The 57,444-nt window shown below is 58.2% G+C and carries 53 protein-coding genes (2 of these 53 running past the window's edge); 32 read left to right on the top strand and 21 right to left on the bottom strand.

Annotation, left to right across the window (positions count from 1 at the left end):
- The 4 genes from LRM19_RS18650 to feoC form a co-directional block, all read left to right on the top strand.
- Window positions 1–1,117, top strand: partial view of a Tex family protein gene (locus tag LRM19_RS18650; RefSeq protein ID WP_115876851.1) — the 3' portion only. It extends 1,214 nt beyond the left edge of the window; 1,117 of the gene's 2,331 nt are visible here — the last part of the coding sequence; its start codon lies off the left edge, out of view; the stop codon is at window positions 1,115–1,117.
- A 303-nt stretch (window positions 1,118–1,420) separates the two neighbouring features.
- Entirely contained in the window at window positions 1,421–1,648 is a 228-nt protein-coding gene (gene feoA, locus LRM19_RS18645; RefSeq protein ID WP_008503050.1) for a ferrous iron transporter A, read from the top strand.
- Between the two features lie 30 nt (window positions 1,649–1,678).
- A complete protein-coding gene (gene feoB / locus LRM19_RS18640) occupies window positions 1,679–3,997 on the top strand; it encodes a Fe(2+) transporter permease subunit FeoB (protein WP_271369606.1) in 2,319 nt (772 codons plus the stop codon).
- Window positions 3,998–4,009: 12 nt separating this feature from the next.
- Window positions 4,010–4,246, top strand: coding sequence for a [Fe-S]-dependent transcriptional repressor FeoC (gene feoC, locus LRM19_RS18635; protein WP_133295261.1), 237 nt, complete (start codon window positions 4,010–4,012; stop codon window positions 4,244–4,246).
- Between the two features lie 33 nt (window positions 4,247–4,279).
- Here feoC and LRM19_RS18630 read toward each other — a convergent pair whose 3' ends face one another.
- The gene (locus LRM19_RS18630) at window positions 4,280–4,549 is read right to left on the bottom strand and encodes a YdgH/BhsA/McbA-like domain containing protein (RefSeq protein ID WP_048976276.1); all 270 of its coding nucleotides are present in this window, start codon (window positions 4,547–4,549) and stop codon (window positions 4,280–4,282) included.
- A gap of 111 nt (window positions 4,550–4,660) precedes the next feature.
- Window positions 4,661–5,434, bottom strand: a complete 774-nt coding sequence (gene bioH, locus LRM19_RS18625) for a pimeloyl-ACP methyl ester esterase BioH (RefSeq protein WP_127732503.1) — start codon at window positions 5,432–5,434, stop codon at window positions 4,661–4,663.
- 36 nt (window positions 5,435–5,470) lie between these two features.
- Here bioH and gntX point away from each other — a divergent pair, with 36 nt between their 5' ends.
- The 3 genes from gntX to gntT all read left to right on the top strand — a co-directional run bounded on the left by gntX (window position 5,471) and on the right by gntT (window position 8,424).
- Window positions 5,471–6,154, top strand: a complete 684-nt coding sequence (gene gntX / locus LRM19_RS18620) for a DNA utilization protein GntX (protein ID WP_127732505.1) — start codon at window positions 5,471–5,473, stop codon at window positions 6,152–6,154.
- Window positions 6,155–6,215: 61 nt separating this feature from the next.
- Window positions 6,216–6,791: a Fe-S biogenesis protein NfuA gene (nfuA, locus tag LRM19_RS18615; RefSeq protein ID WP_008503055.1), complete on the top strand. Its 576-nt coding sequence runs from the start codon at window positions 6,216–6,218 to the stop codon at window positions 6,789–6,791.
- Window positions 6,792–7,107: 316 nt separating this feature from the next.
- Complete coding sequence (gene gntT / locus LRM19_RS18610) at window positions 7,108–8,424, top strand: gluconate transporter (RefSeq protein WP_024907902.1); 1,317 nt, start codon at window positions 7,108–7,110, stop codon at window positions 8,422–8,424.
- A gap of 87 nt (window positions 8,425–8,511) precedes the next feature.
- On the opposite strand, the gene malQ is transcribed toward gntT, so the two are convergent.
- Both malQ and malP read right to left on the bottom strand, forming a co-directional pair.
- Window positions 8,512–10,590 (bottom strand): 4-alpha-glucanotransferase, encoded by a 2,079-nt coding sequence (malQ, locus tag LRM19_RS18605; RefSeq protein WP_115876846.1) that lies wholly within the window; start codon window positions 10,588–10,590, stop codon window positions 8,512–8,514.
- A 9-nt stretch (window positions 10,591–10,599) separates the two neighbouring features.
- Entirely contained in the window at window positions 10,600–12,993 is a 2,394-nt protein-coding gene (malP, locus tag LRM19_RS18600; protein WP_271369605.1) for a maltodextrin phosphorylase, read from the bottom strand.
- 585 nt (window positions 12,994–13,578) lie between these two features.
- Between malP and malT the strand changes: the two genes are divergently transcribed.
- Entirely contained in the window at window positions 13,579–16,284 is a 2,706-nt protein-coding gene (gene malT, locus LRM19_RS18595) for an HTH-type transcriptional regulator MalT (RefSeq protein ID WP_008503059.1), read from the top strand.
- Window positions 16,285–16,333: 49 nt separating this feature from the next.
- Here malT and LRM19_RS18590 read toward each other — a convergent pair whose 3' ends face one another.
- From LRM19_RS18590 to glpE, 3 genes are read right to left on the bottom strand one after another with little or no spacing between them, the layout of a single operon-like run.
- Window positions 16,334–17,092 carry a DeoR/GlpR family transcriptional regulator gene (locus LRM19_RS18590; protein WP_008503060.1) on the bottom strand — a complete coding sequence of 253 codons (759 nt, stop codon included), beginning with the start codon at window positions 17,090–17,092 and terminating at the stop codon, window positions 16,334–16,336.
- Window positions 17,093–17,108: 16 nt separating this feature from the next.
- Window positions 17,109–17,939 carry a rhomboid family intramembrane serine protease GlpG gene (gene glpG / locus LRM19_RS18585; RefSeq protein WP_271369604.1) on the bottom strand — a complete coding sequence of 277 codons (831 nt, stop codon included), beginning with the start codon at window positions 17,937–17,939 and terminating at the stop codon, window positions 17,109–17,111.
- Between the two features lie 47 nt (window positions 17,940–17,986).
- A complete protein-coding gene (glpE, locus tag LRM19_RS18580) occupies window positions 17,987–18,319 on the bottom strand; it encodes a thiosulfate sulfurtransferase GlpE (RefSeq protein WP_115876843.1) in 333 nt (110 codons plus the stop codon).
- A gap of 188 nt (window positions 18,320–18,507) precedes the next feature.
- On the opposite strand from glpE, the gene glpD reads away from it, so the two are divergent.
- Window positions 18,508–20,016: a glycerol-3-phosphate dehydrogenase gene (gene glpD / locus LRM19_RS18575; protein ID WP_115876842.1), complete on the top strand. Its 1,509-nt coding sequence runs from the start codon at window positions 18,508–18,510 to the stop codon at window positions 20,014–20,016.
- A 95-nt stretch (window positions 20,017–20,111) separates the two neighbouring features.
- Here glpD and glgP read toward each other — a convergent pair whose 3' ends face one another.
- From glgP to asd, 6 genes are all read right to left on the bottom strand, one after another.
- Window positions 20,112–22,559 (bottom strand): glycogen phosphorylase, encoded by a 2,448-nt coding sequence (glgP, locus tag LRM19_RS18570; RefSeq protein ID WP_008503064.1) that lies wholly within the window; start codon window positions 22,557–22,559, stop codon window positions 20,112–20,114.
- A gap of 18 nt (window positions 22,560–22,577) precedes the next feature.
- Window positions 22,578–24,011 (bottom strand): glycogen synthase GlgA, encoded by a 1,434-nt coding sequence (glgA, locus tag LRM19_RS18565; protein WP_008503065.1) that lies wholly within the window; start codon window positions 24,009–24,011, stop codon window positions 22,578–22,580.
- Window positions 24,011–25,306 carry a glucose-1-phosphate adenylyltransferase gene (gene glgC / locus LRM19_RS18560; protein WP_008503066.1) on the bottom strand — a complete coding sequence of 432 codons (1,296 nt, stop codon included), beginning with the start codon at window positions 25,304–25,306 and terminating at the stop codon, window positions 24,011–24,013. Before glgC ends, glgA begins: the two co-directional genes overlap by 1 nt.
- Window positions 25,307–25,323: 17 nt before the next feature.
- Entirely contained in the window at window positions 25,324–27,297 is a 1,974-nt protein-coding gene (gene glgX / locus LRM19_RS18555; RefSeq protein WP_271369603.1) for a glycogen debranching protein GlgX, read from the bottom strand.
- Complete coding sequence (glgB, locus tag LRM19_RS18550) at window positions 27,294–29,480, bottom strand: 1,4-alpha-glucan branching enzyme (RefSeq protein WP_271369602.1); 2,187 nt, start codon at window positions 29,478–29,480, stop codon at window positions 27,294–27,296. The genes glgX and glgB overlap by 4 nt, the downstream gene beginning before the upstream one ends.
- Window positions 29,481–29,729: 249 nt before the next feature.
- On the bottom strand, window positions 29,730–30,833 hold the full coding sequence (asd, locus tag LRM19_RS18545) for an aspartate-semialdehyde dehydrogenase (RefSeq protein ID WP_047173957.1): 1,104 nt from the start codon (window positions 30,831–30,833) through the stop codon (window positions 29,730–29,732).
- Between the two features lie 179 nt (window positions 30,834–31,012).
- Between asd and yhgN the strand changes: the two genes are divergently transcribed.
- Entirely contained in the window at window positions 31,013–31,606 is a 594-nt protein-coding gene (yhgN, locus tag LRM19_RS18540) for an NAAT family transporter YhgN (RefSeq protein WP_003861574.1), read from the top strand.
- A gap of 62 nt (window positions 31,607–31,668) precedes the next feature.
- Here the strand turns inward: yhgN and tusA are convergent, their stop codons facing one another.
- The gene (gene tusA, locus LRM19_RS18535) at window positions 31,669–31,911 is read right to left on the bottom strand and encodes a sulfurtransferase TusA (protein ID WP_017693840.1); all 243 of its coding nucleotides are present in this window, start codon (window positions 31,909–31,911) and stop codon (window positions 31,669–31,671) included.
- A 167-nt stretch (window positions 31,912–32,078) separates the two neighbouring features.
- On the opposite strand from tusA, the gene LRM19_RS18530 reads away from it, so the two are divergent.
- Together LRM19_RS18530 and LRM19_RS18525 are read left to right on the top strand one after the other, a co-directional pair.
- Complete coding sequence (locus LRM19_RS18530) at window positions 32,079–32,744, top strand: 7-cyano-7-deazaguanine/7-aminomethyl-7-deazaguanine transporter (RefSeq protein ID WP_111963750.1); 666 nt, start codon at window positions 32,079–32,081, stop codon at window positions 32,742–32,744.
- Between the two features lie 72 nt (window positions 32,745–32,816).
- On the top strand, window positions 32,817–33,374 hold the full coding sequence (locus LRM19_RS18525) for a DcrB family lipoprotein (RefSeq protein WP_008503073.1): 558 nt from the start codon (window positions 32,817–32,819) through the stop codon (window positions 33,372–33,374).
- 4 nt (window positions 33,375–33,378) lie between these two features.
- Here the strand turns inward: LRM19_RS18525 and LRM19_RS18520 are convergent, their stop codons facing one another.
- Window positions 33,379–34,596, bottom strand: a complete 1,218-nt coding sequence (locus tag LRM19_RS18520; protein WP_271369601.1) for an MFS transporter — start codon at window positions 34,594–34,596, stop codon at window positions 33,379–33,381.
- Window positions 34,597–34,741: 145 nt separating this feature from the next.
- Between LRM19_RS18520 and LRM19_RS18515 the strand changes: the two genes are divergently transcribed.
- The 20 genes from LRM19_RS18515 (at window position 34,742) to acpT (ending at window position 51,833) form a co-directional block, all read left to right on the top strand.
- Window positions 34,742–35,791, top strand: coding sequence for an AI-2E family transporter (locus tag LRM19_RS18515; protein WP_023309517.1), 1,050 nt, complete (start codon window positions 34,742–34,744; stop codon window positions 35,789–35,791).
- Between the two features lie 335 nt (window positions 35,792–36,126).
- The gene (locus tag LRM19_RS18510; RefSeq protein WP_111963747.1) at window positions 36,127–36,516 is read left to right on the top strand and encodes a hypothetical protein; all 390 of its coding nucleotides are present in this window, start codon (window positions 36,127–36,129) and stop codon (window positions 36,514–36,516) included.
- Between the two features lie 69 nt (window positions 36,517–36,585).
- Window positions 36,586–37,650, top strand: a complete 1,065-nt coding sequence (locus LRM19_RS18505) for a methyltransferase (RefSeq protein ID WP_271369600.1) — start codon at window positions 36,586–36,588, stop codon at window positions 37,648–37,650.
- 67 nt (window positions 37,651–37,717) lie between these two features.
- Window positions 37,718–38,440: a beta-ketoacyl synthase chain length factor gene (locus LRM19_RS18500; RefSeq protein WP_271369599.1), complete on the top strand. Its 723-nt coding sequence runs from the start codon at window positions 37,718–37,720 to the stop codon at window positions 38,438–38,440.
- The gene (locus LRM19_RS18495) at window positions 38,437–39,252 is read left to right on the top strand and encodes a lysophospholipid acyltransferase family protein (protein ID WP_111963744.1); all 816 of its coding nucleotides are present in this window, start codon (window positions 38,437–38,439) and stop codon (window positions 39,250–39,252) included. Before LRM19_RS18500 ends, LRM19_RS18495 begins: the two co-directional genes overlap by 4 nt.
- A complete protein-coding gene (locus LRM19_RS18490; protein ID WP_008503081.1) occupies window positions 39,233–39,490 on the top strand; it encodes a phosphopantetheine-binding protein in 258 nt (85 codons plus the stop codon). The genes LRM19_RS18495 and LRM19_RS18490 overlap by 20 nt, the downstream gene beginning before the upstream one ends.
- 10 nt (window positions 39,491–39,500) lie before the next feature.
- On the top strand, window positions 39,501–39,752 hold the full coding sequence (locus tag LRM19_RS18485; protein WP_024908875.1) for an acyl carrier protein: 252 nt from the start codon (window positions 39,501–39,503) through the stop codon (window positions 39,750–39,752).
- Window positions 39,753–39,758: 6 nt separating this feature from the next.
- Window positions 39,759–40,346 (top strand): hypothetical protein, encoded by a 588-nt coding sequence (locus LRM19_RS18480; RefSeq protein WP_271369598.1) that lies wholly within the window; start codon window positions 39,759–39,761, stop codon window positions 40,344–40,346.
- Window positions 40,339–41,700 carry an AMP-dependent synthetase gene (locus LRM19_RS18475; protein ID WP_271369597.1) on the top strand — a complete coding sequence of 454 codons (1,362 nt, stop codon included), beginning with the start codon at window positions 40,339–40,341 and terminating at the stop codon, window positions 41,698–41,700. The genes LRM19_RS18480 and LRM19_RS18475 overlap by 8 nt, the downstream gene beginning before the upstream one ends.
- Window positions 41,687–42,040: an ApeI family dehydratase gene (locus tag LRM19_RS18470; protein WP_111963741.1), complete on the top strand. Its 354-nt coding sequence runs from the start codon at window positions 41,687–41,689 to the stop codon at window positions 42,038–42,040. Before LRM19_RS18475 ends, LRM19_RS18470 begins: the two co-directional genes overlap by 14 nt.
- Window positions 42,031–43,722 (top strand): glycosyltransferase family 2 protein, encoded by a 1,692-nt coding sequence (locus LRM19_RS18465; RefSeq protein WP_271369596.1) that lies wholly within the window; start codon window positions 42,031–42,033, stop codon window positions 43,720–43,722. Before LRM19_RS18470 ends, LRM19_RS18465 begins: the two co-directional genes overlap by 10 nt.
- Before the next feature lie 3 nt (window positions 43,723–43,725).
- The gene (locus LRM19_RS18460) at window positions 43,726–44,148 is read left to right on the top strand and encodes an acyl-CoA thioesterase (RefSeq protein ID WP_023309526.1); all 423 of its coding nucleotides are present in this window, start codon (window positions 43,726–43,728) and stop codon (window positions 44,146–44,148) included.
- Complete coding sequence (locus LRM19_RS18455) at window positions 44,145–44,750, top strand: LolA family protein (protein WP_115876834.1); 606 nt, start codon at window positions 44,145–44,147, stop codon at window positions 44,748–44,750. Before LRM19_RS18460 ends, LRM19_RS18455 begins: the two co-directional genes overlap by 4 nt.
- A complete protein-coding gene (locus LRM19_RS18450; RefSeq protein ID WP_271369595.1) occupies window positions 44,719–47,043 on the top strand; it encodes an MMPL family transporter in 2,325 nt (774 codons plus the stop codon). The genes LRM19_RS18455 and LRM19_RS18450 overlap by 32 nt, the downstream gene beginning before the upstream one ends.
- A complete protein-coding gene (locus tag LRM19_RS18445) occupies window positions 47,040–47,618 on the top strand; it encodes a DUF3261 domain-containing protein (RefSeq protein ID WP_115876832.1) in 579 nt (192 codons plus the stop codon). Before LRM19_RS18450 ends, LRM19_RS18445 begins: the two co-directional genes overlap by 4 nt.
- A gap of 1 nt (window position 47,619) precedes the next feature.
- Window positions 47,620–48,789 carry a beta-ketoacyl-[acyl-carrier-protein] synthase family protein gene (locus tag LRM19_RS18440; protein ID WP_271369594.1) on the top strand — a complete coding sequence of 390 codons (1,170 nt, stop codon included), beginning with the start codon at window positions 47,620–47,622 and terminating at the stop codon, window positions 48,787–48,789.
- On the top strand, window positions 48,786–49,259 hold the full coding sequence (locus LRM19_RS18435) for an ApeP family dehydratase (RefSeq protein ID WP_271369593.1): 474 nt from the start codon (window positions 48,786–48,788) through the stop codon (window positions 49,257–49,259). The genes LRM19_RS18440 and LRM19_RS18435 overlap by 4 nt, the downstream gene beginning before the upstream one ends.
- On the top strand, window positions 49,256–49,987 hold the full coding sequence (locus tag LRM19_RS18430) for a 3-ketoacyl-ACP reductase FabG2 (RefSeq protein WP_111963734.1): 732 nt from the start codon (window positions 49,256–49,258) through the stop codon (window positions 49,985–49,987). Before LRM19_RS18435 ends, LRM19_RS18430 begins: the two co-directional genes overlap by 4 nt.
- The gene (locus tag LRM19_RS18425; protein ID WP_115876829.1) at window positions 49,984–51,213 is read left to right on the top strand and encodes a beta-ketoacyl-ACP synthase; all 1,230 of its coding nucleotides are present in this window, start codon (window positions 49,984–49,986) and stop codon (window positions 51,211–51,213) included. The genes LRM19_RS18430 and LRM19_RS18425 overlap by 4 nt, the downstream gene beginning before the upstream one ends.
- Window positions 51,214–51,215: 2 nt before the next feature.
- The gene (gene acpT / locus LRM19_RS18420) at window positions 51,216–51,833 is read left to right on the top strand and encodes a 4'-phosphopantetheinyl transferase AcpT (protein ID WP_115876828.1); all 618 of its coding nucleotides are present in this window, start codon (window positions 51,216–51,218) and stop codon (window positions 51,831–51,833) included.
- On the opposite strand, the gene arnF is transcribed toward acpT, so the two are convergent.
- The 6 genes in view from arnF to arnC are tightly spaced (each overlapping or abutting the next) and all read right to left on the bottom strand, a layout consistent with a single transcriptional unit that may run on beyond the window.
- On the bottom strand, window positions 51,781–52,170 hold the full coding sequence (gene arnF, locus LRM19_RS18415; protein WP_115876827.1) for a 4-amino-4-deoxy-L-arabinose-phosphoundecaprenol flippase subunit ArnF: 390 nt from the start codon (window positions 52,168–52,170) through the stop codon (window positions 51,781–51,783). The genes acpT and arnF overlap by 53 nt on opposite strands.
- Window positions 52,167–52,502, bottom strand: a complete 336-nt coding sequence (gene arnE / locus LRM19_RS18410) for a 4-amino-4-deoxy-L-arabinose-phosphoundecaprenol flippase subunit ArnE (protein WP_244599418.1) — start codon at window positions 52,500–52,502, stop codon at window positions 52,167–52,169. The genes arnF and arnE overlap by 4 nt, the downstream gene beginning before the upstream one ends.
- Window positions 52,502–54,157 (bottom strand): lipid IV(A) 4-amino-4-deoxy-L-arabinosyltransferase, encoded by a 1,656-nt coding sequence (gene arnT, locus LRM19_RS18405; RefSeq protein ID WP_111963729.1) that lies wholly within the window; start codon window positions 54,155–54,157, stop codon window positions 52,502–52,504. Before arnT ends, arnE begins: the two co-directional genes overlap by 1 nt.
- A complete protein-coding gene (gene arnD, locus LRM19_RS18400; RefSeq protein WP_149367176.1) occupies window positions 54,154–55,056 on the bottom strand; it encodes a 4-deoxy-4-formamido-L-arabinose-phosphoundecaprenol deformylase in 903 nt (300 codons plus the stop codon). Before arnD ends, arnT begins: the two co-directional genes overlap by 4 nt.
- The gene (gene arnA, locus LRM19_RS18395; protein WP_008503100.1) at window positions 55,053–57,035 is read right to left on the bottom strand and encodes a bifunctional UDP-4-amino-4-deoxy-L-arabinose formyltransferase/UDP-glucuronic acid oxidase ArnA; all 1,983 of its coding nucleotides are present in this window, start codon (window positions 57,033–57,035) and stop codon (window positions 55,053–55,055) included. The genes arnD and arnA overlap by 4 nt, the downstream gene beginning before the upstream one ends.
- Window positions 57,032–57,444: the 3' portion of an undecaprenyl-phosphate 4-deoxy-4-formamido-L-arabinose transferase gene (gene arnC, locus LRM19_RS18390; RefSeq protein WP_008503101.1), read on the bottom strand. 571 nt of this gene lie beyond the right edge of the window; 413 of the gene's 984 nt are visible here — the last part of the coding sequence; its start codon lies off the right edge, out of view — the gene reads right to left on this strand; the stop codon is at window positions 57,032–57,034. Before arnC ends, arnA begins: the two co-directional genes overlap by 4 nt.

Below are 57,444 nucleotides of genomic sequence, written 5' to 3'. Positions count from 1 at the left end.
CCCGAAAGTGACGGCACAGAAAGTGATCGTCAGCGAGGCCGGGGCATCCGTCTACTCCGCGTCCGAGCTGGCGGCACAGGAGTTCCCGGACCTGGACGTTTCCCTGCGCGGCGCGGTCTCGATCGCTCGCCGCCTGCAGGATCCGCTGGCGGAGCTGGTGAAGATCGATCCGAAATCGATCGGCGTGGGCCAGTATCAGCACGACGTGAGCCAGACTCAGCTGGCGCGCAAGCTGGATGCGGTCGTGGAAGACTGCGTAAACGCCGTTGGCGTTGACCTGAACACCGCCTCCGTTCCCCTGCTGACCCGCGTGGCGGGCTTAACCCGCATGATGGCGCAGAACATCGTCGCCTGGCGTGATGAGAACGGTCAGTTCCAGAACCGTCAGCAGCTGCTGAAGGTGAGCCGTCTGGGGCCAAAAGCCTTTGAGCAGTGTGCGGGCTTCCTGCGCATCAACCACGGCGATAACCCGCTGGATGCCTCCACCGTGCACCCGGAGGCGTACCCTGTGGTGGAACGCATCCTGGCCGCCACCCAGCAGGCGCTGAAAGATCTCATGGGTGACAGTAGCGCCCTGCGCAACCTGCAAGCCGTTGATTTCACCGACGACAAATTTGGTGTGCCAACCGTCACCGACATTATTAAAGAGCTGGAAAAGCCGGGCCGCGATCCGCGTCCTGAGTTCAAAACGGCGACCTTTGCCGACGGCGTGGAAACCATGAACGACCTGCTGCCCGGCATGGTGCTGGAAGGCGCGGTGACCAACGTCACCAACTTTGGCGCGTTCGTGGATATCGGCGTGCATCAGGATGGTCTGGTGCATATCTCATCCCTTGCCGACAAGTTCGTTGAAGACCCGCACACCGTGGTCAAAGCGGGCGACATCGTGAAGGTCAAAGTGCTGGAAGTGGATCTGCAGCGCAAGCGTATCGCGCTGACCATGCGTCTGGACGAGCAGCCGGGCGACACCAACGCGCGCCGCGGCGGCAATGGCGGAGGCCGCGAACAGCAGCGTCCCGCCGCGAAAGCGGCAAAACCGCGCGGACGTGATACTCAGCCTGCAGGCAACAGCGCGATGATGGATGCGCTGGCGGCTGCGATGGGTAAAAAACGCTAAGGTTGTAAATGCCCCTCACCCTAACCCTCTCCCCAGAAGGGAGAGGGCCGGGATGAGGGGAATAATCATATCGAAATATATGAAACCGATTGCATAGCCATATTTAAACCACTAATTATCACCCCGTTAACAAATACTCCCCTTTTCGTTTTCCAGGCAATTCAGCAAATATTGAGCAAGGTCAAACAGGCCGTAAATTAATACCGCAAACAACATTCCGTCACAGTTTTAATATTGCTGATAAAAACTATTCTCATTATCATCCCATAGTAGATAATTTAACCTTTCGTGGAATCAGGCGTTATGCAATTCACTCCAGACAGTGCATGGAAGATTACCGGTTTTACCCGCGAAATTAGCCCAGCCTATCGGCAAAAGCTGCTGTCGCTGGGCATGCTGCCCGGCTCGTCATTTCAGGTCGTGCGCGTGGCGCCGCTGGGCGACCCGGTTCATATCGAAACCCGCCGCGTGAATCTGGTCCTGCGTAAGAAAGACCTCGCATTAATAGAAGTCGAAGCCTTATCCCGATAACAAGCCAGCGGTTTCAGTGAGTCTAAAAAAATGAAAAAGTTAACTATTGGCTTAATTGGCAATCCTAATTCCGGCAAGACCACGCTTTTTAACCAGCTGACCGGGGCACGCCAGCGCGTAGGCAACTGGGCGGGCGTGACGGTTGAGCGTAAAGAGGGCCAGTTCACGACGACAGACAACCAGGTGACGCTGGTTGACCTTCCCGGCACCTACTCCTTAACCACCATTTCGTCACAAACCTCGCTCGATGAGCAAATCGCCTGTCACTATATTCTTGGCGGCGACGCGGATCTGCTGATCAACGTGGTCGATGCCTCAAACCTCGAGCGTAACCTCTATCTGACGCTGCAGCTGCTGGAGCTGGGTATCCCCTGCATCGTGGCGCTCAACATGCTCGACATCGCAGAGAAACAAAAGCTGCGCATCGACGTCGATGCCCTCTCCGCGCGCCTGGGATGCCCGGTCGTTCCGCTGGTTTCGACGCGGGCTCGCGGTATTGATGCGCTGAAGCTGGCCATTGACCGTCACGCGGGAAATCGCGACGTTGAGCTGGTGCATTACGCCCAGCCTCTCCTGCGCGAAGCCAACGTGCTGGCGCAGGAGATGGACAAAGCCATGCCTGCGAAACAGCGCCTGTGGCTTGGCCTGCAGATGCTGGAAGGGGATATCTACAGCCGCGCTTACGCCGGGCATGCGGCCGATAAGCTGGACGCGACGGTGGCTCGTCTTAGCGACGAGCTGGACGATCCGGCGCTGCACATCGCCGATGCGCGTTACCAGGCCATCGCCTCGATTTGCGACGTGGTGAGTAACGCGCTGACGGCGGAACCCAGCCGCTTTACGGCGGCGGTGGATAAGGTCGTGCTTAACCGCTTCCTCGGTTTGCCCATCTTCCTGCTGGTCATGTACGTGATGTTCCTGCTCGCCATTAACATCGGCGGCGCACTCCAGCCTATTTTCGACGCCGGTTCCGTCGCGGTCTTCGTGCACGGCATTCAGTGGGTGGGATACACCCTCCACTTCCCGGAATGGTTAACCATCTTCCTCGCGCAGGGGATCGGCGGCGGTATCAACACCGTTCTGCCTCTGGTGCCGCAGATCGGCATGATGTATCTGTTCCTCTCGTTCCTGGAAGATTCCGGCTACATGGCGCGCGCGGCGTTCGTGATGGATCGTCTGATGCAGGCGCTGGGCCTGCCGGGTAAATCCTTCGTCCCGCTGATCGTCGGCTTCGGCTGTAACGTGCCGTCGGTGATGGGCGCACGCACCCTGGATGCGCCGCGCGAGCGTCTGATGACCATTATGATGGCGCCGTTTATGTCCTGCGGTGCCCGACTGGCGATCTTCGCGGTCTTTGCGGCAGCCTTCTTTGGCCAGCAGGGCGCGCTGGCGGTCTTCTCGCTCTACGTGCTGGGCATCGTGATGGCGATCCTGACCGGTCTAATGCTGAAGCACACCATAATGCGCGGTGAAGCGTCACCGTTCGTGATGGAGCTGCCGGTGTACCACGTCCCCCATCTGAAAAGCCTGGCGATCCAGACCTGGCAGCGCCTGAAAGGCTTCGTCCTGCGCGCTGGTAAGGTGATTGTCATCGTCAGTATTTTCCTGAGCGCGCTGAACAGCTTCACCCTCAGCGGACAGGCGGCAGATAACATTAACGACTCTGCCCTCGCCTCCGTCAGCCGCGTCATCACGCCGGTCTTCAAACCGATTGGCGTGCATGAGGATAACTGGCAGGCAACCGTCGGGCTGTTTACCGGCGCAATGGCAAAAGAGGTGGTTGTCGGTACCCTGAACACGCTCTACACCGCCGAGAACATTCAGGAGCAGGAATTTAATCCGGCAGAGTTTCATCTCGGTCATGAGCTGCTGGGTGCCATAGAGGAAACCTGGCAGAGCCTGAAGGACACCTTCAGCCTGAGCGTGCTGGCGAACCCGATTGAAGCGAGCAAAGGCGACGGTGAAATGGCGACGGGTGCCATGGGGGTGATGAGCGAGAAATTTGGCAGCGCGTCCGCCGCCTATAGCTACCTCATCTTTGTTCTGCTCTACATTCCGTGCATCTCCGTGATGGGGGCGATTGCTCGCGAGTCCAGCCGCGGCTGGATGGGCTTCTCTATCCTGTGGGGGCTGAATATCGCTTACTCGCTGGCGACGCTGTTTTATCAAACCGTCAATTTCAGCCAGCACCCGCGCTACAGCCTGGTCTGCATTCTCGCGGTTGTGCTGTTTAACGTGATAGTGCTCGGTCTGCTGCGGCGGGCACGCAGCCGCGTCGACATCGACCTGCTGGCAAACCGTAAAACCGCCGCGACCTGCTGCAGCAGCCCGGCGGGCGACTGTCACTAAGGAGCACACCCCATGGCATCGTTGATTCAGGTTCGTGACATGCTGGCACTGCAGGGGCGGATGGAGGCGAAACAGCTGAGCCTCAGCCTGCATACGCCGCAGCCGATGATCGATGCCATGCTGGAAAGACTGGAAGCCATGGGGAAAGCCGTGCGGATTCAGGAAGACGCTGACGGCTGTCTCTCCGGCAGTTGTAAAAGCTGTCCGGAAGGAAAGGCCTGCCTCAGGGAGTGGTGGGCACTGCGTTAATAAAGCCAGGCATTGCTGCCTGGCTTTGTCGTATTACTTGTAGACGTCCGCCGTTGCGCGTACGTTTTTGGTCTGTTTTTCTGCGCTGGTGACGACGTAGTACGTTCCGCCCAGCTCATCCGCTTTCTTCGAGAGCTCTCTGCGAGCATCCATCGGCGCGGTGGTGTCAGACGTAGAAATTTCACCAATTTTCGTCAGATTCATGCTGGCAACTTTATCTTTTTCCAGCTCTTTTGCCGCAAAGACGCCAAATGACAGTGACCCAATAACCAGAGAAGTGACAATACCTGTAACAAGTTTCATAGCCTGACTCTCCATAGGATTGTTGTTTTGATTATCGTAGGCAGAACAACCGCAACGACATCTGGAGTATGGTTGCGGTGTGTTACTTTTTCCAGGCAGGATAGAAAATAATCAGTCGAAACGTTGACTTAACGCAATCAGCGCTGAACAAAATTCCGTCGGATGAGAGATAAACGGGGCATGCGCAGCTTTGGCAACGATCTGCGATTCGCTGTCAGGCCAGAGCGAATCCAGCAGCGGAGCCACTTTGCGCGGGACAATTCCGTCGAGGTAGCCATAGATACGCAGGTGCGGCATCGTCAGGGCGGCCAGCGGCTCGCGCAGATCAACCGTTTTCAGGATCTCCAGGCCACCGTTAAGCACCTCAACCTCCGGCATCGGCAGCGAAAGCACAGTTTGCTTCAGCGTACGGGCATCCTGACGCGCGGTTTCAGTACCCATCGTCTGCAGCGCGAGAAAACGCTCTACGGTCCGCTGGAAATCGTCGCTCAGCTGCTGCTGAAAGCCCGCCAGTACCTCGGGTTTTATCCCTGGCCACGCGTCCTGCGCGCTAAAACAAGGCGACGACGCCACCGTCACCAGCGCTTTTACGCGGTCAGGTCTCGACAGCGCAATCTGGCTCGCCACCAGCCCGCCCAGGCTCCAGCCCAGCCAGATGGCATTTTGCGGAGCAGCGTTCAGAACCTGCTCCGCCATCTCATCAAGCGACATGGCCCCAAAACCGCGGCTGCGGCCATAACCCGGCAAATCCACCAGATGCAGCGTGAAATGCGAGGCGAGTTCCTCGCTTACGCAACGCCATACTTCAGCATTCAGTCCCCATCCGTGCAGCAGCACAAGATGGCAATTTCCTGTCCCGACGGTCTGCCACCACAGCGTCTTCATCAGTTACTGTTCTCTTTTTTCACATGGAGGTTGCACATGCTAACAGTACCTGGGTTGTGCTGGCTATGCCGAATGCCGCTGGCACTAGGCGGGTGGGGCATCTGCTCCGTCTGTACGCGATCGCTGCAATGGCGTATCGGGATCTGCCCACAATGTGGTTTACCGGCCACGAATCCCGCTTTGCCCTGTGGCCGTTGCCTGAAAAAGTCCCCGCCGTGGAGCGCGATGGTGGCGGTGGATGATTATGTTCCACCGCTGAACAGGCTGATCCATGCGCTGAAGTTTTCCGGGCAGAGCTCGCTGGCACAGCCCCTTGCTCGCCTGCTGTTGCTGGCGGTTTTGCAGGCGCGACGTCAGCGGGCACTGCCGAAAATCGACATGGTGGTGAGTGTCCCCCTTTACCGACGTCGTCACTGGCGGCGCGGCTATAACCAGAGTGACCTGCTCTGCCGTCCCCTCGCACGGTGGCTCGGCTGTCGGTATGATGCCCGCGCGCTGACACGTGTTCATGCCACCGCCATCCAGCATCAGCTCAGCGCCCGGCTTCGCAAAAGAAACCTCAAAAACGCCTTTCGCCTTGAATTGCCGGTCGACGGGCTCCATATCGCAATTGTGGATGATGTTGTCACCACAGGCAGTACCGTTGCTGAACTTTCCCGACTGCTTTTGCAAAGCGGCGCCGCGTCGGTTCAGGTATGGTGTCTGTGCCGTACCTTGTAGCCCTTCTTCAATGGGCGTATGATTATACCCAGGTAATTTAGTCAACTATTAGGCCAAAGCTATGATCCGTATTTCCGATTCTGCACAAGCGCACTTTGCCAAACTGCTGGCAAATCAGGAAGAAGGGACGCAGATCCGTGTGTTTGTGATCAATCCAGGCACGCCGAATGCAGAATGTGGTGTTTCTTATTGTCCTCCGGACGCTGTGGAAGCTACTGACACTGCCCTTAAGTTTGAACAGCTCACCGCCTATGTTGATGAGCTGAGCGCACCGTATCTTGAAGATGCGGAGATCGACTTCGTCACCGATCAGTTGGGTTCTCAGCTGACCCTGAAAGCGCCGAACGCGAAAATGCGTAAAGTGTCTGACGATGCCCCTCTGATGGAGCGCGTTGAGTATCTGCTGCAATCCCAGATCAACCCACAGCTGGCGGGCCACGGCGGCCGTGTTTCCCTGATGGAAATCACCGACGAAGGTTTTGCCATTCTGCAGTTTGGCGGCGGCTGTAACGGCTGTTCAATGGTCGATGTCACCCTGAAAGAAGGGATCGAGAAGCAGCTGCTGAACGAGTTCCCGGAACTGAAAGGCGTGCGTGACCTGACCGAACACCAGCGCGGCGAGCACTCTTACTACTGATTCATTGCCCATCTGTATTGCCCGGTGGCGCTGCGCTTACCGGGCCTACAAAACCCTGCTCCCCCTCTTCGCTCCCCTCTATATGTTGACCTGCGTCTCATAATTCACATTTTGCCTGCCAGGGTGATTCTCAATCACGTCATGTTACCCGTATCATTCTCATGGGCACTAAGCACACCCATAACAGCCGACTAAACTTAATCGTTTAAAAGGCATCAGTATTAGTGCCGTTACTTCTCTGTTCCCAGTTGGGACAATCGGAATTTGTCGTTGAAACAATGACGTTACCCATAACAATTCAAAGGCCAGGTAAATCATGCCATTAGTCATCGTTGCTATCGGTGTTGTGTTATTACTGCTCTTGATGATCCGTTTCAAAATGAACGGATTTATCGCTCTGGTTCTGGTGGCACTTGCAGTCGGTCTGATGCAGGGGATGCCGCTGGTGAAAGTTATCAGCTCGATTAAAGCCGGTGTCGGCGGCACGCTCGGCAGCCTGGCATTGATCATGGGCTTCGGCGCCATGCTCGGTAAAATGCTGGCGGACTGCGGGGGCGCGCAGCGTATTGCCACCACGCTTATCGACAAATTCGGTAAGAAGAACATTCAGTGGGCAGTGGTGTTAACCGGCTTTACCGTTGGTTTCGCGCTGTTCTATGAAGTGGGCTTCGTATTGATGCTGCCGCTGGTGTTCACCATTGCGGCTGCCGCGAGCATCCCGCTGCTGTATGTCGGCGTGCCAATGGCTGCGGCGCTGTCCGTGACCCACGGCTTCCTGCCGCCGCACCCGGGTCCAACCGCTATCGCGACCATCTTCCACGCGGATATGGGTAAAACTCTGCTGTTCGGTACGATTCTGGCGATCCCGACGGTGATTCTGGCCGGCCCGGTTTATGCCCGCTTCCTGAAGGGCATTGATAAGCCGATTCCGGAAGGTCTGTACAGCGCCAAAACCTTCACCGAAGAAGAGATGCCGGGCTTTGGCGTCAGCGTATGGACCTCCCTGGTACCGGTGATCCTGATGGCGATGCGCGCCGTGGCGGAGATGATCCTGCCTAAAGGTCATGCGTTCCTGTCCGTGGCGGAATTCCTGGGTGACCCGGTGATGGCAACGCTGATTGCCGTGCTGATCGCGATGTTCACCTTCGGTTTGAACCGTGGCCGCTCCATGGATCAGATCAACGACACGCTGACCTCTTCAATCAAAATCATTGCCATGATGCTCCTGATCATCGGCGGTGGCGGTGCATTCAAGCAGGTTCTGGTCGACAGCGGCGTGGACAAATACATCGCCGCCATGATGCATGAAACCAACGTATCGCCGCTCCTGATGGCCTGGTCTATTGCCGCGGTTCTGCGTATTGCGCTGGGTTCAGCGACCGTTGCGGCGATCACCGCAGGCGGTATCGTTGCCCCGCTGATTGCGACCACGGGCGTAAGCCCTGAGCTGATGGTTATCGCCGTCGGTTCCGGTAGCGTGATTTTCTCTCACGTTAACGACCCGGGCTTCTGGCTGTTCAAGGAGTACTTCAACCTGACGATCGGTGAAACCATCAAGTCCTGGTCCGCGCTGGAAACCATTATTTCGGTGTGTGGTCTGGTCGGGGTGCTGCTGCTCAACATGGTGGTCTGATGCCCTAAGTCGGGTGGCGGCTACGCCTTACCCGACCTGCATGAGCACTGCCTGATAATAAAAAACCCGCCACTGGCGGGTTTTTTATTACTTCTTACCAGCAGCTTTTCGCCGCTTATCCAAATCCTTGATCAGCCTATTCACCCCATCATCGGCAAACATCGCCTCAAGCGTGGTGGACAGCTTGCGACGCCAGTTCTTGTACTGATAGCTGGTGCCCGGGATGTTCACCGGCTCCGCCATATCAATCCAGTCTTCCGGCTGCAGCCCCAGCAGCGCGCTGTTGCTGTCGGCAATATAGCGCTGCAGGCCGCGGTTGAGTGTCGCGGTCATCGACATCAATGACGCTTTATGTCCGGCACGTTTCGGCAGACAGCCCTGCTTGTGCAGCGCATCCAGTAGCCCCTGTTTGGAAAGCTCGCGATCCTGATACAGGCCGCGTAACACCTCCTCATCAGGATACAGGCCCAGCGTTTTGCCGAGCGTCAGATCGCCGCTTTCCCAATAGCCACGAAGCGTAGGAAGGTCATGCGTCGTCGCGACTGCCATTGACTGTTCAGGGTACGCTTGCGGCGCGCGGAAGGTTTTCTCATGGTCGTTTTCAAAATAGAGCACTTTATAGGAGTAGACGCCGCTGTCGCGGAGCTTGCTGACAATTTCCACCGGCACGGTACCGAGATCTTCACCGATCACCATGCACTGATGGCGCTTGCTTTCCAGGGCCAGGATCGACAGCAGATCGTCAACCGGATACTGCACATACGCCCCGTGATCGGCTGTTTCACCGTATGGGATCCACCACAGACGCAGCACGGACATTACGTGGTCAATACGCAGCGCGCCGCAGTTCTGCATGTTAGCGCGCAGCAGGTCGATAAACGGCTCGTAAGCGCGCTCCGCCATGACGTGCGGATCCATAGGCGGCAATCCCCAGTTCTGGCCCAGCGGGCCAAGGATATCCGGCGGCGCGCCGACGGAGGCTTTCAGACAGTAAAGCTCACGGTCACACCAGGTTTCCGCGCCGCCTTCCGCCACGCCCACGGCCAGATCGCGGTACAGGCCAATCGGCATTTTATAGCCCTGGCTCACCTGCCAGCAGGCGGCAAACTGGCTATAAGCCAGCCACTGCAGCCACAGGTAGAAGTCCACTTCATCGGCATTTTTTTTACAGAACGCTTTCACTTCAGGCGTGTCGACGCTCTGATACGCTTCGGGCCAGACCGGCCAGCCCCAGCGCATTTCGTCTTCTTTTACCTGATATGCGTGCAGCGCATCGAACGCCGCCTGCCAGTACAGGCTCTCGCCCTCCTGCGTCACAAACTGGCGGAACGCGGCCATCTGCTCGTCATCGCGCTGCGAAAAGCCTTTCCACGCCAGGCGCAGCGCGGCCATTTTCAGCGCCGTGACGGTGGAATAGTCCACCCAGTCAGCTTCGCGCGCCTGCTTCAGCGCCTGCTGTGTGGTGCTGAGTTTCCACCACGCCTGCGCCTCCTGGCTGTTTTTGAAATCATCTAAGGCGTTAACGTCGATATAAATAACGTTCAGCCAGCGACGGGACGACGGACTATACGGGCTGGCGCTCTCCGGGTTGGCCGGATAGAGCGCGTGGATCGGGTTGAGACCGATAAACGCGCCGCCGCGCTCGCCCACGGATGCCAGCATCTTTTTCAGATCGCCAAAATCACCGATGCCCCAGTTGCTGTCGGAACGCAGAGTGTAGAGCTGCACGCAGGCGCCCCACAGCTTTTTGCCTTCAAGCAGCGCCTGCGGCTCGTAGCAGCGTTTTGGCGCGACGATCACCCGGCAGTGGAAACGCAGATCGTCCTGGGTGAGCGTTAAGGTGTGATACCCCTCCGGCAGCTTTGCCGGAAGGTTTAACGTTTTGCCGCCGGTGGCGTGACCTTTATGCTGATGCCCCTCTTCGGTGGTAAGAAGCCAGCTAAACTCGCCGCGCCCCTCCACCGCCAGCGGCATCTTTTTGCCTGCGGTGAATACCTTCACGTTCGGCACCGGCGCAGCCGACGCTTTCGCGTCGGTTTTGTGCATGGCATCCAGCAAACGTCTTTTGGTGTCCGCACCAATAGACTGCGGTTTGCCGTGAGCATTAATGTAACTGAGGCTAATTCCCGCCGCCTGCGCGGCACTGTCCAGACGTTTACTCTCCATCGCGCTTCCTTAGCGTTTTGCCTGCCAGATACGGGCCTGATAATCACGGATTGAGCGGTCAGAGCTGAACATACCGCAGCGGGCGGTATTCAGGATGCACGCGCGGGTCCACGCTTCCTGGTCGCGATACAGCACGTCGACCTGCCTTTGCGCTTCAACGTAGGCCGTGAAGTCCGCCATTACCAGATACGGGTCACCGCCGTGTTTGTCCATGCTGTGCAGCATCTGGTCAAACGCGTGCTTATCGCCGTCGCTGTATTTACCGCTCTCCAGCTCCTTCAGCACCGCATCGAGGACTTTGTCTTTCTTACGCCATTTCACCGGGTCATAGCCTTTGGCCTTGATAGCTTTCACCTCTTCCACAGTATGGCCGAAGATAAAGATGTTCTCTTCGCCCACCTTCTCGGCGATTTCGACGTTCGCCCCGTCGAGCGTGCCGACGGTCAGCGCGCCGTTCAGCGCCAGCTTCATGTTGCCGGTACCGGAGGCTTCTTTTCCTGCGGTTGAGATCTGCTCGGAGATATCCGCCGCCGGGATCAGCATTTCCGCCGCCGAGACGCAGTAGTCCGGCAGGAACACTACCTTCAGCTTGTCGCCTACTTTCGGATCGCTGTTGATCGCCGCCGCCACTTTATTGATGGCGAGGATAATGTTTTTCGCCAGGTAGTAGCCCGGCGCCGCTTTCGCACCGAACAGGAACACGCGCGGCACGCGGTCGGCCTGCGGGTTCTCGCGGATCTCTTTGTACAGCGCCAGAATGTGCAGCAGGTTCAGATGCTGGCGTTTGTACTCGTGCAGACGTTTGATCTGGATATCGAATATGGCGTTCGGGTTGATCTCAATCCCGGTACGCACTTTCACAAACTCCGCCAGGCGAACCTTGTTCTCAAGCTTGATCGCCCGGTACTGCTCGCGGAATTTCGCGTCGTCAGCGTATTTTTCCAGGTTGATGAGCTGGTCCAGATCGTTGGCCCACTCTTTCTTCAGGGTCTTATCCAGCAGGCCGGCCAGCAGCGGGTTGCACTGCTTGATCCAGCGACGCGGCGTGATGCCGTTGGTCACGTTGTGGAATTTGGTTGGCCACAGCTGGTGGTATTCCGGGAAGAGATCTTTGACCACCAGATCCGAGTGCAGCGCCGCCACGCCATTCACCGCAAACCCGCTGACAACGCACATATTCGCCATGCGCACCTGCTTGTCGTGAACCACCGCCAGCTTCGCCCAGACCGCCTTGTTGCCCGGCCAGGTTTTATCCACGAGCTTTTTAAACTGGTCGTTAATCTTGTTGATGATCTGCATGTGGCGCGGCAGCAGCGTTTTCACCAGCTTCTCATCCCAGCACTCAAGCGCTTCTGGCATCAGGGTGTGGTTGGTGTAGGCAAAGGTACGGCTGGTGATGGCCCAGGCGTCATCCCAGCTCAGCTGGTGCTCGTCGATCAGCACGCGCAGCAGCTCCGGGATGGCAATGGTCGGGTGCGTGTCGTTGAGCTGAATCACTTCAAAGTCCGGCAGCTGCGCCAGCTTGCGGCCCGCCAGGTGATGGCGACGCAGAATGTCCGCCACGGAGCAGGCGCACTGGAAGTACTGCTGCATCAGGCGAAGCTTTTTACCGGCCAGGTGGTTGTCGTTCGGATAGAGGACTTTAGTCAGCTTCTCGGCGTCGATGCCCTGCTGCTCGGCCCGCAGGAAATCGCCGTCGTTGAATTTTGTCAGGTTAAACGGGTGGGCGTGCTTCGCCTGCCACAGACGCAGCGGCTGCGCCACGCCGTTACGATAGCCAAGCACCGGCAGATCCCAGGCTTCGCCAGTGATAGTGAATGCCGGTTCCCAGAGACCCTGCTTTGTCACTTTCCCGCCAATGCCAACCTGTACGTCCAGCTGCGCGTTGTGGCGGAACCACGGATAGGTATTGCGATGCCAGTCGTCCGGCGCTTCCATCTGATGCCCGTCGGCAAACGACTGACGGAACAGGCCGTACTGGTAGTTCAGACCGTAGCCAATCGCCGACTGGCCAACGGTCGCCATGGAGTCAAGGAAGCAGGCCGCCAGGCGTCCCAGGCCGCCGTTGCCCAGCGCCGGGTCAATCTCTTCTTCCAGCAGGTCGGTCAGGTTAATGTCGTGTTCTTTAAGAACGTCACCGACCTCCTGATACCAGCCGAGGTTCAACAGGTTGTTGCCCGTCAGACGGCCAATCAGGAATTCCATTGAAATGTAGTTTATATGGCGCTGGCCTTTTACCGGTTTTGCCAGGGGCTGAGCATCCAGCTGCTCTGCGAGCGCACCGCTCACTGCCTGCCACCACTGGTGAGGCGTCATTTCGTTTGCAGCATGAAGGCCAAAACGCTGCCACTGACGCGTCAGGGCAGCCTGGAATTGAGCTTTGTTGAAGGTAGGCTGTGACATAGGGGATCGGCATCCTTTAGAAAGAAAACACAAGTTGGCGCTAGTGTGCCTGGCTCATTTCCCCTCTTCCTCCTCCTGTGGGGGATTAGACAGGGAGGAGTAGCGGGGATGAGCATAAAAGTGTGATCGAGGCCACTCTCAGAGCATAGTTCGAGTGTGCCCGGAAGATAAAAAAGTAACCGAGGAGAATGTCAAAGAAATGAAATGCGGTTTCGGGTGAAATTAAACCCCGCCGAAATAATTACTTACGTAGAATAATATTTCGGCAATCGGGAAATCGCTAAGGAGATTATTAATCTCCCTTAACTTTACCAGAAGTATATTAAATTCGACGTCACCATCCCTTTCTGAAACCAGTTTCAGCGCAGCCGCAGCACAGCCATACAAGCCAGCATTGACGGGGCATCAAAGACCTTTTCAGAAAGTTCCCTCCTCTGCCTGAATGTTTTGTGACAGAGTGCAAATTCACAGCCACCAAATCCAGACATAACTTGCAATAGTTAACTTATTGGCCGACCTTATATCCATTAATTACGAAGCGCAAAAAAAATAAAATCTCTCGTTCCCCACAGTGAAGTGAAACCTATGTTGATTCCGTCTAAATTAAGTCGCCCGGTTCGCCTTGACCATACAGTGGTCCGCGAGCGTCTGTTGGCTAAACTTTCCGGCGCGCATAATTTCCGACTGGCGCTGGTTACGAGCCCTGCAGGTTATGGAAAAACAACGCTCATTTCGCAATGGGCCGCGGGTAAGAGCGATCTTGGCTGGTACTCTCTCGACGAGGGCGATAACCAGCAGGAGCGTTTTGCCAGCTATCTGATTGCCGCCATACAGCAAGCAACCCATGGACACTGTGTCGCCAGTGAGGTGATGGTGCAAAAGCGCCAGTACGCAAGCCTGTCCTCCCTTTTCTCTCAGCTGTTTATCGAACTGGCCGAATGGCATCGCCCGCTTTACGTGGTGATTGATGATTACCATCTCATCACTAACCCGGTAATTCATGAATCGATGCGTTTCTTCCTGCGCCATCAGCCGGAAAACCTGACCTTAGTCGTGCTGTCACGCAACCTGCCGCAGCTGGGTATTGCCAACCTGCGCGTGCGCGATCAGCTCCTGGAAGTGGGCAGCCAGCAGCTGGCCTTTACCCACCAGGAAGCGAAACAGTTCTTTGACTGCCGCCTGAACTCACCGATTGAGGCCGCCGAAAGCAGCCGCCTGTGTGATGACGTTGCCGGCTGGGCAACGGCGCTGCAGCTGATTGCCCTCTCAGCCCGGCAAAATAACAGTCCGGCACATCAGTCTGCGCGGCGCCTGGCGGGCATCAACGCCAGCCACCTTTCTGACTATCTCGTGGATGAGGTGCTGGACAGCGTCGATCCCTCAACGCGTAATTTCCTGCTGAAAAGCTCTCTGCTGCGCTCCATGAACGATGCGCTCATCGTGCGGGTGACGGGCTGTGAAAACGGCCAGCTGCAGCTCGAAGAGATTGAACGTCAAGGCCTTTTCCTGACGCGCATGGACGATCCGGGGGAGTGGTTTAGCTATCATCCGCTGTTTGGCAGCTTCCTGCGCCAGCGCTGTCAGTGGGAGCTGGCGGTTGAACTGCCGGAGATCCACCGCGCCGCTGCCGAAAGCTGGATGGCGCAAGGCTTCCCGAGCGAAGCCATCCACCACGCGCTGGCCGCCGGTGATGCCAGCATGCTGCGCGATATCCTCCTCAATCATGCGTGGGGCCTGTTTAACCACAGCGAGCTGACGCTGCTGGAAGAATCCCTCAAAGCCCTGCCGTGGGAAAGCCTGCTGGAGAACCCGCGTCTGGTGCTGCTGCAGGCCTGGCTGATGCAGAGCCAGCATCGCTACAGCGAAGTGAACACCCTGCTGGCGCGCGCCGAGCAGGAGATGGAAAGCGAAATGGATACCACCCTGCACGGCGAGTTCAACGCGCTGCGCGCTCAGGTGGCGATTAACGATGGCGACCCGGACGAAGCTGAACGGCTGGCGATGGTCGCGCTGGATGAACTGCCGCTTGCCAACTTCTACAGCCGTATCGTGGCGACCTCCGTGCACGGCGAAGTGCTGCACTGCAAGGGCGATCTCACGCGATCGCTTTCACTGATGCAGCAAACCGAACAGATGGCGCGTCGTCATGATGTCTGGCATTACGCCCTGTGGAGCCTGATCCAACAGAGCGAGATTTTATTCGCGCAGGGGTTCCTGCAGGCTGCCTGGGAAAACCAGGAAAAAGCGTTCCAGCTGATTCGTGAACAGCATCTGGAACAGCTGCCGATGCACGAGTTCCTGTTGCGTATTCGCGCCCAGCTGCTGTGGGCATGGTCGCGTCTGGATGAAGCGGAAAGCTGCGCCCGTCAGGGTGTGGATGTTCTTTCCAGCTTCCAGCCTCAGCAGCAGCTGCAGTGCCTGGCGCTGCTGGTGCAGTGCTCGCTGGCGCGCGGCGATCTCGACAACGCCCGCAACCATCTTAACCGCCTGGAAAACCTGCTCGGCAACGGCCAGTATCATAGCGACTGGGTGTCAAACGCCGACAAGGTCCGGGTGATTTACTGGCAGATGACCGGCGATAAAAAATCTGCCGCCAACTGGCTGCGCCAGACGCCAAAACCGGAATTTGCCAACAACCACTTCCTGCAGAGCCAGTGGCGCAATATTGCCCGCGCGCAGATCCTGCTCGGTGAATTAGAGCCCGCTGAGATTGTGCTGGAGGAGCTGAACGAGAACGCGCGCAGCCTGCGCCTGATGAGCGACCTGAACCGCAACCTGCTGCTGCAAAACCAGCTCTACTGGCAGGCGGGTCGTAAAAACGATGCCCAGCGCGTGCTGCTGGAGGCGCTGCAGCTGGCAAACCGCACCGGGTTTATCAGCCACTTTGTAATTGAAGGGGAAGTGATGGCGCAGCAGCTGCGCCAGCTGATTCAGCTCAACACGCTGCCGGAACTGGATCAGCATCGCGCCCAGCGCATTCTGCGCGAGATTAACCAGCATCATCGGCACAAGTTCGCGCATTTCGATGAGAACTTTGTTGAACGTCTGCTGAACCACCCGGAAGTGCCGGAACTTATCCGCACCAGCCCGCTCACCCAGCGCGAATGGCAGGTTCTGGGGCTGATTTATTCAGGCTACAGCAACGAGCAGATTGCCGGTGAGCTTGCGGTGGCGGCGACCACCATCAAAACGCATATCCGCAATCTGTATCAGAAGCTGGGCGTGGCGCATCGTCAGGATGCGGTGCAGCATGCACAGCAGCTGTTGAAGATGATGGGGTACGGCGTTTAGGTTTGTGCGGCCTGACGCCCTCACTCACAGGGAGAGGGCGCACGGCTTTTCAACACAACTCTAACTGCAAATTATTATCTTTAATTACCTGCATCACGCCCGCCGGCGGCATCACGTCGGTATAGACCGCATCCACCATGCTGATGCTGCCCATGTTCACCATCGCGTTACGGCCAAACTTGGAATGATCCACCACCAGCATCACGTGGCGTGAATTTTCAATAATCGCGCGCTTGGTGCGCACCTCGTGGTAATCAAACTCCAGCAGCGAGCCGTCGCTGTCGATACCGCTTATCCCCAGAATGCCGAAGTCGAGGCGGAACTGCGAGATAAAGTCGAGGGTGGCTTCGCCGATAATTCCGCCGTCGCGGCTGCGCAGCTCGCCGCCCGCGAGGATGATGCGGAAGTCGTCTTTCTGCATCAGGGTATTGGCCACGTTCAGGTTGTTGGTGACCACGCGCAGGTTCTCGTGATCCAGCAGCGCATGGGCGACCGCTTCCGGCGTGGTGCCGATATCAATAAACAGCGTCGCGCCGTTCGGGATCTGGCTGGCGACCTTGCGGGCAATGCGCTCTTTCTCTGCCGTCTGCGTCGCCTTACGGTCGTGCCAGGAGGTGTTGACCGAGCTGGACGGCAGCGCCGCGCCGCCGTGGTGGCGAAGAATACGGTTCTGATCGGCCAGGTCGTTCAGGTCACGACGGATGGTTTGTGGGCTGACGGCAAACTGCTCCACCAGCTCTTCGGTGCTGACGTATCCCTGTTTTTTTACCAGTTCGATAATGGCGTCATGACGTTGTGTTTGTTTCATCAATTATCCCTGAGAATTATGTTCGTTTTCGCGCATGGAGCGTGTCGACAAAGGCCATCGCCAGCCCCACGGCCAGCCCGGCGACGTGCGCTCCGTTGGCGATAGACATACCAAACAGATCAAACCACCCGGCAATTAGCCATATTAACGCAAAGGTTATTAATCCGCGTTGCAGATAGATGCCGCTTTCCGGATCGCGCTCCCCGCGAAGCCAGACGTAGCCCATCAGGGCATACACGACACCCGACAGCCCACCGAACCACGGCCCGCTGAACTTGTGCTGCACGTAGCCGCTTAACAGGGCGCTGATAATAGTGATAACGATCAGCTTGCCGCTGCCCAGACGCTTTTCAACGGCACCGCCGAGATACCACCACCAGAGCAGGTTAAAGAGGATATGCATCACCGAGAAGTGCATCATCACGTGGCTAAAGTAGCGCCAGACGTCAAACTCAAGAGACGAGTCATAGGGCCACGCCAGGGCAATCATTACGCTCTGGTCGCCGACCACGTTCATGATAATGAAGACGATGATACAGGCCGCCATCAGCAGCAGCGTAAACGGGCCCGCGCGCTCGCGAATAGTGGCGAGGAAAGGAAAGCGGCTGTAGTGCAATCCGCTGCCGGTCTGGCCGGACTGCCAGCTGGCCGCCAGATAGCGCGGGTCGCCAGGGTTCTCAAGAAAACGCGCCAGCTCCTCGTTTACCCGTCCGGCCTGGCTCTCATCGGCCAGCCAGACGTCGGTCTGCGTATGTTGTTGAATAGTCAGAATAACGCCCTGCGTCGCCATATAGTCGACAAACGCCTGGGCGACGCGCGGGTTAGTAAAAGAGGTGATCATCAACATGGGCAGCGGTCGCTTATTTCCACACAAAAGAGGACAGTATAGCGGGATCAGCGCTCAAAAGCGTATTCCACTTCCGCCGGGAAATGACGATGCCAGGCATCGAAACCACCGTCGACGCTGTAAACCGCGTCGTAACCCTGCTGAAGCAGATACTGCGCCGCGCCTTTGCTGCTGTTGCCGTGGTAACACATGACCATCACCGGCGTGTCGAAGTCGTTATCGCGCATAAACGCGCTCAGCGTGTCGTTGGTGAGATGGAACGCGCCCGGCGTATGGCCCATCGCAAAACTCTGCGGATCGCGGATGTCCACCAGCACTGCTTTTCCCTGGTGCATCTTCTGGTGGGCTTCTTCTACGTTAATACATTCAAACTGATCCATGGTGTTCTCTTTACAGTGGTCAACGACAAGATTTTACCCCGTAGTGTACGTCCTGGCGGCGGGTAAACGCCATTATGTTATCCATATCACTCTAAATTGTTTTTTTGATGTTACCAAAAGCGCGTTCCTTTGCTATTATGAGCGATATCGAACATTTCTGAGCTTTAACGAAAGTGCATGAGGGTGTTATGGAAACCAAAGATCTGATTGTGATAGGCGGTGGCATCAACGGTGCCGGTATTGCGGTCGATGCCGCAGGACGCGGTTTGTCCGTACTGATGCTGGAAGCTAACGATCTCGCCTGCGCGACGTCGTCCGCCAGCTCCAAACTGATTCACGGTGGCCTGCGCTACCTGGAACACTACGAATTCCGCCTGGTCAGTGAAGCACTGGCCGAACGTGAAGTGCTGCTGAAAATGGCCCCGCATCTGGCGATTCCGATGCGCTTCCGGCTGCCCCATCGCCCGCATCTGCGTCCGGCGTGGATGATCCGAATCGGTCTGTTTATGTACGATCATCTGGGGAAACGCACCAGCCTCCCGGGTTCGAAAGGGTTGCGTTTTGGCTCAGAATCGGTCCTTAAGCCGGAAATCGTGCGCGGATTCGAATATTCCGACTGCTGGGTGGACGATGCCCGCCTGGTACTGGCGAATGCGCAGATGGTTGAGAAGAAAGGTGGCGAGGTGAAAACCCGCACCCGCGCAACCGCTGCCCGTCGTGAAAATGGCCTGTGGATTGTGGAAGCGGAAGACATTGATACCGGCGAGAAATTCAGCTGGAAAGCGCGCGGCCTGGTGAACGCTACCGGCCCGTGGGTGAAGCAGTTCTTCGACGACGGCATGCATCTGCCTTCTCCATACGGCATTCGCCTGATCAAGGGCAGCCACATTGTGGTGCCGCGCGTGCATACCCAGAAGCAGGCTTACATCCTGCAGAACGAAGACAAGCGCATCGTGTTTGTGATCCCGTGGATGGACGAATTCTCGATCATCGGTACTACCGACGTGGAGTACAAAGGCGATCCGAAAAACGTCGAGATCGACGAGAGCGAAGTGAACTACCTGCTCAAAGTGTATAACGCGCACTTTAAGAAACAGCTGTCGCGCGACGACGTTGTCTGGACCTACTCCGGCGTGCGTCCGCTGTGCGATGACGAGTCTGACTCACCGCAGGCCATTACCCGCGACTATACGCTCGATATTCACGACGTTGACGGTCAGGCGCCGCTGCTTTCCGTGTTTGGCGGTAAGCTCACCACCTACCGCAAGCTGGCCGAGCACGCGCTGGAAAAACTGGCGCCGTACTATAAAGGCATTGGCCCGGCATGGACCAAGGGCGCGGTACTGCCCGGCGGTGATATCGGCGATAACCGCGATGATTACGCCGCGAAGCTGCGCCGTCGGTTCCCGTTCATCACCGAAGGAATGGCGCGCCACTATGCCCGCACCTACGGCAGCAATACCGAGCTGATTCTGGGCGATGCGAAGGACATTGCGGATCTGGGCGAGCATTTCGGCCACGAGCTGTACGAAGCCGAGCTGCGTTACCTGGTTGAGCACGAGTGGGTGCGTCGTCTGGACGATGCTATCTGGCGCCGTACCAAGGAAGGGATGTGGCTCAACGCCGAGCAGCAGTCTCGCGTGGCGCAGTGGTTACTGCAACATGCGGGGAAGCGTGAGCTGTCGCTGGCGTCGTAATACGACCGGTGCGGACTGATGCCCTCACCCTGCCCCTCTCCCACAGGGAGAGGGAACAAACACTAAAAACGGCAACCGAGGTTGCCGTTTTGCTTTTATAGCCTCACCGGATCAATATGCCAGATCGTCTCGGCATACTCCTTGATGGTCCTGTCTGACGAGAAATAGCCCATATTGGCGATGTTGTACATCGCGGCGCTGGTCCACTTCTCCGGCTGGCGATAAAGTTCGTCCACCTTGTCCTGACAGTCCACGTAGCTGCGGTAATCCGCCAGCACCTGGTAGTGATCGCCAAAGTTAATCAGCGAATCCACCAGATCGCGATAGCGGCTCGGTTCATCCGGGCTAAACACGCCGGTCGCGATCTGCGTCAGCACCTGACGCAACTCTTCATCCTCTTCGTAATATTGACGCGGCGAGTAGCCTTTCCTGCGCAGCGCCTCCACCTCTTCCGTCGTATTACCGAAGATAAAGATATTCTCTTCGCCCACGTGCTCCAGCATCTCGACGTTCGCCCCGTCAAGCGTGCCGATGGTCAGCGCGCCGTTAAGGGCAAACTTCATGTTACTGGTGCCGGATGCCTCCGTCCCCGCCGTGGAAATCTGTTCAGAGAGATCCGCCGCCGGGATGATCAGCTGCGCCAGGCTGACGCTGTAGTTCGGAATGAACACCACCTTCAGCTTGTCGCCAATGTCCGGATCCTGGTTAACCACCTTCGCCACGTCGTTGATGAGATGAATAATGTGCTTCGCCATGTAGTAGGCCGACGCCGCCTTACCGGCGAAGATCTTCACGCGCGGCACCCATTCGGCCGTCGGATCGGCCTTGATGCGGTTGTAATGGGTGATCACGTGCAGCACGTTCATCAGCTGACGCTTGTATTCGTGGATGCGTTTGATCTGCACGTCGAACAGCGCTTTCGGGTTAGCGACCACGTTGAGGTGCATCGCCAGCCAGACCGCCAGACGCTTTTTGTTCAGCAGCTTGGCTTCGCGCACGGCTTTGTTCACCGTCGGGAAATCAATATGCTGTTCCAGCTCGCTCAGCTGGCTCAAATCGGTACGCCAGGTGCGGCCGATATTCTCGTCCAGTACCTCAGAGAGCGGCTGGTTGGCCAGCGCCAGCCAGCGGCGCGGCGTGACGCCGTTGGTCACGTTGCAGAACCGCGTCGGGAAGATCTTCGCGAAGTCCGCAAACAGCGACTGCACCATCAGGTTCGAGTGGAGCTCGGACACGCCGTTGACCTTGTGGCTGATGACAACCGCCAGCCAGGCCATGCGCACGCGACGACCGTTCGACTCATCAATGATGGACGCGCGGCTCAGCAGGCCGGTATCGTTCGGATACTGCTCCTGCAGCGTCTTGAGGAAGTAGTCGTTAATCTCAAAGATAATCTGCAGGTGGCGCGGCAGGATTTTACCGAGCATGTCCACCGGCCACGTCTCCAGCGCTTCGCTCATCAGCGTGTGGTTGGTGTAGGAGAATACCTGACAGGTCACCTCAAAGGCGTCATCCCAGCTGAACTTATGCTCGTCGATCAGCAGGCGCATCAGCTCCGGAATTGAGAGCACCGGGTGGGTGTCGTTAAGGTGGATCGCGGTTTTCTCCGCCAGGTTGGCGTAGGTTTTGTGCAGCTGATGGTGGCGGCTGAGGATGTCCTGAATGGTCGCCGAAACGAGGAAATACTCCTGACGCAGGCGCAGCTCGCGACCCGAGTAGGTCGAGTCATCCGGGTACAGCACGCGGGACACGTTCTCGGAGTGGTTTTTATCCTCCACCGCCGCGAAGTAGTCACCCTGGTTAAATTTCCCGAGGTTAATTTCGCTACTGGCCTGGGCACTCCACAGGCGCAGCGTGTTGGTGGCGTCAGTATCGTAGCCGGGGATAATCTGGTCGTAGGCCACGGCCAGGATCTCTTCCGTTTCCACCCAGCGGGATTTTTTCCCTTCCTGCTGGATACGCCCGCCAAAGCGCACCTTGTAGCGCGTGTTGTGGCGTTTGAACTCCCACGGGTTGCCGTACTCCAGCCAGTAGTCCGGGGACTCTTTCTGACGCCCGTCGACGATGTTCTGTTTGAACATACCGTAGTCGTAGCGAATACCGTAGCCGCGGCCCGGCAGCGCCAGCGTCGCCAGCGAGTCGAGGAAGCAGGCGGCGAGACGCCCCAGACCGCCGTTGCCGAGGCCCGGGTCGTTCTCTTCGTCGATCAGTTCTTCTAAATCTAACCCCATCTCTTCGAGTGCGGTTTTGACATCGTCATAAATACCGAGCGACAGCAGCGCGTTGGACAGCGTGCGGCCAATCAAAAATTCCATCGACAGGTAGTAAACCTGACGCGTCTCCTGCGAGAGCTGGGCGCGGTTTGAGCGCAGCCAGCGTTCAACTAAGCGGTCACGCACGGCAAACAGGGTGGCGTTCAGCCACTCGTGCTTGTTGGCAATAACCGGATCTTTCCCGATGGTGAACATCAGCTTGTAGGCGATGGAGTGCTTTAACGCCTCAACGCTGAGCGTGGGTGAAGAGTAGCTAAATGGAGCGTTCATATCAGTAACTTCGCCTCGTTACATCAAGCGTTGATAGAGATCGCGGTATGACTGCGCCGCGACGTGCCAGCTAAAGTCCATGGACATCGCCTGACGCTGAACGTAACGCCAGAGTGATGGACGGGACCACAAGACGAAAGCACGCCGAATCGCCCGAAGCAGCGACCAGGCATTACTGTCCTCAAAGACAAATCCGCTGGCGATACCGTCCGCCAGATTTTCCAGAGAGCTGTCGGATACGGTATCCGCCAGTCCGCCCGTGCGGCGCACCAGCGGCAGCGTGCCGTATTTCAGACCATAAAGCTGCGTCAGGCCGCAGGGTTCGAAACGGCTTGGCACCAGAATGACGTCCGCGCCGCCCATAATTCGGTGCGAGAACGCCTCGTGGTAGCCAATCTGCACGCCCACCTGCCCCGGGTGTTCCGCAGCGGCGGCAAGGAAACCTTCCTGCAGCACCGGATCGCCCGCGCCGAGCAGCGCCAGCTGTCCGCCCTGCTCCAGTAAACCGGGCAGCGCCTCCAGCACCAGATCCAGCCCTTTCTGGCTGGTCAGGCGGCTCACGACGGCGAACAGCGGCACTTTGTCGTTCACCTTCAGGCCCATCGCAATCTGCAGCTGGCGTTTGTTTTCCGCTTTGTCTTCCACGGAATCACGGCCATAGCGCGCCGCCAGCAGGAGATCGGTTTCCGGGCTCCAGATCTGTTCATCCACGCCGTTCAGAATGCCCGACAGGCGGCCTTCGCGATGGCGCTGCTGCAGCAACCCTTCCATGCCGTAGCCAAACGCCGGCTGGGTGATCTCACGCGCGTAGGTCGGGCTCACCGCCGTGATGTGATCGGCGTAGTACAGCCCCGCCTTCAGGAACGAGATCTGCCCGTTAAACTCCAGACCGTGCATGTTAAAGAACGACCATGGCAGATCGATGTCATTCATGTGATGGGCGTAGTACATCCCCTGATATGCCAGGTTATGCACGGTAAAGACCGATTTCGCCGGGTGGCCGCGCGCGGCGAGATACGCCGGGGCAAGCCCGGCGTGCCAGTCGTGCGCGTGCACCACATCCGGACGCCAGAACGGATCCAGCCCCGTCGCCATTTCGGCGCCGACCCAGCCAAGCAGCGCAAAGCGCAGCACGTTGTCGGTGTAGGCGAACAGGTTCGTATCGTGATACGGGCTGCCCGGGCGATCGTATAAGTGCGGCGCGTCGATCAGGTAAATCCCTACGCCATTGTAATGTCCAAACAGCAGGGTAATGCGTCCGGCAAACGTTTCACGGCGGGTCACCACTTTTGCATCGGGTATACCGCGCCGGATATCCGGAAAGGCGGGCAGCAGGACTCGGGTATCCACGCCTCCGGCGATTTGCGCCGCCGGTAATGCGCCAAGCACATCTGCCAATCCGCCCGTTTTTAATAACGGGAACATCTCAGAACATACGTGTAAAACCTGCATCATCGCTCCTGTTTGATCTGCAGCTTCCGCAACATTTCCCGTGTGACTAACACGATCCCCTCTTCCGAACGGTAGAAACGACGCGCGTCTTCTTCCGCATTCTCCCCAATAACCATCCCTTCAGGGATGACGCAGGCACGGTCGATCACGCAACGACGCAGACGACACGAGCGCCCTACCCAGACATCCGGCAACAAGACTGCCGAATCGATATTACAGAATGAATTTATCCGCACGCGCGGGAACAGCACCGACTGCACCACGACCGAACCGGAGATAATGCACCCGCCGGACACCAGCGAGTTCAGCGTCATACCGTGGCTGCCGGAGCGGTCCTGGACGAACTTGGCCGGCGGCAGCGACTCCATATGGGTACGAATCGGCCAGTTCTGGTCGTACATATCCAGTTCAGGCGTGACTGACGCCAGGTCGAGGTTCGCTTTCCAGTAGGCTTCCAGCGTACCCACATCGCGCCAGTAGGGTTCCGCATTCGGATCGGACTGTACGCAGGACAGCGGGAATGGATGTGCATACGCCATGCCAGCTTTCGTGATTTTCGGAATGATGTCTTTACCGAAGTCGTGGCTGGAGTTTTCGTCTTTGTCGTCTTCTTCCAGCAGCTCATAAAGATAATCTGCGTCAAAGACATAGATCCCCATGCTGGCGAGCGATTTGGTGTCATCGCCCGGCATGGTTGGCGGGTTCGCCGGTTTTTCAACGAAGTCGATAATTTTGTCGTCGGCATCCACGTGCATGACGCCAAACGCCGTCGCTTCGGCAACGGGCACAGGCAGACACGCCACGGTGCAGCGCGCCCCTTTTTCGACGTGGTCGATCAGCATGTGGGAGTAATCTTGCTTGTAGATGTGGTCCCCGGCGAGGATCACGATGTATTCCGCGTTATAGCGACGAATGATGTCGAGGTTCTGGGTCACCGCATCCGCCGTACCGCGGTACCAGTTCTCGCCGTGAACACGCTGTTGAGCAGGAAGGAGATCGACAAACTCGTTCATCTCTTCGCTGAAGAATGACCAGCCGCGCTGGATATGCTGAACCAGCGTGTGCGACTGATACTGCGTAATGACGCCGATGCGGCGAATGCCCGAGTTCAGGCAGTTGGAGAGCGCAAAGTCGATGATGCGGAACTTACCACCAAAGTGAACAGCCGGTTTGGCGCGCTTGATGGTCAAATCTTTCAGACGGGTACCACGCCCACCCGCAAGGATCAGGGCAACCGTTTTTAATGGTAGCTGGCGTGCCAACATTAAGGGATCGTTCTTCTCTAATCTAACCATGACTAACTCCTTTTTTATCATCTTTGGAATACGCACACTCCGTGCGCAGGCCCGTGCCAGACAGCCATTACTACCGGATTATCCGCTCCGGCAAAGGGGGGAACGGCGCGCCACTCCCCGTCAGGTAAAACAATCTCTGCGACGTCATCCGTCGCGTTCAGCGTGACCAGCCATTTATCCGACAGCAGGATTTGCAGGCGTGGTACGCCGTGTTGCCACTCTTGCGCGCTTAACGGTTGCGCGTCTTTATTCAGCCAGCGAACGTTGCCGTCACCCTCTTCCCACCAGCTGTTGGCGGTCAGCGCGGGGATCTGCTGGCGAAGATGGATCAGCGCAGCGGTGAAGTGAATCAGCCCGCTGTTGGCTTCCCCCCAGTCGAGCCAGGTTAAGGTGTTGTCCTGGCAATACGCATTGTTATTACCGTGCTGGCTGTGACCATGCTCATCGCCTGCCAGCAGCATCGGCGTGCCCTGAGACAATAAAAGCGTTGTCAGCAGCGCATGAACGCTGGCGCGTCGCCGCTCGATGACGTCGAGGCTTCCGCCTAACCCTTCTATACCATGATTAAAGCTATGGTTATTGTTAGTGCCATCGCGATTCTCTTCGCCGTTTGCCTCATTGTGTTTCTGATTGAAACAAACGCAGTCCCTGAGCGTAAAACCGTCGTGCGCCGTCAACAGGTTGACGGTAGCCGACGGGCGTTTGCCGTCGCGCTTAAAAAGATCGCTCGACGCGGCAAAGCGCCCGGCAAATTCCCCCAGCGACAGATTGCGTTCCAGCCAGAAGCGGCGCACGGCGTCGCGGTAGTGATCGTTCCACTCGGCAAACAGCGGCGGGAAATTCCCGACCTGATAACCGCCTTCGCCAATGTCCCACGGCTCGGCAATGAGCTTCATCTGCGAGAGCACCGGACAGTTTTTTATCGCCTCGAACAGCGGCGCCTGCCGGCTGAACGCCGGCGTGCGCCCCATCACGGGCGCCAGGTCGAAACGAAAACCGTCGACGTGGAACGTCTCCACCCAGTATTTCAGGCATTCATACGCAAAATGCGTGACCGCCGGATGGCTGAGGTTGAGCGTGTTACCGCAGCCGGTCCAGTTCTCATAATCGCCATCCTGCCTGATCCAATAATAGCTACGGTTATCAATTCCGCGCATGGAGAGCGTCGGACCGTCGAGATCGCTTTCTGCACTGTGGTTGAGCACCACGTCCAGAATGACCTCAATGCCCGCCGCGTGGAGAGCCTTCACCGCATCGCGGAACTCGTCCCGCGCTTTTTCCGGATGGACGGCATAGCGCGGCTCGAGCGCGAACATCGCCAGCGGGTTGTAGCCCCAGTAGTTGCTGAGCCCCAGCCGCTGCAGGCGCGGCTCGCTGGCAAAATGGGCAACGGGAAGCAGTTCCAGGGCGGTGATACCGAGATGTTTCAGGTAGGCGATCATGGTGGGATGCCCGAGCGCCTTATAGGTGCCGCGCATCTCTTTGGGGATCGACGGGTGCAGGTACGTCAGCCCTTTAACGTGGGCTTCATAAATGACGGTATTGCCCCACGGCGTGTGCGGCGGGGCATCGTCTTCCCAGTCATAAAGATCGTTCACCACCACGCTTTTTGGCGCGACGGGCGCGCTGTCGCGGTGGTCGGGCTCGCCGTAGCCCACGTGGAAGAGCGGGTCATCTTTAAATTCGCCGTCCACGCGGTGCGCGCACGGGTCAATCAGCAGCTTCGCCGGGTTAAACCAGTGACCCTGCGCCGGATCCCACGGACCATGTACGCGAAAGCCATAGTGCATGCCTGGCCGTCCTCCGGCCAGGTAGCCGTGCCAGGTATCCCCCGTGCGCGCGGGTAAATCGTAACGGTGCTCGTTACCTTCCCCGTCAAACACGCACAGTTCAACCCGCTCGGCGTGAGCGGAAAAGAGGGTGAAATTGACACCCTTTCCGTCAAAACGCGCCCCGAGCGGTTCGGGTTTACCTGCCGTAAGCTGCGTCATTCGCCCTCCCGCATCAGCCAGATGGTGCCAAGCGGCGGCAGCGTCAGGCTCAGGGAGTTGGGTCGCCCGTGGCTTTCTATGGCGTCACTCTGTACCAGCCCGCCGTTACCGGCGTTGCTGCCGTGGTAGTGCATCGAATCGGTATTCAGAATTTCACGCCATTTGCCCGGCTGGTTAATGCCGAAGCGGTAGTGTTCGCGCGGCACCGGGGTGAAGTTGCTGGCGACGATGATCTCGTTACCGGCCTTGTCACGACGCACAAAGACAAACACCGAGCGCTCATGGTCGTCCACCACCAGCCATTCAAAGCCGTACGGATCGAAGTCCAGCTCGTGCAGCGCTTTGTGGTGGCGATAGGTCAGGTTCAGATCGCGCACCAGACGCTGCACCCCGTGGTGCCAGTTGTCGCCGCCTTCCAGCAGATGCCAGTCTAGGCTGGCGTCATGGTTCCACTCGCGCCCCTGGGCGAACTCATTGCCCATGAACAGCAGTTTCTTACCCGGGAAGGCAAACATCCAGCCGTAATAGGCGCGCAGGTTGGCAAACTTCTGCCACGCGTCGCCCGGCATGCGGTCGAGAATGGATTTTTTGCCGTGCACCACCTCATCGTGCGACAGCGGCAGCATGAAGTTTTCGGTGTAGTTGTAGAGCATCCCGAACGTCAGCTTATCGTGATGATACTTACGGTGAACAGGGTCCAGCTTCATGTAGTCGAGCGTGTCGTGCATCCAGCCCAGGTTCCACTTATACCAGAACCCCAGGCCGCCCAATGACGGCGGACGGGAGACGCCCGCAAAGTCGGTGGACTCTTCCGCCATGGTCACGGCACCGTCCACCTGCTCGCCGATAATGCGGTTGGTATTGCGCAGGAACTCAATGGCTTCCAGGTTTTCGCGGCCGCCAAACTCGTTCGGGATCCACTCCCCCTCTTTGCGGCTGTAGTCGCGGTAGATCATCGACGCCACCGCATCGACGCGCAGGGCATCAATACCAAACCGCTCGATCCAGTACAGGGCATTCCCGACAAGGTAGTTTGAGACCTCACGACGACCGTAGTTGTAGATCAGCGTGTTCCAGTCCTGGTGATAGCCTTCGCGCGGATCGCTGTGCTCGTAAAGCTTCGTGCCGTCAAACTCTGCCAGCGCGAAATCATCCGCAGGGAAATGGCCCGGCACCCAGTCGAGGATGACGTTCAGCCCGGCGGCGTGCGCGGCATCAATGAAATAGCGGAAGTCGTCGCGCGTGCCGAAGCGGCGCGTTGGCGCATACAGCCCGGTGGGCTGATAGCCCCAGCTGCCGTCGAACGGGTGTTCATTGACCGGCAGCAGCTCAAGGTGAGTAAAGCCCATCCATTTGGCGTATGGCACCAGCTGGTCGGCAAGCTCCCGGTAGCTCAGCCAGAAGTTGTTATCGGTGTGGCGGCGCCAGGAGCCGAGATGAACTTCATAGACGGAGATCGGCGCATCAAAGCGGTTGGCCTGTTTACGCTCTTCCGTCTGGACGACCTTCTCCGGCAGGCCGCAAATCAGCGACGCGGTATCCGGGCGCATCTGCGCTTCGAAGGCATACGGGTCGGCTTTAATGCGCAGCTTGCCGTTGGCGTCGATCATCTCGAATTTATAAAGCTGCCCGGGGTGCGCCCCGGGGATAAACAGCTCCCAGATGCCGGTTTCCCGGCGCAGGCGCATCGGATGGCGGCGACCGTCCCAGTAGTTGAACTGGCCGACAACGGAGACGCGCTGGGCGTTAGGTGCCCACACGGCGAACCGCGTGCCGGTAATGCCATCCATGGTATCGGCATGGGCACCCAGCGTTTCATAAGGGCGAAGATGCGTTCCTTCGGAGAGCAGCCAGGCGTCCATCTCTTTAAGCAGAGGGCCAAAGCTGTAAGGATCGTCAATCAGATTTTGCTGACCGTGCCAGAGAACGGCGAGCTGATAGCGAAAAGAGTTTTTACGACGGGGCATTACGCCCGAGAAGAAGCCACGCGAATCGAGGCATTCAAGATTACCGACCTTGCGGCCAGTTTTGGGTTCAATCACCCAGACTTCTGTGGCATCCGGTAATAGCGCCCGAACTTCCAGACCCGCCTCAGTACGATGCATCCCAAGCACAGAAAAGGGGTCAGCGAAATGACCCGCAATAAGCGCATTAATCACGTCTCTATCCACACGATCGGACATGGTATTCATCCTGTTTTTTATGTCGTCCTTTTTAAGCGCTCCGGGACGACTTTTAATGTGACCTGAACGGGACAGCACAAAAATGTGCATCCATTCTGCTCCGTTCGAACCTCAGGTAAGAAATGACTCTTCCTTAAAGCATAGCCAACGCTCTAGATGACTCCTGATAAAAAATAAGACATACGCGTGTTACTCCATGTAGTACGCAAAAAAAAGGGGTGAAAATCACCCCCGGTAGTTAACAAATTATTACGCCAGCTGGCGCAGCATGCGGCGCAGCGGCTCGGCGGCGCCCCACAGGAGCTGGTCACCGACGGTGAACGCGGAGAGATACTCCGGCCCCATGTTCAGCTTGCGCAGACGGCCAACCGGCGTGGTCAGCGTGCCGGTAACGGCAGCCGGGGTCAGCTCGCGCATGGTGATATCGCGATCGTTTGGAATTACTTTTGCCCACGGGTTGTGCGCGGCCAGCAGCTCTTCCACGGTCGGAATAGACACATCTTTTTTCAGTTTAATGGTGAAGGCCTGGCTGTGGCAGCGCAGCGCGCCGATACGCACGCACAGACCGTCAACCGGAATGGTGTTCGCGGTCGCGAGGATTTTGTTGGTCTCAGCCTGGCCCTTCCACTCTTCGCGGGTCTGGCCGTTATCCAGCTGTTTGTCGATCCACGGGATCAGACCGCCGGCCAGCGGTACGCCAAAGTTATCCACCGGCAGCTCGCCGCTGCGGGTCAGCTGGGTGACCTTACGCTCGATATCCAGAATAGCGGATGCCGGGTTTGCCAGCTCGGTCGCAACGCTCTGGTGCAGCTGGCCCATCTGGGTCAGCAGCTCGCGCATATGGCGCGCGCCGCCGCCGGACGCGGCCTGGTAGGTCGCCACGGAGACCCACTCCACCAGATCCTGAGCGAACAGGCCGCCGAGGGACATCAGCATCAGGCTGACGGTGCAGTTGCCGCCAACAAAAGTTTTTACGCCGTTGTTCAGGCCATCGGTGATCACGCCCTGGTTCACCGGGTCGAGAATGATGATGGCATCATCTTTCATGCGCAGCGACGAGGCCGCGTCAATCCAGTAGCCCTGCCAGCCGCTTTCACGCAGCTTTGGATAGATTTCGTTGGTATAATCGCCGCCCTGGCACGTCACAATAATGTCGAGTGCCTTCAGCGCTTCCAGATCGTAAGCATCCTGCAACGTGCCTGTGGTACCACCAAAGGACGGAGCAGCCTGGCCGAGCTGGGAAGTGGAGAAGAAGACCGGGCGGATAGCGTCGAAATCGCGCTCTTCAACCATGCGTTGCATGAGTACAGAGCCGACCATACCGCGCCAGCCGATAAAACCAACGTTTTTCATAGCATTTTTTTCCTGCTGAGGGTGTGTGCTGATTGTGCAAGCCAGTATTGAACTGGGATATGCTTCACATTACAAAATGCTGCCAAAGTCGCAAGCGAAATTAATCGATGATTGCCCGGCAATCAGAAAAAGCGCTAATCATCGAAATAACACTACTAAGTATCAGGGATAATTTAAAGATGAGTGAAATCATTTCCGCGGCGGTTTTATTGATCCTGATTATGGATCCACTGGGTAACCTGCCGATCTTCATGTCGGTGCTGAAGCACACCGAACCGAAGCGCCGCCGGGCGATCATGATCCGCGAGCTGCTCATCGCCCTGCTGGTGATGTTTATCTTCCTGTTTGCGGGTGAAAAAATCCTCGCATTCCTGAACCTGCGCGCCGAAACCGTGTCGATTTCCGGCGGGATTATTCTTTTCCTGATTGCGATTAAGATGATTTTCCCAAGCGCGGAAGGCAGCAGCAGCGGCCTGCCTGCGGGTGAAGAGCCGTTTATTGTGCCGCTGGCGATTCCCCTCGTTGCCGGGCCGACCATTCTGGCCACGCTGATGCTGCTGTCGCACCAGTATCCGAACCAGATGAGCCATCTGGTGATTGCCCTGCTGATTGCCTGGGGCGGAACGTTTATTATCCTGCTGCAGTCATCCCTGTTCCTGCGCCTGCTGGGCGAAAAAGGGGTAAACGCGCTGGAGCGCCTGATGGGGCTGATTCTGGTAATGATGGCAACGCAGATGTTCCTGGACGGCATTCGGGCGTGGATGAAGGGATGACTCTCTCCCTCTCCCTGTGGGAGAGGGCCGGGGTGAGGGCATCAGGCCGCAGAGGCGCCCACTCAGCCCTTACGAATCAAATACCGGTACGGCAGCGTTTCTGTCTGCTGTGCCACCAGCTCATGCTCCATAAAGGTACAAAAACCGGGAATATCGCGCGTGGTGGCCGGGTCGTCGGCAACGATCAGCAGCGTTTCACCGGTCTGCATGTTGCGCACGGTTTTACGTACCATCATTACCGGTTCCGGGCAGCGAAGGCCCTGGGCATCAAGAGTGTGGTCTGGGCTGGAAAACAGGTCGGTCATGATCTTCTCGGTCTGATAAAAACGGCTGTAGTTTACGCCCGGTTGCGATCAATGCAAACCAGGTTAACGATTGCGTAAAAACTAACCATTGCAATGTCCTGACAAAGCAGTATCATGCTGCGGTTTTTATTGGGTTCCCTCACCCCAACGTATAAAAAGGTCACAATATGACGCAGTTTTCTGAATCTCAGCGCGTAAAAGCGTTGTTCTGGCTTTCGCTTTTCCATTTGCTGGTGATCACCTCCAGCAACTATCTGGTGCAGCTCCCGATCTCCATCTTTGGTTTCCATACCACCTGGGGCGCGTTTAGTTTCCCGTTTATTTTCCTCGCGACGGATTTGACCGTGCGTATTTTTGGCGCACCGCTGGCTCGCCGTATTATTTTTTCGGTCATGCTCCCGGCGCTGTTCATCTCGTACGTGATTTCGTCTCTGTTTTATATGGGAAGCTGGCAGGGCTTTGAGGCGTTAACCCACTTCAACCTGTTCGTTGCCCGTATCGCCGCGGCAAGCTTTATGGCCTACGCGCTGGGGCAGATCCTCGACGTGCATGTGTTTAACCGCCTGCGTCAGAATCATCGCTGGTGGATGGCGCCAACCGCCTCCACGCTGTTCGGTAACGTGAGCGATACGCTGGCCTTCTTCTTTATCGCCTTCTGGCGCAGCCCGGATGCGTTCATGGCCGAGCACTGGATGGAAATCGCGCTGGTGGACTACTGCTTCAAGGTCCTCATCAGCATTGTTTTCTTCCTGCCGATGTACGGCGTGCTGCTCAATATGCTGCTGAAAAGGCTGGCAGATAAATCTGAAATCACAGCATTGCAGGCTGGTTAAGGGTTCGCTTTATCAGTTGTGATAAGATGAGCGAATGAGCCGTTATGGCCGTTTATCGAAAGGAAGAAGTCAATGCGCAATCTGGTTAAATATGTCGGGATTGGCCTGCTGGTTGTGGGTCTTGCAGCCTGTGATAACAGCGACACGAAAACGCCTGCTCAGGGCGCATCCGCAGAAAGCAATGCGACCGGCCAGCCGGTGAATCTGATGGATGGCAAACTCAGTTTCTCTCTGCCAGCCGATATGACTGACCAGAGCGGCAAGCTGGGCACCCAGGCGAACAACATGCACGTTTACTCCGACGCAACCGGGCAGAAAGCGGTCATTGTGATTGTGGGCGACGACACCAGCGAAGACCTGGCCGTCCTGTCCAAACGTCTTGAAGATCAGCAGCGCGGCCGCGACCCGCAGCTGCAGGTCGTGACCAATAAATCCATCGAGCTGAAAGGCCATAAGCTGCAGCAGCTCGATAGCATCATCTCCGCAAAAGGCCAGACCGCTTACTCCTCTGTCGTGCTGGGCAAGGTCGATAACAAACTGCTGACCCTGCAGATCACCCTGCCAGCGGAAGATCAGCAGAAAGCGCAGACGGCCGCTGAAAACATCATTAACACCATCGTGATCCAGTAACGCTTCACGACGATGACGTGGCCTCCGGTGCCTGCACCGGGGGCCATTTTTTTAGCCGCCACGTCAGCAGCAGCGCAATAACAACCAGACCCGCCGCGGCAAGATAGATCACCGGCACGCCTGCCCAGGCCATCACCAGCCCCGCCAGCGGGCCGGTAATGCCTAAAGACATATCCATGAATACCGTATAGGTCGCAAGCGCCGCCCCCTGATTCTGCTGCGGCACGGCTTTTACCGCCACCACGCCCAGCGCCGGGAAGACCAGGGAAAAGCCTGCCCCCGCGAGAAACACGCCCACTTTGGCGACCCACGGCACCATCGCAATTCCGGTCAGCAGAAGCCCGACAATCTCTATCGCAAAGCAGATCATCGCCACATTCAGCCCGCCGAGACGGTTGATGCCGTTAGGGAAAAGCAGGCGGGCACCTACAAACGCACAGCTAAACAGGGTTAACGCAAAGGCCGCGCCGTCCCAGCCTTTGGCGTCGTAGAACAGGGTGATGAAGGTTGCAATTACGCCAAAGCCGGTGGTTGCCAGCGCCAGGGCCATGCCGTACGGCCAGACGCGCCCCAGCACCGCCCGAAACGGCAGCGGCTTGCCTTTGCTGGCCTTAACTTTCGGACGCGGCAGCGCAAAGAGAATTGCCAGCAGCGCGACCGCCATAATGGTGATAGACAGCCCATACAGCCCGCCAAGCGCATAGCAGGCTACGCCGAGCGGCGCCCCGAGGGCCATTGCCCCGTAGGTGACAATCCCGTTCCAGGAGATCACCCGGCCAATGTGCGGCGCACCTACCACACCCACGCCCCACAGCGTCGAGCCGGTTCCCGCCAGGCTTTGTCCGATGCCGAGAATGACGCGGCCCAGACAGAGCAGCGCCAGGCTGACCAGCGGCCAGTGGCTGGTTGCGGCAGCCAGCAGGTAGCTCAGGCCACTGAGGAAACAGCCGCATAAACCCACCACCACAATGCTTTTTGGACCTAACAGGTCCGCGTAGCGCCCGGCATGGGGGCGACTCAGGAGCGTGGCGAAATACTGCAGGCTGATGACCAGCCCCGCCCAGAAGGCGCTGAAGCCCATCACGTCATGGACATAGCCCGGCAGGACCGCCAGCGGAAGGCCAATGGTCAGATAGCTGGCAAAGTTGAAAATCACAACGGAAACGATGCGCAGATTGAGGCGCAATCCGCTCAGTGCCGGTTCAGCGGCAGGTTCGGGCATGGGGTTTTACCTGTATTTTTTACAACCGTGTTTCACTATTACCACGGCGCAATAAGAAAATCAGCACCGACTTTCAGATTAACGGCTCCAGACGAAGCGAAGCCCGGGCACTACACTTACCGGGTCATCATATTAAGGAACACGCATGATCGCTAACCCGTCCGATAAAGCAGGACTTCACATCTTATTAAAACTCGCCTGTCTGGTGGTTATCCTTGCGGGTATTCATGCTGCCGCCGACATTATTGTTCAGCTCCTGCTGGCGCTCTTTTTTGCCATTGTGCTTAATCCTCTGGTCACCTGGTTTTTACGTCGGGGCGTCAGCCGCCCGGTAGCCATCACCATTGTGGTTATTGTTATGCTGATTGGCCTGACGGCGCTCTTCGGCGTACTGGCGGCATCGCTGAGCGAATTCTCCACCATGCTGCCGCAGTACAACAAAGAGCTGACGCGTAAAATTGTCGCGCTGCAGGAGATGGTGCCCTTCCTTAATCTGCATATCTCACCCGAACGGATGCTGCGCAGAATGGACTCCGAGAAGGTCATGACCTACGCCACCACGTTGATGACGGGGCTTTCCGGCGCGATGGCCAGCATTCTGCTGCTGGTCATGACGGTAGTGTTTATGCTGTTCGAAGTCCGCCACGTTCCCTATAAGCTGCGCTTTGCACTGAACAACCCACAAATTCACATTGCCGGATTACACCGGGCACTGAAGGGCGTCTCAAAATATCTGGCGCTGAAAACGCTTCTGAGCGTCTGGACCGGGGTCATTGTCTGGCTGGGGCTGATGCTGATGGACGTGCAGTTCGCGCTGATGTGGGGCGTGCTGGCATTTCTGCTGAACTACGTGCCGAATATTGGCGCGGTGCTTTCCGCCGTGCCGCCGATGATTCAGGCGTTTCTGTTCAACGGTTTCTACGAATGCATGCTGGTCGGCGCGCTGTTCCTCGTCGTGCATATGGTGCTTGGCAATATTCTTGAACCGCGCATGATGGGACACCGTCTGGGCATGTCGACGCTGGTGGTATTTTTATCCTTACTGATTTGGGGATGGCTGCTGGGCCCGGTCGGTATGCTGCTGTCGGTCCCCCTGACCAGCGTATGTAAAATCTGGATGGAAACCACCAAAGGCGGCAGCAAGCTGGCGATCCTGCTCGGTCCGGGGAGGCCGAAAAGCCGATTACCAGGATAACCGACCTACCTGTACAGGTAGGTTTAAACCATCAGTAATACACCGTAAATTACCGCGTCCTTAATCCGTCGCGGTATTTTATTTGCGTTAAGTCGATATTCACCCTGTTTTATTTACGTCGTGCGCATTACGCTCAAACGCAATTCATGATTTAACGCAAATTATAAAAAATGAAATGGTTACTTATTTTTCCATGTTATTATTCCCGTCTTCGCTTCAACGTAATGCAAACATTAATATTGATTAAAAATACGCCTGGCGCCAACGGAAAGCCGGATGAATATTATTTGTAAATACCACTACCTTTAATTGTTAATATTGATATGGAGTTGTTGATGAAAAAGATCGTTAAATGGTGTGCTGCTGCCGTATTCGTTGGCGCACTGGCAGGCTGTGCGCGTACCGCCCCAATCGCTCAGGTTCACTCTATTGTAAGCGCGGGTCATACTGCCGATCAGGTAAAAACGGCAATTTTGAAAGCAGGCCAAAAACGTGACTGGATCATGACGGAAGCGGGCCCGGGAATGATTAAGGGGCGTCTGCAGTCGCGCGATCACTCGGTCCAGGTGAGTATTCCGTACACGGCAACAAGCTATTCAATCAACTATGAAAACAGCCTTAATCTGAAAGCGGCAGACGGTAAAATTCACAAAAATTATAACCGCTGGGTGAATAACCTCGACCACGATATTCAGCTGAACCTCTCCGCAGGCGCCACGCTGTAATATTTTTCTAAAGTCGGGCCGCGTATGGCCCGATAACCTCTCTTTATTATCCTCAAAGGTTACGTAGTAATGTACGAAAAGGACACACTCAGCGCACTGGATGCCATTACCGAAGCGCAACGCATCGCTTTTGCCCCGATGTTATTCCAGACTGCGCTTTGTCTGCGTAACTCAGGCGTTCTCGCCTGGCTAGATAAACAAGGGAAAGAAGGTGCCAGCCTTGAGGAAATAACAGAACACAGCACGCTAGGTAGCTATGGTGTCAGCGTACTGCTGGATATGGGATTAAGCGGTCGAATCGTAACCCAACAGCAAGGACGTTATTTCCTGGCGAAAGTGGGCCATTTTTTACTGCACGACGAAATGACCCGCGTAAATATGGATTTCACCCAGGACGTTTGTTACCAGGGGCTATTTCACCTGGCGGACGCCCTGCAGGAAGAAAAACCTGCCGGATTAGCCGTGTTTGGCAACTGGCCAACCATCTACCCGGCTTTATCCCAATTACCTGCTCCGACGAAGGATAGCTGGTTCGCCTTTGATCATTACTATTCTGACGCCGCTTTTGACGCGGCTTTGCCATATATATTCGCAAGCTCGCCGACAAAATTGTACGATGTGGGCGGAAATACGGGTAAATGGTCGTTACGCTGCTGCCGCTATGACGAAAATGTTGCCGTGACGATCCTCGATCTGCCGCAGCAGATAGCGCTGGCGCAGGAAAACATCGCAAAAGCAGGTTTTTCTCATCGTATTGCATTCCATGCTGTCGATATGCTTAGCCCAGCAACATTGCCGGGTGACGCCGACGTCTGGTGGATGAGCCAGTTCCTGGATTGTTTCTCTCCGGATCAGATTGTCGCCATGCTGACGCGCGTCGCACAGGCCATGAAGCCAGGCGCACGTTTGTGCATCATGGAGCTTTTCTGGGATGCTCAGAAATTTGAAGCAGCCTCTTTCAGCCTGAATGCCACCTCGCTCTATTTCACCTGTATGGCGAATGGCAATAGTCGGTTTTACAGCGTAGAAAAGTTTTATCGCTACCTGGAGAGCGCAGGTTTCAGCGTTGAACAGCGGCTGGACAATCTTGGGGTCGGTCATACCCTGCTGATATGCACCAAACGTGAACAATAGAGCAGCTTAGCTGCCCGGGTGGCCTAGTCTGCCTTTTGAATACGGTTTTTTTCGCGGACGCGCGTAGATGAAATTTTCAGTGAACATTATCGACTGGCAGGCCAGAGCGCCAGGACTCAGCGATGCCACAGAGTGGCAGGCGTGGTCTCGCCTGCAGCTGGCCGTCGATCCAGCTGCCCCGCTTCCCCGGTTGACCGCTTTACCTATGATGACCGCGCGCCGCCTCAATTCAGGCAGTAAGCTGGCAGTGGATATTGGTCTTGCCATGCTGCAAAACCACGCCATTGATGCCGTCGTCTATTCCAGCCGCCACGGCGAGCTGGAGCGCAACTACCGTATTCTGCATGCTCTGGCAACCGGCCAGTCCGTATCGCCCACCGACTTCGCCATGTCCGTGCACAACTCGGCGGTGGGCAATCTCACGATTACCGCACGCCAGCCCATCGTCTCGTCATCCATTTCTGCCGGGCTGGACACCTTCCAGCAGGCTTTATGTGAAGTGCTAAGCCTGCTGCATGCCGGCTACTCCCGCGTCTTGCTGGTCGATTTTGACGGCGCGCTGCCGGAATTTTACCATCCGGCGTTACCGCAGCAGATGCCCACCTGGCCCTACGCGCTGGCGCTGGTCATTGAATCCGGCCAGGAATTGCAGTGTGAAACCCACAGCGGCAGCACGGGTGAAGAACCCGCCCTGCCGCAAAGCCTGATGTTCCTGCAGCGCTATCTCAGCGAGGAACGTCAGTTTGTAGTGCCCGGCGAACGTTTGCTGTGGCAATGGACGCGCGCATGAACCACCTGGCTGCCCGTATCAACTGGTTATGGCGTCTGGTGATGACCGGATTCTGCTTCGCGCTGTTTGGCGTGGGCGGACTGCTGCTGTCGCTGGTCTGGTTCAACCTGCTGCTGATCGTCCAGCGCGACCGCGCCAACCGTCGACGTCTGGCGCGTCGCAGCATTGCGGCCAGCTTCCGTTTCTTCCTGACCGTTGCGCGCGGACTCGGGGTACTGGACTATCGCATTCGCAATCTTGACGCGCTGCGCAGCGATCGGGGTTGTCTGGTGGTAGCTAACCACCCCACGTTAATTGACTACGTGATTCTGGCGTCGGTGATGCCAGAAACCGACTGTCTGGTGAAGAGCGCGCTGCTGCGTAATCCCTTTGTCAGCGGCGTCATCCGCGCGGCGGATTACCTGATTAACAGCGAAGCCGAGCCCCTGCTCGCGGCCAGCCAGCAGCGTCTGGCTCAGGGCGACACGCTTTTGATCTTCCCGGAAGGCACGCGAACCCGGTTTGGCGAGGCTATCTCCCTCCAGCGCGGCGCGGCTAATATCGCCGTGCGCTGTAACAGCGATCTGCGGGTGGTGCTGATCCACTGTAGCGAACATCTGCTGGATAAAAAAAGTCACTGGTATGATGTACCGCCAGAAAAACCTGTTTTCACCGTGGATGTCCGCGACCGCGTGAACATCGACGAATTTTACGATGCAAATGAACAAGAACCGGCGCTGGCGGCAAGGCAGTTAAACCGGCATCTGGAGCATCGATTAACATCAGGCCTTCAATCTTTGTCAGGAATTAATGATGCAAGCGCTTTATCTTGAAATTAAGAATCTCATTATCACCACGCTGAATCTGGACGAGCTTACCGCAGAGGATATTGATACCGATGCCGCGCTGTTTGGCGATGGGCTGGGTCTGGACTCCATTGACGCGCTGGAACTGGGTCTGGCCGTGAAAAACCAGTATGGCGTGGTGCTTTCTGCCGAAAGCGAAGAGATGCGCCAGCACTTCTTTTCCGTCGCCACGCTGGCGTCCTTTATCAACGCTCAACGCGCCTGAGATGTGAACGATGACTGAACAAGAAACCATTTATCAGGAAGTCTGCGGCCTTCTGACCAAGCTCTTTGAAATCGACCCGCAGGACATTACGCCCGAAGCCCGTCTTTATGAAGACCTGGAGCTGGACAGCATTGACGCGGTGGACATGATCGTTCATCTGCAGAAGAAAACCGGTAAGAAAATCAAGCCGGAAACCTTCAAATCTGTTCGTACCGTTCAGGATGTGGTAGACGCCGTCGAACAGCTTCTGCGCGAAGAGTAAGACGTCGTGCGTGGTGGACGGACGTTCCCGGTCATCCCACTGCTGACGGGTCTGATGCTGCTGGCGTGGCCTTTTCTGATTGGATTTGGGCTGACGCACAACAGCCTGCAGTGGCTGTTACCGGTGATGGCGCTGATGTTGCTGCTGCGGCTGCGTCAGGCACAGCGGAACCGTGGCCCGATGAGGTATGTGGTGCAGTGCGTGGCGCTCGCGGGCATTGCGCTCTGCGCGGCAAGCTACCTGCTGAAAGCCCACCAGTGGCTGCTGCTCTACCCGGTGGTCGTCAACCTTGTCATGCTAGCCGTGTTTGGCGGTTCGCTGTGGACAGCGATGCCGCTTGTCGAACGGCTGGCGCGCTTGCGCGAGCCGGATTTGCCCCCGGAAGGCGTGCGCTATACCCGCAGGGTGACCCTCGTCTGGTGCGGCTTTTTCATCGGAAACGGCGCGATGGCGCTGTTCACCGTTCTCCACGGCGACCTGCATCTGTGGACGCTGTGGAACGGTATGGTGGCTTATATCCTGATGGGAACGCTGATGGCGACCGAGTGGCTGGTCCGCCAGCGGGTGATAAAAAAAGAGATGCACAATGACTAATCCCCTTCCGCTGGGCCAGTGGTTAAACGCCCCGCGCCCTGACGATATGCCCGTTGCCTGGCTTGACGATCGTACCTGGACGCTGGGCCAGCTGCGCCACGACGTGACCTTGCTGGTCGACACCCTGCGTCAGCAGGAAGGCGAGCGCTGGGCGCTGTGCTTTGAAAACAGCTATCTGTTTATCGTTGCGCTGCTGGCCTCGCTGCATGCCGGTAAAACGCCGGTCATTCCCGGCCATAGCCGCGTCTCGCAGCTCGAAGAACAGCAGTCGTTGTTTAGCGGCGTCCTGAGCGACAGGACTCTCGATTTCCATGGCAAGCTGATTGTGGTGGCCTCCAGCCATCAGACTGCTCGCCACTGGACGCCCCTGCCGGACATTGACGAAAGCCGCTTTGTTGAACTGTTCACCTCCGGCTCCACGGGCACCCCGCGCCGGGTGGTTAAGCACATCGTCAGTCTGGATCGCGAAGCCCGCCTGCTGGCTAACCGCTTTGGTGAGCGTCTGGCCGGATGCAGCATTGTGGCCTCGGTCGTACCGCAACACCTGTATGGCCTGACATTCCGTATCGTCTTGCCGATGGCGCTGGGCCTGCCGCTGCATGCCGCGATGCTCTATTACGCAGAACAACTGGCCGCCCTGCCTCCTGACAGGCATTACCTGTTCATCAGCAGCCCGGCGTTCCTGAAGCGCCTGGATACGGAACTTCCCGCGCCGCCCGTCAGAATGCTGATTTCAGCAGGTGGAATGCTGCCCTGGTGCGACGTATCCACCACCGCTGGCTGGCTTAACGTCTGGCCGGATGAAATTTATGGCAGTACCGAAACCGGGATCCTCGCCTGGCGCCATCGCCAGCAGGATAACGTCCCGTGGCAACCCTTCCCCGGCGTTATCTTCCAGCAGGAAGATGACGCCTGTCGCGTCACGTCGCCACTGATCCACGAGGCTGAAGGACTCCAGCTGGACGATATCCTCCACTTCGACAGCGAGGGGCTTTTCAGCATCGCCGGGCGTCGCGGGCGGGTGGTCAAAATTGAAGAAAAGCGCATCTCGCTTAACGAGATCGAACGTCGCCTGCTGGAGCTTGACGGCATTTGCGAAGCGGCGGCCCTGCCGGTCACGCGCGGGGGCCGTCAGGGGATTGGCGCCCTGCTGGTTCTGGACGAAGCGGTTCGCCAGCGCGGGTATATGCAGGATAAAAAAGCGCAGGAGTTCGCCTGGCGTCGCGCCCTGCTGCCGTGGCTTGAGCCGGTCGCCGTTCCACGCTACTGGCGTATTGTCGATGAAATGCCGGTAAACAGTATGAACAAGCGTGTCTATGCGCAGTTAGAGGAGTTATTTCATGAAAATTCATGAAATTGAGCGCCACCAGACACAGCCGGAGAAGCTGGAGATCGTTTTGCATCTCGACGCGGCGCTGTTCTGGTTTCAGGGCCATTTTGCCGTACAGCCGCTGCTGCCCGGCGTTGCGCAGCTTGACTGGGTGATGCACTACGCCACGACGTTACTGGCACCGGGCTACCGCTTTCACAGCATTCAAAACGTGAAGTTCCAGGCACCTCTGCTGCCGGAAACCACGGTGACGCTGATGCTTGAGTGGCATGCTGAACGTCAGATGCTGACCTTCAGCTACCAGCGTCACGCAGGGGCTGAGCGCCATACCGCCAGCAGCGGGAAAATTCGGCTATGTCAGTAACCTTCCGCCCCTGCGTGCTGATCCCGTGCTACAACCACGGCGCCATGATCGCCAGCGTGCTCTCACGTCTCGCGCCGTTCGGCCTGCCGTGCCTGGTGGTGGATGACGGCAGCGACGCAGTCACCCGTCAGGAGCTTGAGCGCCTGGCGGCTGAGCAGCCGCAGATGACGCTGGTCCGTCTGGCGCAAAACGCCGGAAAAGGTGCCGCGGTCATCAGGGGGCTGGAAGAGTGCGCGCGCGCGGGCTATACCCACGCCGTGCAGGTGGACGCGGACGGCCAACACGCCATCGAAGATATCCCCAAACTGCTGGCGCTGGCGGAGCGCCACCCGGACGCGCTGATTTCCGGCCAGCCCATTTACGATGATTCCATTCCGCGCTCGCGACTCTACGGGCGCTGGATAACACACGTCTGGGTCTGGATTGAGACCTTATCCCTGCAGCTTAAAGACAGCATGTGCGGCTTTCGGGTCTACCCGGTCTCGCCCACGCTGCGGCTGGCAGCGCGTGAAACGCTCGGTAAACGGATGGACTTTGACACCGAAGTGATGGTCCGTCTTTACTGGCAGGGCAACACCAGCGTCTTTTTGCCCACCCGCGTCACCTACCCGCAGGACGGCTTGTCCCACTTCGATGCGTTAAAAGATAACGTGCGGATCTCCCTGATGCATACCCGACTCTTCTTCGGCATGCTGCCCCGCATGCCCGGCCTGCTTTTCCGTCGACGCCGCCAGCACTGGGCGCAGCAGGACGAGGTCAAGGGTCTGTGGGGGATGCGCCTGATGCTGCGCGTCTGGAAACTGCTGGGTCGGCGGGCCTTTACCGTGCTGATGTGGCCGGTGATCGGCGTGTACTGGCTTATAGCACGTCCTGCACGGCAGGCCTCGCGGCAGTGGATTGGAAGGGTCAAGCAAGAACTGCATAAGCGGAACATGCCCGTTCCCTCACGGCTCAACAGCTTTTTCCATTTTATGCGCTTCGGCAACGCGATGCTGGATAAGGTCGCCAGCTGGCGCGGCGAGCTGAAGTTTGATCGCGACGTGGTTTTTGCCGCCGGCGCGAGCGAAACGCTTAATATTGCGGCGCCACAGGGCAAGCTGCTGCTGGCCTCGCATCTTGGCGACGTAGAAGCCTGCCGGGCCCTGGCCCAGCTGGACGGCAGCAAAATTATCACCGCCCTGGTCTTCAGCGAGAACGCCCAGCGCTTTAAGCAAATCATGAGCGAAATGGCGCCCGAGGCCAGCGTGAATTTGATGTCTGTCACCGACATCGGCCCGGACACCGCGATCGTCATCAAAGAGAAGCTTGAGCGGGGAGAATGGGTCGCGATTGTGGGCGATCGCATCGCGGTGAATCCGCAGCGTGGCGGCGAGTGGCGGGTGATCTGGAGTACGTTTATGGGGCAGCCAGCGCCGTTCCCACAGGGGCCGTTTATCCTGGCCTCCATCCTGCGCTGCTCAGTGGTGCTGATTTTTGCCCTGCGCCAGCAGGGTAAGCTCGTCCTGCACTGTGAACCATTTGCAGATCCGCTGCACCTGCCGCGCGGTGAACGCCAGCAGGCGCTGCAGAATACCGTCGATCGCTACGCGCAGCGGCTGGAGCATTACGCCCTCATGTCGCCGCTCGACTGGTTTAATTTTTTCGATTTCTGGCATCTGCCAGAGTCCAGTGAAAAGGAGTAAAGGGTGCTGACCGATCCCCGCTTTACGACTGAAGTCGAGATCACCGTTCCGTTCCACGACGTCGATATGATGGGCGTGGTCTGGCACGGTAACTATTTCCGCTACTTTGAGATCGCCCGCGAGGCGCTGCTCAATCAGTTTGACTATGGCTATCGCCAGATGAAGGCCTCCGGCTACGTCTGGCCCGTCGTCGACACGCGGGTGAAATACCGCGATGCGGTGACCTTTGAGCAGCGTATTCGCGTCCGCGCGCACGTTGAAGAGTATGAAAATCGCCTGCGCATTGCCTATCAAATTTTCGATGCGCAGACCGGCAAACGCACGACCACCGGGTACACCATCCAGGTGGCGGTGGAAGAAGCCACCCGCGAAATGTGCTTTGTGAGCCCGGCAATACTGTTTGAACGTATGGGAGTAACACCATGAAATGGTTGCCTTTACTGGCGCTAATCCTCAGCCCGCTGGTCAGCGCCGTGACGCTGGATGAGCTGCAGCAGCGCTTCACCGAGCAGCCCGTGGTGCGCGCGCACTTCGAACAGGTTCGCACCATAAAAGATATGCCGCAGCCGCTGCGCTCGCAGGGCGAAATGCTGATCGCCCGCGACAGCGGCCTGCTGTGGGATCAAAAAGCGCCGTTTCCGATGACGCTGCTGCTGGACGACAAGCGGATGGTTCAGGCAATCAACGGCCAGCCGCCGCAGACCATCACTGCCGACAATAATCCGCAGATGTTCCAGTTCAATCATCTTCTGCGCGCCCTGTTCCAGGCCGACCGCAAGGTGCTGGAAGAGAACTTCCGCATTGATTTTAAAGACCTGGGAGCGGGCCGCTGGTCGCTGGTGCTTACGCCAAAAACGACGCCGCTGGACAAGATTTTCGCCACCCTCGATCTGGGCGGCGCGACCTATCTGGAGACGATTCGACTCAACGACAAACAGGGCGACCGTACCGATATCGCCCTTTCACGCCACCAACTGACGCCCGCCAGCCTGACCGATGACGAACGCCAACGCTTTGCCGCACCGTAAATCCCTGCGCCCGGCGCTGCTGTGGGCCACGCTATGCCTGATTCTGATGGGCGTGCTGCTGTCGCTGCTGCCCGGCGCGCGTCTGAACAGCAGCGTGCTGGCCATGCTGCCGAAGCAGACGCTGGGGGCGATCCCGCCGGCGCTCAACGACGGGTTTATGCAGCGTCTCGACCGCCAGCTGGTCTGGCTGGTCAGCCCCGGCAAAGAGCCCGATCCGCGCGTGTCGCAGCAGTGGCTGGCGCTGCTGCAAAGCACTGATTCGCTTAGCGAGGTCAAAGGCCCGATGGACGCCGCCGGGCAAAAGGCCTGGGGAGAGTTCTTCTGGCAGCACCGAAATGGCCTGATCGATCCCGCCACCCGCGCCCGCCTGCAAAACGGCGGAGAAGCGCAGGCGCAGTGGATTTTATCTCAGCTTTATTCGGCCTTTTCCGGCGTCAGCGGCAAAGAGCTGCAAAACGATCCCCTGATGCTGATGCGCGGCTCGCAGCTCGCTCTTGCGCAAAACGGCCAGAAGCTACGGCTGATGGACGGCTGGCTGGTCACAAAAGATGAGGCGGGAAACTACTGGTATCTTCTGCACGGAGAGCTGGCGGGCTCGTCATTTGATATGCAGCAGACCCACCGGCTCGTGACGACGCTTAACGCGCTGCAGGAGACGCTCAAAGCCCGTTACCCGCAGGCACAGCTGCTTTCCCGCGGGACGGTGTTTTACAGCGATTACGCCAGCCAGCAGGCCAAACGCGACGTCTCAACGCTGGGCATCGCCACCCTGCTTGGCGTGTTCCTGCTCATCGTGGCGGTGTTCCGCTCTTTGCGTCCGCTGCTGCTGAGCGTGCTCTCGATTGCCATCGGCGCGCTGGCGGGCACGGTGGTGACGCTGCTGCTCTTTGGCGAGCTGCATCTGATGACACTGGTGATGAGCATGAGCATCATCGGTATTTCGGCCGACTACACGCTCTACTACCTGACCGAACGGATGGTGCACGGCGCGGAGCTTTCCCCCTGGCAAAGCCTGGACAAAGTTCGCAATGCGCTGCTGATGGCGCTGCTGACGACGGTCGCCGCCTACCTGATTATGATGCTGGCCCCCTTCCCCGGGATCCGCCAGATGGCGGTGTTCGCCGCCGTGGGGCTGAGCGCCTCCTGCCTGACGGTGATTTTCTGGCATCCGTGGCTGTGCCGCGGGTTACCGGTGCGCCCGGTTCCATTTATGGTCCTGATGCTGCGCTGGCTGGCCGCCTGGCGGCGCAGTAAAAAATTGTCCGTTGGTTTGCCCGTCGCGCTGGCGCTGCTCTCCGCCGTGGGGATGAGTACGCTGAGGGTGGACGACGACATCGCCCAGCTGCAGGCGCTGCCGAAAGATATTCTGGCCCAGGAGAAGGCCATTACCGCCCTGACCGGACAGAGCGTCGATCAGAAATGGTTTGTGGTTCACGGCGCCTCGCCTCAGCAAACGCTGGAGCGGCTGGAAGCCTTTACCCCGGCGCTGGCGGAGGCGCAAAAAGCGGGAGAGATTGTCCGCTGGCGCACCCTGCCGCTGAACTCGCTGGCCCGCCAGAAAAGCGATCTTACGCTTCTACAGAACGCCGCGCCTGCGGTAATGAACGTGCTGAAAAACGCCGGGCTCAACGCCGTCTCCCCGAATCTCGACGCCATGCCGGTCAGCGTGGACGCGTGGCTTAAAAGCCCGGCGAGCGAAGGCTGGCGTCTGCTCTGGCTGACCCTGCCCGACGGGGAAAGCGGCGTGCTCGTGCCGGTGGACGGTGCGAAAAACAGCGCTTACCTCGGTGAGCTAGCCGCGCGCCATGACGGCGTCGTCTGGGTCGATCGCAAAGCCAGCTTTGACAGCCTGTTTGCCCTCTATCGCACGCTGCTGACGGGGCTACTGTTTGCGGCGCTGGCGGTGATTGCCTGCGGGGCGATGCTGCGCCTCGGCTGGCGTAAAGGGCTGATAAGCCTGGTGCCGTCCTTGCTGTCGCTGACCTGCGGGCTGTCGGTCCTGGCCGCAACGGGCCACCCGGTGAATCTGTTTTCACTTCTGGCGCTGGTACTGGTGCTCGGCATTGGCATTAACTACACGCTGTTTTTCAGCAACCCGCGCGGTACGCCGCTGACCTCCATGCTGGCGATTACGCTGGCCATGATGACCACGCTGCTGACGCTGGGCATGCTCGTCTTTAGCGCCACCCAGGCCATCAGCAGCTTTGGTATCGTGCTGGTGAGCGGTATTTTTACCGCCTTCCTGCTGGCGCCGCTGGCGATGCCGGATAAGAAAGAGAGAAAACGTAAATGAACGCTTTTTACCGCGCCGTCGCGCTAACCGCAGCGCTGCTGCTGGCGGGCTGCAGCCATTCGACCGATACCAAAGAGACGCGTCCCCAGGCCTGGCTCCAGCCGGGAACCAGAGTGACGCTGCCGCCGCCCGGCATCAGCCCGGCGGTAAGCTCCCAGCAGCTGCTGACCGGCAGCTTTAACGGACAAACGCAATCTCTGCTGGTGATGCTCAACGCGGATGCGCATAAGGTGACGCTGGCCGGGCTCTCTTCCGTGGGCATTCGTCTGTTCCTGGCGACGTACGATGAGACCGGTATTCATACCGAACAGTCGATCGTTGTGCCGCAGCTGCCGCCCGCCAGCCAGGTGCTGGCGGACGTGATGCTAAGCCACTGGCCAATTAGCGCCTGGCAGCCGCAGTTGCCGAAGGGCTGGACGCTAACGGACAATGGCGATCGACGCGAGCTGCGTAACGCCAGCGGCAAGCTGGTGACGGAGATTGTCTACCTGCAGCGTAAAGGCAAGCGCGAGCCGATCAGCATCGAGCAACACGTATTCAAATACCACATCACCATTCAATATCTGGGTGACTGAGATGATTTATATTTCCGCTGTTGGCATGGTCAACGCGCTGGGCAATTCGCCTGATATGATTGCCGCGAACCTGGTGGCAGGCGTGGCGCCGGGTATGCACGCCCGGACCGGCTGGTTGCAGGACTCACCCGAAGCCGTTCTGGGCGGCGTTGAAGGCGAATTGCCGCCCATCCCGGACACCTTCTCCGCACACCGCACCCGCAATAACCAGCTGCTGCTGGCCGCGCTGGCGCAGATTCAGCCAGCCGTCGACGAGGCTATCGCCCGCGTCGGTCGTGACCGTGTGGCCGTGGTGCTGGGAACCAGTACCTCCGGGCTGGATGAAGGCGATGAGCACGTACAGCGCATGACCCATGGCGAAGCGAGCACGCGCTGGCAGTACCCGCAGCAGGAGCTTGGCGATCCGTCCCGCTTCCTCGCCAGCTGGCTTCAGCTCGAAGGCCCGGCCTATACGATTTCAACAGCCTGCTCTTCCAGCGCGCGGGCGATGATCGGCGGCAAACGTCTGATCGAAGCCGGGCTGGTTGACATCGCCATCGTCGGCGGAGCAGATACCCTGAGCCGGATGCCCGTCAACGGCTTTAACAGCCTTGAATCCTTCTCCCCTTCGCTCTGCGAACCGTTTGGTCGCGACCGCAAGGGGATCACCATCGGAGAAGCCGCCGCGCTGATGGTATTGAGCCGCGAGCCCGCCGACGTGGCGCTGCTCGGGACGGGTGAATCCAGCGATGCGTACCATATTTCCGCCCCGCATCCGCAGGGCGAAGGAGCGATAAGGGCGATTACTCAGGCGCTTAACGAAGCGGGCATGCAGCCGGAGGATATCGGCTACATCAACCTGCACGGCACGGCCACGCCGCTTAACGATCAGATTGAATCGCAGGTGGTACACGATCTCTTCGGGGAAAGCGTGCCGTGCAGCTCAACCAAACACCTTACCGGCCATACGCTGGGCGCTGCCGGTATTACCGAAGCGGCCCTGAGCTGGCTGATTCTTTCGCGCGATCTACCGTTGCCGCCGCAGGACTTCGCCCGCTACGCGCCCGACGACACGCTGGCGCCGTGCGGCCTGCTGCACCGGCACATCGCGCTGAAAAAGCCGGTTATTCTGTCTAACTCGTTCGCGTTTGGCGGCAACAACGCCAGCATTCTGCTGGGGAGAGCCTCATGAGCTACTTATCACCCGAAGCCTATCTGCCGCACGAGGCGCCGATGATGCTGCTGGGGTCCGTAGAGAAAGTTACGGACGAGATGGCGGTCTGCCGCGTGGCAGTCAACGGGCAAAGCGTGCTGGCGCCGTTTCTCAATGCCGATGGCGACCTGCCGGGCTGGTACGCGCTTGAGCTAATGGCGCAGACCGTTGGCGTCTGGTCAGGCTGGCATCGTCAGCAGCAGGGGCAGGAACATGTCGCGCTGGGCATGGTGCTCGGCGCGCGCGAGCTGGTCTGCGCCAGCGGGCATTTCGCCGCAGGCCTGACGCTGGACATTACCGTTAAGCTGCTGATGCAGGACGAACGCTTCGGCAGTTTTGAATGCGCGATTTCCGCTAATGAAGAGACGCTGGCCACGGGCCGGGTCAATACCTTCCAGCCGAGCGCAGAAGAATTAACATCGCTATTTAATCAGGGATCTAACGCATGAGTCGTTCCGTACTGGTCACAGGGGCCAGCAAAGGCATAGGGCGCGCCATTGCCCGCCAGCTTGCCGCCGACGGGTTTACCGTAGGCGTGCATTACCATCGTGATGCCGCAGGCGCGCAGGAGACGCTGGACGCCATCACGCAGGCGGGTGGGAACGGTCGTCTACTCGCCTTTGATGTGGGCAACCGCGAACAGTGCCGCGAGGTGCTGGAGCAGGAGATTGAAACCCATGGCGCATGGTATGGCGTTGTCAGCAACGCCGGAATTACCCGCGACGGCGCCTTTCCGGCGCTGAGCGAAGACGACTGGGACAGCGTGATCCACACCAATCTCGACAGTTTTTATAACGTCATTCACCCCTGCATTATGCCGATGATTGGCACCCGTAAAGGAGGACGCATTATCACCTTATCGTCCGTGTCCGGCGTGATGGGTAACCGCGGGCAGGTGAACTACAGCGCGGCAAAAGCGGGCATTATCGGCGCCACCAAAGCGCTGGCGATTGAGCTGGCAAAACGCAAAATCACCGTGAACTGCATTGCCCCGGGGCTGATTGATACCGGCATGATTGAGATGGAAGAGGCCGCGCTGAAGGAAGCGATGTCCATCATTCCAATGAAACGTATGGGCCAGGCTGAAGAAGTCGCCGGGCTGGCAAGCTATCTGATGTCGGATATCGCGGGCTACGTTACCCGCCAGGTCATTTCCATTAATGGAGGAATGCTATGACGCGTCGCGTGGTGATTACGGGCATGGGCGGCGTGACCGCCTTTGGCGAAAACTGGCAATCCGTTTCCAGCAGGCTGCTGGCGTATGAAAACGCGGTGCGTAAAATGCCGGAATGGCAGGTCTATGATGGCCTGCATACCCTGCTCGGCGCGCCGATCGATGATTTCACGCTGCCGGAACACTATACCCGCAAGCGTATTCGCGCCATGGGCCGGGTGTCGCTGATGTCGACCCGCGCCACCGAGCTGGCGCTGGAGCAGGCGGGGCTGATTGGCGAAGCGGTGCTCACCAATGGTCAAACGGGTATCGCCTACGGTTCTTCGACAGGCAGCACCGGCCCGGTCAGCGAATTCGCCACCATGCTTACCGAAAAGCACACCAATAACATCACCGGGACAACCTACGTCCAGATGATGCCGCACACGACCGCGGTGAATACCGGCCTGTTCTTTGGATTGCGTGGCCGCGTGATCCCGACGTCGAGCGCCTGTACCTCCGGCAGCCAGGCGATTGGCTATGCCTGGGAGGCGATTCGCCACGGGTATCAGACCGTGATGGTCGCGGGTGGCGCGGAGGAGCTGTGTCCGTCTGAAGCAGCGGTGTTTGACACGCTGTTTGCCACCAGCCAGCGTAACGACGAACCCAAAACCACCCCTTCACCGTTCGATACGCAGCGCGATGGTCTGGTCATTGGGGAAGGCGCTGGCACCCTGATTCTGGAAGAACTGGAGCACGCCAGAGCGCGCGGGGCCACAATCTATGGCGAGATCGTGGGCTTTGCCACCAACTGTGACGCGGCCCATATCACCCAGCCTCAGCGTGACACCATGCAGATTTGCATGGAGCAGTCGCTGGCTATGGCGGGATTAAGCGCCCGGGATATGGGGTATATTTCCGCGCACGGTACCGCCACCGATCGCGGCGATATCGCCGAAAGCCAGGCCACTGCCGCTATCTACGGTGATAACGTGCCGGTTTCCTCGCTGAAGAGCTATTTTGGCCATACGCTTGGGGCCTGCGGCGCGCTGGAAGCGTGGATGAGCCTGCAGATGATGCGTGAAGGCTGGTTTGCCCCGACGCTCAATTTAACGCAGCCGGATGAGCAATGCGGTGCTTTAGATTATATTATGGGAGAAGCCCGTCAGATTGACTGCGAGTATTTGCAGAGCAATAACTTCGCGTTTGGCGGCATCAACACCTCGATTATCATTAAACGCTGGGCGTAACTATGTACCAGTTTGTACTGGGAAAAATCTCCACCCTTTGCGCGGACCCGCTGGCGTCAACGCTCGCAGACAGGGCGCCTCAGGGTGCCCAACAGGCCTCCTGGCTGGCCGGGAGGACGCTGCTCGCGAGAACGTTATCCCCTCACCCACTCCCCGACATTATTTACGGCGAGCAGGGGAAACCGGCCTTTGCGAAGGGTCATCCGCTGTGGTTTAACCTGAGCCACAGCGGTGACGATATCGCCCTGCTGATGAGCGATGAAGGCGAAGTCGGCTGTGATATCGAAGTGATTCGTCCCAGGAAAAACTGGCAGGCGCTGGCGAATGCGGTCTTCAGCATGACGGAGCATGATGAGCTTGAGCGCGAAGCGCCAGAGGAACGGCTTGCCGCCTTCTGGCGCATCTGGACGCGAAAAGAGGCGATCATAAAGCAGCGCGGCGGCAGCGCCTGGCAAATTGTCAGCATCGACAGCACGGCGCAGACGCACGCGGTCAGCCAGCTACAGGTCGGTTCGCTGAGCCTTGCCGTCTGTACATCGACCCCTTACACCCTGACCCACGAATCGATTATTCACGTCGGGACGTTCGGGGCAGAAAAATCACTAACACACCCAGAATAATAAACCCGACGCCCACCAGCCCGTGCCAGGAGAAGCGTTCTCCCCAGCCGGGCAGCAGGATCGCCGCGGCCCACACCAGGATGTAGCTAAGACTCAGCAAGGCATACGCTTTGCTGAGCGCCATACGATGCAGCGCCAGATACCAGCAGCCCATGGAGGCCACATACCCCATCAACCCCAGCAGCAGCGCCCCCGTGCCGGATGAGAAGTGCCACAGCGCGGAAATAAGCGCCAGAACATCGCTGACCGGCGGCAGTGCCTGCATGGCATCGCGCAGCAACAGCTGCGCCGCGCTGACTAACAGCACGCTGCATAAGGCCCAGAAAGTCCCTTTCACAGGCTCCCTCCCAGGATAACAATCCCCATGATGATGAACCCCACCCCCAGCCAGTGATGCGACGCGACGTTTTCACGCCAGAATACCCTGGCCGCCAGCGTCACCCAGACAAAATTGAGGCTCAGCATAGGGTACGCGATGCCGACAGGCAGGCGTTGCAGCACCACCAGCCAGACCAGCATCCCGCTGCCCAGCGCCAGCAGTGCCAGACCAAGCCACAGCGCGATGTGCGTCCCGCGCCGCCCGGCTTTCGCCGGACGGGTGGCCTGTTTCTGGCACAGCTGCCCAGCGCAGCTGAGCAGGCTTGCCAGTATCAGCCAGATCCAGGTCATCACTTCGGCAGGTACTCCAGCAAGGCCAGACGCCCCTGGATATAGAGATTGTCCGGCTGCGGTAAATTCGCCCGTGAAATATCGTCGCGTTTTGAGAGCAGCATGACCAGCGACACGCGCCCCTGCTGACGATGCGCTGCCAGCCACTGCGCGAAGTCGTCCTCACTGACAAAACGATCTTTCACATCGGGATAATCCAGCCCGTAGCGCAGTTCGCCGCTCTGACCAAACAGCGTGATGTCATTGCGCTTCAGCTCCCACGCAAGGCCAGCCGCCACGCCTACGTTATTGGCGAGCACGAATCGGCTCTCCTGCAGCGGCTCGCGCACGGTATCGACCAGCGACTGCGGCTGTTTGGAATCCACCACCAGGTTAGGAATAGCAAAACCAATCAGCAGCGCCAGGCCTGCTGGACACAGAGCCGCCAGCCACCAGCGCTGCTGGCTCTGCCGGAACGTAAACCAGCCTACCGCGGCCCAGATGAGGAACGCGACCACCGCGCAGAACACTTTATACAGTTCGACCGAGGTCCAGACCGGATGCTTAGACAGTCCCCACGGGGAGACCACCAGCGCGGCCACCACGCCGATAACGCCAAACGCCAGGTTAATTCCGCCGTTAATGCGCAACGCTCTGGCGCCTTTCTCCGCCGCGAGGCAGGCATAGCGCGCCATCAGGATCGCCAGCGGGGCAAAGCACGGCAGGATGTAGGTCGGCAGCTTGCCTTTGGCGATGCTGAAGAACAGCAGCGGCATCACCACCCATCCCAGCAGATAGAACCCACCGCCCGCGTTTTGTCGGTCATTCCAGCCGAGACGAAACGCGCCGGGTAAAAGCGCCAGCCACGGCAGGCTACCCGCGATCAGGAACGGCACGTAGTACCAGAACGGGGCTTTGTGCTGCGCGTCGCTCTGGGCGAAACGCTGAATATGCTCCACCCAGAAGAAGTAACGCCAGAAGTCAGGCTCTCTCTGCGCAATGGCCAGCCCCCATGGCAGAACAATCAGCACGCAGCTCAGGATCGCGAGCCAGCCAAAAATCAGCACCTCTTTCCAGCGCTTCTGGGCGATTGCCCACGGCAGCACGCCAATCACCGGTACCGCCAGCGCCAGGAAGCCTTTGGTCATCACCCCCATCCCGCAGGCCAGCCCAAGCAGCACATAGCCACCCGCTTTTCCGGCAACGGTTTGCGCCTGTGATGCCAGCCAGAAGCTGCACATCGCCGCCACCAGCCACAGGGTGATGATAGGATCCAGTACCGCATACGTGCCGATGCCATACACCAGGAACAGGGTCAGGAAGATCAGCCCGGAGAAAATGGCGGTCCGCTTATCCCGCCAGAGACGCCAGGCCATCCAGATGACCAGCAGCGCGGCTAAGCCGGTAGAGAAGATAGACCCGGCGCGCACGGCGAGGTTCGTGTGCCCGAACAGCATCTGTCCGATGCTGTTGATCCAGTAGCCAGCAATCGGCTTTTCAAAGTAACGCAGCCCCAGAAAATGCGGGACTACCCAGTCTCCGGAGGCCAGCATTTCACGGCTGATTTCCGCATAGCGCGTTTCATCAGGCTGCCAGAGCAGGCGGATATCGACCGGAATGAGGTAGTAAACGATAAACAGTGCGAGAAGCGCTAAGCCATAACGGGCTGTTTTCATGGGGCCGGACTCACGGTTTGTTGATAGCCAAGCCAGCCTTCCCGGCCAGCCATTTCATTACGGACAACTTTGCCTGCGGGCAGGGTACTAAGGTCGTCTGGCAGCAGCTCGCTCAACGGGCAGAATTCAATTCCCTCCTGAGCGGCCATAGTCAGCAGTTTGTCGAAATCATGCTGATACGCAATCCCTTCCACTTCGGCATGGATGGTATACACCGGCGTACCGGCGTCACGATGAATGCGGTCTAGGATGTAGCGATTGAACTCATTCGCTTTCACCTCGCGCCCGACCACTTCATCCCAGGTAGGAAGCGTGACCGGAATTTGCACCGTTCCGTAGCGATTTTCGCCTAACAGCGGCAAAAATGGCCCGGTTCCGCGGCAATCGCTGTTGTAGCGAAACGCGAAGGCCTCTTTAGCTTTCACCACGCGCTGATCCGCACGCCATCCCGCCACGGCGGAGCAGCGCACGGGCTGGGCGATAATGGCCTCCAGCTCCAGCATTCCACGCTCGACCTCACGGGACAGGCGCGGGATATCCCAGACGCCCGCCCAGGCTTGCCAGGCATGGTGATCCCAGGCGTGCAGACCCACCTCATGATGCTGCGCCGCCTCGCGGATAACCGCTTCATTACCCGCGCCGATGCGCCTGCCGGGCCAGGCGGTGCCTGCCAGCAAAATATCCCAGCCGTAGAGGGATGCTGCGCGCGAGCGCAGCATTTTGAACAGAAATGCCGGTTTAATCAGACGCCATAAATGGCGCCCCATGTTGTCAGGCCCCACGCTGAAGAAAATGCTGGAGCGCACGCCGTGCTTGCTCAGCAGCTCCAGCAGTTTGGGTACACCGTCACGCGTTCCCCTGAAGGTATCGACATCAATGCGTAAACCGACTTTTTTCATGAGACCTGTTCCGACAGCTCCACGGTGCGCAGGAAGAAATCGAGCGTTTCATCAATGGTCTGCTCCATCTTCACCGTCGGCGTCCAGTTCAGGCAGCGCTTCGCGTTGCGAATGCTTGGCTTACGGTGCTCAACGTCCTGGTAGCCCTTACCATAGTAGCTGCTGCTTTCCACTTCGCGGAAACCGGCAAACGGCGGGAATTTATCGCGCAGCGGATGGCGCTCAAAGCTGGCCAGCAGCATCTCGGCCAGCTCGCGAATGCTCGCTTCGTTGTCCGGGTTACCGATGTTAATGATTTCACCGTTGCAGCGGTTATCTTTGTTTTCGATGATGCGGAACAGCGCTTCGATACCGTCGCTGATATCCGTAAAGCAGCGTTTCTGTTTCCCGCCTTCGATAAGCTTGATTGGCGAGCCTTCCACCAGGTTCAGGATCAGCTGGGTGATCGCACGGGAGCTGCCAATACGCGCCGCGTTCAGGTTGTCCAGACGTGGCCCCATCCAGTTGAACGGACGGAACAGGGTAAAGCGCAGGCCCTCTTTCTCACCGTAGGCCCAAATCACGCGGTCCAGCAGCTGTTTGGAGACGGAGTAAATCCAGCGCTGCTTGTTGATCGGCCCGACCACCAGGTTGGAGGTGTCTTCATCGAAGTTCTTATCGGTACACATGCCGTACACTTCAGAGGTGGACGGGAAGATGATGCGCTTGTCGTATTTCACGCAGTCGCGGATGATCTTCAGGTTCTCTTCGAAGTCCAGCTCGAACACGCGCAGCGGGTTACGGGTGTACTCGATTGGCGTGGCAATAGCGACCAGCGGCAGCACCACGTCGCATTTCTTAATGTGGTATTCAATCCACTCGGAGTGGATGCTGATGTCCCCTTCCACGAAGTGGAAGCGCGGGTTGTCGAGGAAACGGCTGATCGCATCCGCGCCAATATCCAGGCCGTAGATTTCGTAGTTATCGTCTTTGAGCAGACGTTCGGTCAGGTGGTTACCGATAAAACCGTTCACGCCGAGGATCAGCACGCGGGTGCGGCGTTTGATGGCAACAACCGGTGCGCTGGTGATCAGCGCCCCGGCCACCAGCCCCAGCGACTGCGCCAGCTGGGTGCCCTGAACGTACAGACCGTTGTCGGTTTGGCCGGTAACGATCTCCAGCGCCTGCTCGCCGCAGCTCACAATCAGCGGGGAGACGGAGACGACGGTGCCCGGTTTTGCCGCCGGAATGTCGTCACGCACGCGGGATTTCCAGACGATGAACTTGCTGACGCCCGCAAAGCTGTAGGCGCCCGGCCACGGGTCGGTCACGGCGCGCACCAGGTTGTGCAGCTGGCGGGCCGGTTTGTTCCAGTCCAGACGACCATCTTCCGGCGCGCGGCGGCCAAAGCAGCTTGCCTTGCTCTCGTCCTGCGCGGTCTCGCTGAAGGTGCCGTTAAGGATGCCCGGCAGCGCATCGCGCAGCAGCGTCTGTGCCGTCGCGTTCAGCTTTTGATGCAGCTGCAGCGCGGTGTCGTCCGCATCAATAGCGACCTTCTGCTGCGCCACGATAGCGCCCGCATCCGCACGGCGCACCATGCGGTGCAGCGTCACGCCCGTTTCCGTTTCACCGTTCACCAGCACCCAGTTCAGCGGGGCGCGGCCACGGTAGGCAGGCAGCAGAGAACCATGAAGATTAAAGGCGCCTTTTGCAGCCAGGCCTAAGATCTCGTCGGAGAGCAGGTTGCGATAGTAAAACGAGAAGATGACGTCAGGCGCGAGGGCGCGGATGCGCTCCACCCACAGCGGGTGGTTGACGTCGTCTGGCGCATAAACCGGAATACCACGCTCGGCGGCGATACGCGCCACGGAGCCGAAAAAGTTATTCTCTCCAGCCGTGTCCGGATGGGTAAAGATTGCCGCAATGTCATAGCCCGCTTCCAGCAGGGCCTGCGTGCCCGTGCACCCCATATCGTGATAGGCAAATACAACAGCTTTCATGGGTGAATTTCCTCTTGAGATGCTTTGTGTTCCTGACGGACAACACGTTGAATAAAGTAGCGCGGACGCGCGCGAACGTCGTTATAGATACGGCCAATGTATTCACCGAGGAGACCCATCCCGACAAACTGGGCGCCGATGAACATAAACAGCACGGCAAAGAGCATGAAGACCCCTTCCGCCGCCCACTGCGGGCCAAAGACCAGTCGCAGCACCACCAGCAGAACGGACAGCGCGAAACCCGCCACGGCGATGATGCTGCCGAACACGCTCAGCAGACGCAGCGGCGTGGTGGTCAGGCAGGTGATGAGGTCGTACATCAGGTTGATGAGGCGCATAAAGCTGTACTTCGACTCCCCGTGCTCGCGCTCGGCGTGCAGGACTGGGATTTCCGTTGCCTTACGGGCAA

Origin of the sequence: Enterobacter sp. PI-10, assembly GCF_027947695.1 — a bacterium.
Taxonomy (GTDB): Bacteria; Pseudomonadota; Gammaproteobacteria; order Enterobacterales; family Enterobacteriaceae; genus Enterobacter; species Enterobacter vonholyi.
The sequence above is the reverse complement of the archived record's forward strand: the minus strand, read 5'-3'. Positions and strand labels throughout refer to the sequence as shown.

Coding starts and splice junctions, on each gene's coding strand:
- feoA (WP_008503050.1), top strand. CDS start 1,421: ATGCAATTCACTCCAGACAGTGCATGGAAGATTACCGGTTTTACCCGC.
- feoB (WP_271369606.1), top strand. CDS start 1,679: ATGAAAAAGTTAACTATTGGCTTAATTGGCAATCCTAATTCCGGCAAG.
- feoC (WP_133295261.1), top strand. CDS start 4,010: ATGGCATCGTTGATTCAGGTTCGTGACATGCTGGCACTGCAGGGGCGG.
- LRM19_RS18630 (WP_048976276.1), bottom strand. CDS start 4,549: ATGAAACTTGTTACAGGTATTGTCACTTCTCTGGTTATTGGGTCACTG.
- bioH (WP_127732503.1), bottom strand. CDS start 5,434: ATGAAGACGCTGTGGTGGCAGACCGTCGGGACAGGAAATTGCCATCTT.
- gntX (WP_127732505.1), top strand. CDS start 5,471: ATGCTAACAGTACCTGGGTTGTGCTGGCTATGCCGAATGCCGCTGGCA.
- nfuA (WP_008503055.1), top strand. CDS start 6,216: ATGATCCGTATTTCCGATTCTGCACAAGCGCACTTTGCCAAACTGCTG.
- gntT (WP_024907902.1), top strand. CDS start 7,108: ATGCCATTAGTCATCGTTGCTATCGGTGTTGTGTTATTACTGCTCTTG.
- malQ (WP_115876846.1), bottom strand. CDS start 10,590: ATGGAGAGTAAACGTCTGGACAGTGCCGCGCAGGCGGCGGGAATTAGC.
- malP (WP_271369605.1), bottom strand. CDS start 12,993: ATGTCACAGCCTACCTTCAACAAAGCTCAATTCCAGGCTGCCCTGACG.
- malT (WP_008503059.1), top strand. CDS start 13,579: ATGTTGATTCCGTCTAAATTAAGTCGCCCGGTTCGCCTTGACCATACA.
- LRM19_RS18590 (WP_008503060.1), bottom strand. CDS start 17,092: ATGAAACAAACACAACGTCATGACGCCATTATCGAACTGGTAAAAAAA.
- glpG (WP_271369604.1), bottom strand. CDS start 17,939: ATGTTGATGATCACCTCTTTTACTAACCCGCGCGTCGCCCAGGCGTTT.
- glpE (WP_115876843.1), bottom strand. CDS start 18,319: ATGGATCAGTTTGAATGTATTAACGTAGAAGAAGCCCACCAGAAGATG.
- glpD (WP_115876842.1), top strand. CDS start 18,508: ATGGAAACCAAAGATCTGATTGTGATAGGCGGTGGCATCAACGGTGCC.
- glgP (WP_008503064.1), bottom strand. CDS start 22,559: ATGAACGCTCCATTTAGCTACTCTTCACCCACGCTCAGCGTTGAGGCG.
- glgA (WP_008503065.1), bottom strand. CDS start 24,011: ATGCAGGTTTTACACGTATGTTCTGAGATGTTCCCGTTATTAAAAACG.
- glgC (WP_008503066.1), bottom strand. CDS start 25,306: ATGGTTAGATTAGAGAAGAACGATCCCTTAATGTTGGCACGCCAGCTA.
- glgX (WP_271369603.1), bottom strand. CDS start 27,297: ATGACGCAGCTTACGGCAGGTAAACCCGAACCGCTCGGGGCGCGTTTT.
- glgB (WP_271369602.1), bottom strand. CDS start 29,480: ATGTCCGATCGTGTGGATAGAGACGTGATTAATGCGCTTATTGCGGGT.
- asd (WP_047173957.1), bottom strand. CDS start 30,833: ATGAAAAACGTTGGTTTTATCGGCTGGCGCGGTATGGTCGGCTCTGTA.
- yhgN (WP_003861574.1), top strand. CDS start 31,013: ATGAGTGAAATCATTTCCGCGGCGGTTTTATTGATCCTGATTATGGAT.
- tusA (WP_017693840.1), bottom strand. CDS start 31,911: ATGACCGACCTGTTTTCCAGCCCAGACCACACTCTTGATGCCCAGGGC.
- LRM19_RS18530 (WP_111963750.1), top strand. CDS start 32,079: ATGACGCAGTTTTCTGAATCTCAGCGCGTAAAAGCGTTGTTCTGGCTT.
- LRM19_RS18525 (WP_008503073.1), top strand. CDS start 32,817: ATGCGCAATCTGGTTAAATATGTCGGGATTGGCCTGCTGGTTGTGGGT.
- LRM19_RS18520 (WP_271369601.1), bottom strand. CDS start 34,596: ATGCCCGAACCTGCCGCTGAACCGGCACTGAGCGGATTGCGCCTCAAT.
- LRM19_RS18515 (WP_023309517.1), top strand. CDS start 34,742: ATGATCGCTAACCCGTCCGATAAAGCAGGACTTCACATCTTATTAAAA.
- LRM19_RS18510 (WP_111963747.1), top strand. CDS start 36,127: ATGAAAAAGATCGTTAAATGGTGTGCTGCTGCCGTATTCGTTGGCGCA.
- LRM19_RS18505 (WP_271369600.1), top strand. CDS start 36,586: ATGTACGAAAAGGACACACTCAGCGCACTGGATGCCATTACCGAAGCG.
- LRM19_RS18500 (WP_271369599.1), top strand. CDS start 37,718: ATGAAATTTTCAGTGAACATTATCGACTGGCAGGCCAGAGCGCCAGGA.
- LRM19_RS18495 (WP_111963744.1), top strand. CDS start 38,437: ATGAACCACCTGGCTGCCCGTATCAACTGGTTATGGCGTCTGGTGATG.
- LRM19_RS18490 (WP_008503081.1), top strand. CDS start 39,233: ATGCAAGCGCTTTATCTTGAAATTAAGAATCTCATTATCACCACGCTG.
- LRM19_RS18485 (WP_024908875.1), top strand. CDS start 39,501: ATGACTGAACAAGAAACCATTTATCAGGAAGTCTGCGGCCTTCTGACC.
- LRM19_RS18475 (WP_271369597.1), top strand. CDS start 40,339: ATGACTAATCCCCTTCCGCTGGGCCAGTGGTTAAACGCCCCGCGCCCT.
- LRM19_RS18470 (WP_111963741.1), top strand. CDS start 41,687: ATGAAAATTCATGAAATTGAGCGCCACCAGACACAGCCGGAGAAGCTG.
- LRM19_RS18465 (WP_271369596.1), top strand. CDS start 42,031: ATGTCAGTAACCTTCCGCCCCTGCGTGCTGATCCCGTGCTACAACCAC.
- LRM19_RS18455 (WP_115876834.1), top strand. CDS start 44,145: ATGAAATGGTTGCCTTTACTGGCGCTAATCCTCAGCCCGCTGGTCAGC.
- LRM19_RS18450 (WP_271369595.1), top strand. CDS start 44,719: ATGACGAACGCCAACGCTTTGCCGCACCGTAAATCCCTGCGCCCGGCG.
- LRM19_RS18445 (WP_115876832.1), top strand. CDS start 47,040: ATGAACGCTTTTTACCGCGCCGTCGCGCTAACCGCAGCGCTGCTGCTG.
- LRM19_RS18440 (WP_271369594.1), top strand. CDS start 47,620: ATGATTTATATTTCCGCTGTTGGCATGGTCAACGCGCTGGGCAATTCG.
- LRM19_RS18435 (WP_271369593.1), top strand. CDS start 48,786: ATGAGCTACTTATCACCCGAAGCCTATCTGCCGCACGAGGCGCCGATG.
- LRM19_RS18430 (WP_111963734.1), top strand. CDS start 49,256: ATGAGTCGTTCCGTACTGGTCACAGGGGCCAGCAAAGGCATAGGGCGC.
- LRM19_RS18425 (WP_115876829.1), top strand. CDS start 49,984: ATGACGCGTCGCGTGGTGATTACGGGCATGGGCGGCGTGACCGCCTTT.
- acpT (WP_115876828.1), top strand. CDS start 51,216: ATGTACCAGTTTGTACTGGGAAAAATCTCCACCCTTTGCGCGGACCCG.
- arnE (WP_244599418.1), bottom strand. CDS start 52,502: ATGACCTGGATCTGGCTGATACTGGCAAGCCTGCTCAGCTGCGCTGGG.
- arnT (WP_111963729.1), bottom strand. CDS start 54,157: ATGAAAACAGCCCGTTATGGCTTAGCGCTTCTCGCACTGTTTATCGTT.
- arnD (WP_149367176.1), bottom strand. CDS start 55,056: ATGAAAAAAGTCGGTTTACGCATTGATGTCGATACCTTCAGGGGAACG.
- arnA (WP_008503100.1), bottom strand. CDS start 57,035: ATGAAAGCTGTTGTATTTGCCTATCACGATATGGGGTGCACGGGCACG.